Origin of the sequence: Salinisphaera aquimarina (genome assembly GCF_042643355.1) — a bacterium.
Lineage (GTDB): Bacteria > Pseudomonadota > Gammaproteobacteria > Nevskiales > Salinisphaeraceae > Salinisphaera > Salinisphaera aquimarina.
The window spans coordinates 1,255,617-1,312,842 of record NZ_JBHRSS010000003.1 but is presented as its reverse complement, the minus strand read 5'-3'; the positions used below and the strand labels follow the sequence as shown (position 1 = coordinate 1,312,842).

At 64.1% G+C, this 57,226-nt stretch carries 48 protein-coding genes (2 of these 48 only partly in view); 20 read left to right on the top strand and 28 right to left on the bottom strand.

What is annotated here, in order from left to right; genetic code table 11:
- On the bottom strand, nt 1-1,171 hold the 5' portion of the coding sequence (moeA, locus tag ACFOSU_RS09555; protein WP_380688834.1) for a molybdopterin molybdotransferase MoeA. The gene continues 107 nt to the left of window position 1, outside the view; the window shows 1,171 of its 1,278 coding nt (coding positions 1-1,171); its start codon is at nt 1,169-1,171; the stop codon falls past the left edge of the window.
- 69 nt (nt 1,172-1,240) lie between these two features.
- On the bottom strand, nt 1,241-1,831 hold the full coding sequence (gene mobA, locus ACFOSU_RS09550; protein WP_380688832.1) for a molybdenum cofactor guanylyltransferase MobA: 591 nt from the start codon (nt 1,829-1,831) through the stop codon (nt 1,241-1,243).
- A gap of 159 nt (nt 1,832-1,990) precedes the next feature.
- Here mobA and ACFOSU_RS09545 point away from each other — a divergent pair, with 159 nt between their 5' ends.
- A complete protein-coding gene (locus ACFOSU_RS09545; RefSeq protein WP_380688830.1) occupies nt 1,991-2,746 on the top strand; it encodes a DUF4197 domain-containing protein in 756 nt (251 codons plus the stop codon).
- A gap of 91 nt (nt 2,747-2,837) precedes the next feature.
- On the opposite strand, the gene ACFOSU_RS09540 is transcribed toward ACFOSU_RS09545, so the two are convergent.
- The gene (locus tag ACFOSU_RS09540; protein ID WP_380688828.1) at nt 2,838-3,410 is read right to left on the bottom strand and encodes an HNH endonuclease; all 573 of its coding nucleotides are present in this window, start codon (nt 3,408-3,410) and stop codon (nt 2,838-2,840) included.
- 194 nt (nt 3,411-3,604) lie between these two features.
- On the opposite strand from ACFOSU_RS09540, the gene ACFOSU_RS09535 reads away from it, so the two are divergent.
- Genes ACFOSU_RS09535 through ACFOSU_RS09525 form a run of 3 tightly spaced genes read left to right on the top strand, consistent with a single transcriptional unit; the run spans nt 3,605 to nt 9,485 of the window.
- On the top strand, nt 3,605-4,780 hold the full coding sequence (locus tag ACFOSU_RS09535) for an efflux RND transporter periplasmic adaptor subunit (RefSeq protein ID WP_380688826.1): 1,176 nt from the start codon (nt 3,605-3,607) through the stop codon (nt 4,778-4,780).
- Nucleotides 4,780-7,866: an efflux RND transporter permease subunit gene (locus ACFOSU_RS09530; protein ID WP_380689238.1), complete on the top strand. Its 3,087-nt coding sequence runs from the start codon at nt 4,780-4,782 to the stop codon at nt 7,864-7,866. Before ACFOSU_RS09535 ends, ACFOSU_RS09530 begins: the two co-directional genes overlap by 1 nt.
- Nucleotides 7,863-9,485, top strand: coding sequence for a TolC family protein (locus ACFOSU_RS09525; RefSeq protein WP_380688823.1), 1,623 nt, complete (start codon nt 7,863-7,865; stop codon nt 9,483-9,485). Before ACFOSU_RS09530 ends, ACFOSU_RS09525 begins: the two co-directional genes overlap by 4 nt.
- A 323-nt stretch (nt 9,486-9,808) precedes the next feature.
- Here ACFOSU_RS09525 and ACFOSU_RS09520 read toward each other — a convergent pair whose 3' ends face one another.
- A complete protein-coding gene (locus ACFOSU_RS09520; protein ID WP_380688820.1) occupies nt 9,809-10,990 on the bottom strand; it encodes an acetyl-CoA C-acetyltransferase in 1,182 nt (393 codons plus the stop codon).
- Nucleotides 10,991-11,201: 211 nt separating this feature from the next.
- The gene (gene acs / locus ACFOSU_RS09515; RefSeq protein ID WP_380688817.1) at nt 11,202-13,157 is read right to left on the bottom strand and encodes an acetate--CoA ligase; all 1,956 of its coding nucleotides are present in this window, start codon (nt 13,155-13,157) and stop codon (nt 11,202-11,204) included.
- A gap of 252 nt (nt 13,158-13,409) precedes the next feature.
- Here acs and ACFOSU_RS09510 point away from each other — a divergent pair, with 252 nt between their 5' ends.
- From ACFOSU_RS09510 to ACFOSU_RS09495, 4 genes are read left to right on the top strand one after another with little or no spacing between them, the layout of a single operon-like run.
- A complete protein-coding gene (locus tag ACFOSU_RS09510) occupies nt 13,410-14,141 on the top strand; it encodes a MotA/TolQ/ExbB proton channel family protein (RefSeq protein WP_380688815.1) in 732 nt (243 codons plus the stop codon).
- Entirely contained in the window at nt 14,131-14,574 is a 444-nt protein-coding gene (locus tag ACFOSU_RS09505) for an ExbD/TolR family protein (RefSeq protein WP_380688812.1), read from the top strand. Before ACFOSU_RS09510 ends, ACFOSU_RS09505 begins: the two co-directional genes overlap by 11 nt.
- Nucleotides 14,571-14,972, top strand: coding sequence for an ExbD/TolR family protein (locus ACFOSU_RS09500; RefSeq protein WP_380688810.1), 402 nt, complete (start codon nt 14,571-14,573; stop codon nt 14,970-14,972). Before ACFOSU_RS09505 ends, ACFOSU_RS09500 begins: the two co-directional genes overlap by 4 nt.
- Nucleotides 14,969-15,859 (top strand): energy transducer TonB, encoded by an 891-nt coding sequence (locus tag ACFOSU_RS09495; RefSeq protein ID WP_380688808.1) that lies wholly within the window; start codon nt 14,969-14,971, stop codon nt 15,857-15,859. The genes ACFOSU_RS09500 and ACFOSU_RS09495 overlap by 4 nt, the downstream gene beginning before the upstream one ends.
- 85 nt (nt 15,860-15,944) lie before the next feature.
- Here ACFOSU_RS09495 and ACFOSU_RS09490 read toward each other — a convergent pair whose 3' ends face one another.
- The gene (locus ACFOSU_RS09490) at nt 15,945-16,439 is read right to left on the bottom strand and encodes a CC0125/CC1285 family lipoprotein (protein WP_380688806.1); all 495 of its coding nucleotides are present in this window, start codon (nt 16,437-16,439) and stop codon (nt 15,945-15,947) included.
- A 207-nt stretch (nt 16,440-16,646) separates the two neighbouring features.
- Here ACFOSU_RS09490 and ACFOSU_RS09485 point away from each other — a divergent pair, with 207 nt between their 5' ends.
- Nucleotides 16,647-19,358, top strand: coding sequence for a penicillin acylase family protein (locus ACFOSU_RS09485; protein ID WP_380688804.1), 2,712 nt, complete (start codon nt 16,647-16,649; stop codon nt 19,356-19,358).
- A 162-nt stretch (nt 19,359-19,520) separates the two neighbouring features.
- On the opposite strand, the gene ACFOSU_RS09480 is transcribed toward ACFOSU_RS09485, so the two are convergent.
- Nucleotides 19,521-21,968 (bottom strand): ATP-binding protein, encoded by a 2,448-nt coding sequence (locus tag ACFOSU_RS09480; RefSeq protein ID WP_380688802.1) that lies wholly within the window; start codon nt 21,966-21,968, stop codon nt 19,521-19,523.
- A 177-nt stretch (nt 21,969-22,145) separates the two neighbouring features.
- Here ACFOSU_RS09480 and ACFOSU_RS09475 point away from each other — a divergent pair, with 177 nt between their 5' ends.
- On the top strand, nt 22,146-22,574 hold the full coding sequence (locus ACFOSU_RS09475; protein WP_380688800.1) for an organic hydroperoxide resistance protein: 429 nt from the start codon (nt 22,146-22,148) through the stop codon (nt 22,572-22,574).
- Nucleotides 22,575-22,705: 131 nt separating this feature from the next.
- Here the strand turns inward: ACFOSU_RS09475 and ACFOSU_RS09470 are convergent, their stop codons facing one another.
- Nucleotides 22,706-23,362 (bottom strand): rhomboid family intramembrane serine protease, encoded by a 657-nt coding sequence (locus ACFOSU_RS09470; RefSeq protein ID WP_380688798.1) that lies wholly within the window; start codon nt 23,360-23,362, stop codon nt 22,706-22,708.
- Nucleotides 23,363-23,570: 208 nt separating this feature from the next.
- Complete coding sequence (locus tag ACFOSU_RS09465; protein ID WP_380688796.1) at nt 23,571-25,565, bottom strand: BCCT family transporter; 1,995 nt, start codon at nt 25,563-25,565, stop codon at nt 23,571-23,573.
- Nucleotides 25,566-25,969: 404 nt separating this feature from the next.
- On the opposite strand from ACFOSU_RS09465, the gene ACFOSU_RS09460 reads away from it, so the two are divergent.
- Together ACFOSU_RS09460 and ACFOSU_RS09455 are read left to right on the top strand one after the other, a co-directional pair.
- Nucleotides 25,970-27,556, top strand: a complete 1,587-nt coding sequence (locus ACFOSU_RS09460) for a BCCT family transporter (protein WP_380688794.1) — start codon at nt 25,970-25,972, stop codon at nt 27,554-27,556.
- 77 nt (nt 27,557-27,633) lie between these two features.
- On the top strand, nt 27,634-28,119 hold the full coding sequence (locus tag ACFOSU_RS09455; protein ID WP_380688792.1) for an Hsp20/alpha crystallin family protein: 486 nt from the start codon (nt 27,634-27,636) through the stop codon (nt 28,117-28,119).
- Between the two features lie 138 nt (nt 28,120-28,257).
- Here the strand turns inward: ACFOSU_RS09455 and ACFOSU_RS09450 are convergent, their stop codons facing one another.
- From ACFOSU_RS09450 to ACFOSU_RS09440, 3 genes are all read right to left on the bottom strand, one after another.
- Nucleotides 28,258-28,854, bottom strand: coding sequence for a nitroreductase family protein (locus ACFOSU_RS09450; RefSeq protein ID WP_380688790.1), 597 nt, complete (start codon nt 28,852-28,854; stop codon nt 28,258-28,260).
- Nucleotides 28,855-28,900: 46 nt separating this feature from the next.
- Entirely contained in the window at nt 28,901-29,503 is a 603-nt protein-coding gene (wrbA, locus tag ACFOSU_RS09445; protein ID WP_380688788.1) for an NAD(P)H:quinone oxidoreductase, read from the bottom strand.
- 61 nt (nt 29,504-29,564) lie between these two features.
- Nucleotides 29,565-30,269, bottom strand: coding sequence for a pirin family protein (locus ACFOSU_RS09440; protein WP_380688786.1), 705 nt, complete (start codon nt 30,267-30,269; stop codon nt 29,565-29,567).
- A gap of 122 nt (nt 30,270-30,391) precedes the next feature.
- Here ACFOSU_RS09440 and ACFOSU_RS09435 point away from each other — a divergent pair, with 122 nt between their 5' ends.
- Nucleotides 30,392-31,309 (top strand): LysR family transcriptional regulator, encoded by a 918-nt coding sequence (locus tag ACFOSU_RS09435; protein ID WP_380688784.1) that lies wholly within the window; start codon nt 30,392-30,394, stop codon nt 31,307-31,309.
- Here the strand turns inward: ACFOSU_RS09435 and djlA are convergent.
- The 8 genes from djlA to ACFOSU_RS09395 all read right to left on the bottom strand — a co-directional run bounded on the left by djlA (nt 31,302) and on the right by ACFOSU_RS09395 (nt 44,432).
- A complete protein-coding gene (gene djlA, locus ACFOSU_RS09430) occupies nt 31,302-32,102 on the bottom strand; it encodes a co-chaperone DjlA (protein ID WP_380688782.1) in 801 nt (266 codons plus the stop codon). The two genes, ACFOSU_RS09435 and djlA, sit on opposite strands and share 8 nt — an antisense overlap.
- Before the next feature lie 45 nt (nt 32,103-32,147).
- A complete protein-coding gene (locus tag ACFOSU_RS09425) occupies nt 32,148-33,500 on the bottom strand; it encodes an MATE family efflux transporter (protein WP_380688780.1) in 1,353 nt (450 codons plus the stop codon).
- 9 nt (nt 33,501-33,509) lie between these two features.
- Nucleotides 33,510-34,214 carry a ligase-associated DNA damage response endonuclease PdeM gene (gene pdeM, locus ACFOSU_RS09420; RefSeq protein WP_380688778.1) on the bottom strand — a complete coding sequence of 235 codons (705 nt, stop codon included), beginning with the start codon at nt 34,212-34,214 and terminating at the stop codon, nt 33,510-33,512.
- A gap of 221 nt (nt 34,215-34,435) precedes the next feature.
- Nucleotides 34,436-36,925: a ligase-associated DNA damage response DEXH box helicase gene (locus tag ACFOSU_RS09415; protein WP_380688776.1), complete on the bottom strand. Its 2,490-nt coding sequence runs from the start codon at nt 36,923-36,925 to the stop codon at nt 34,436-34,438.
- On the bottom strand, nt 36,922-37,236 hold the full coding sequence (locus ACFOSU_RS09410; RefSeq protein WP_380688774.1) for a hypothetical protein: 315 nt from the start codon (nt 37,234-37,236) through the stop codon (nt 36,922-36,924). The genes ACFOSU_RS09415 and ACFOSU_RS09410 overlap by 4 nt, the downstream gene beginning before the upstream one ends.
- A gap of 467 nt (nt 37,237-37,703) precedes the next feature.
- Nucleotides 37,704-40,784: a type I restriction endonuclease subunit R gene (locus tag ACFOSU_RS09405; protein WP_380688772.1), complete on the bottom strand. Its 3,081-nt coding sequence runs from the start codon at nt 40,782-40,784 to the stop codon at nt 37,704-37,706.
- A gap of 10 nt (nt 40,785-40,794) precedes the next feature.
- Complete coding sequence (locus ACFOSU_RS09400; RefSeq protein WP_380688770.1) at nt 40,795-42,042, bottom strand: restriction endonuclease subunit S; 1,248 nt, start codon at nt 42,040-42,042, stop codon at nt 40,795-40,797.
- Entirely contained in the window at nt 42,039-44,432 is a 2,394-nt protein-coding gene (locus ACFOSU_RS09395; protein ID WP_380688768.1) for a type I restriction-modification system subunit M, read from the bottom strand. Before ACFOSU_RS09395 ends, ACFOSU_RS09400 begins: the two co-directional genes overlap by 4 nt.
- Nucleotides 44,433-44,655: 223 nt before the next feature.
- On the opposite strand from ACFOSU_RS09395, the gene ACFOSU_RS09390 reads away from it, so the two are divergent.
- Nucleotides 44,656-44,934, top strand: a complete 279-nt coding sequence (locus ACFOSU_RS09390; protein WP_380688767.1) for a type II toxin-antitoxin system RelE/ParE family toxin — start codon at nt 44,656-44,658, stop codon at nt 44,932-44,934.
- 12 nt (nt 44,935-44,946) lie between these two features.
- A complete protein-coding gene (locus ACFOSU_RS09385) occupies nt 44,947-45,252 on the top strand; it encodes a HigA family addiction module antitoxin (protein ID WP_380688765.1) in 306 nt (101 codons plus the stop codon).
- Between the two features lie 5 nt (nt 45,253-45,257).
- Here the strand turns inward: ACFOSU_RS09385 and ACFOSU_RS09380 are convergent, their stop codons facing one another.
- Nucleotides 45,258-46,901 carry an ATP-dependent DNA ligase gene (locus ACFOSU_RS09380; RefSeq protein ID WP_380688763.1) on the bottom strand — a complete coding sequence of 548 codons (1,644 nt, stop codon included), beginning with the start codon at nt 46,899-46,901 and terminating at the stop codon, nt 45,258-45,260.
- A 233-nt stretch (nt 46,902-47,134) separates the two neighbouring features.
- Here ACFOSU_RS09380 and ACFOSU_RS09375 point away from each other — a divergent pair, with 233 nt between their 5' ends.
- Nucleotides 47,135-47,905: an SDR family NAD(P)-dependent oxidoreductase gene (locus ACFOSU_RS09375; protein ID WP_380688761.1), complete on the top strand. Its 771-nt coding sequence runs from the start codon at nt 47,135-47,137 to the stop codon at nt 47,903-47,905.
- A gap of 60 nt (nt 47,906-47,965) precedes the next feature.
- On the opposite strand, the gene ACFOSU_RS09370 is transcribed toward ACFOSU_RS09375, so the two are convergent.
- The 3 genes from ACFOSU_RS09370 to lipA form a co-directional block, all read right to left on the bottom strand.
- Entirely contained in the window at nt 47,966-48,367 is a 402-nt protein-coding gene (locus ACFOSU_RS09370; protein WP_380688759.1) for a type II toxin-antitoxin system VapC family toxin, read from the bottom strand.
- A complete protein-coding gene (locus tag ACFOSU_RS09365) occupies nt 48,367-48,648 on the bottom strand; it encodes a hypothetical protein (protein ID WP_380688757.1) in 282 nt (93 codons plus the stop codon). The genes ACFOSU_RS09370 and ACFOSU_RS09365 overlap by 1 nt, the downstream gene beginning before the upstream one ends.
- A 98-nt stretch (nt 48,649-48,746) precedes the next feature.
- The gene (gene lipA, locus ACFOSU_RS09360; RefSeq protein ID WP_380688755.1) at nt 48,747-49,742 is read right to left on the bottom strand and encodes a lipoyl synthase; all 996 of its coding nucleotides are present in this window, start codon (nt 49,740-49,742) and stop codon (nt 48,747-48,749) included.
- A gap of 234 nt (nt 49,743-49,976) precedes the next feature.
- Between lipA and ACFOSU_RS09355 the strand changes: the two genes are divergently transcribed.
- Complete coding sequence (locus ACFOSU_RS09355) at nt 49,977-51,038, top strand: DUF5924 family protein (protein WP_380688753.1); 1,062 nt, start codon at nt 49,977-49,979, stop codon at nt 51,036-51,038.
- 69 nt (nt 51,039-51,107) lie between these two features.
- On the opposite strand, the gene ACFOSU_RS09350 is transcribed toward ACFOSU_RS09355, so the two are convergent.
- Together ACFOSU_RS09350 and ACFOSU_RS09345 are read right to left on the bottom strand one after the other, a co-directional pair.
- Entirely contained in the window at nt 51,108-53,318 is a 2,211-nt protein-coding gene (locus tag ACFOSU_RS09350; protein WP_380688751.1) for an acetyl-CoA hydrolase/transferase C-terminal domain-containing protein, read from the bottom strand.
- Between the two features lie 13 nt (nt 53,319-53,331).
- A complete protein-coding gene (locus ACFOSU_RS09345) occupies nt 53,332-54,249 on the bottom strand; it encodes a lipid kinase (RefSeq protein ID WP_380688749.1) in 918 nt (305 codons plus the stop codon).
- Between the two features lie 136 nt (nt 54,250-54,385).
- On the opposite strand from ACFOSU_RS09345, the gene ACFOSU_RS09340 reads away from it, so the two are divergent.
- Nucleotides 54,386-54,937 carry a YIP1 family protein gene (locus ACFOSU_RS09340; RefSeq protein WP_380688747.1) on the top strand — a complete coding sequence of 184 codons (552 nt, stop codon included), beginning with the start codon at nt 54,386-54,388 and terminating at the stop codon, nt 54,935-54,937.
- On the opposite strand, the gene dusB is transcribed toward ACFOSU_RS09340, so the two are convergent.
- Nucleotides 54,934-55,923, bottom strand: a complete 990-nt coding sequence (gene dusB, locus ACFOSU_RS09335; protein WP_380688745.1) for a tRNA dihydrouridine synthase DusB — start codon at nt 55,921-55,923, stop codon at nt 54,934-54,936. The two genes, ACFOSU_RS09340 and dusB, sit on opposite strands and share 4 nt — an antisense overlap.
- 129 nt (nt 55,924-56,052) lie before the next feature.
- Here dusB and ACFOSU_RS09330 point away from each other — a divergent pair, with 129 nt between their 5' ends.
- The gene (locus ACFOSU_RS09330) at nt 56,053-56,604 is read left to right on the top strand and encodes a BON domain-containing protein (RefSeq protein ID WP_380688743.1); all 552 of its coding nucleotides are present in this window, start codon (nt 56,053-56,055) and stop codon (nt 56,602-56,604) included.
- A gap of 3 nt (nt 56,605-56,607) precedes the next feature.
- Nucleotides 56,608-56,934 (top strand): hypothetical protein, encoded by a 327-nt coding sequence (locus tag ACFOSU_RS09325; protein ID WP_380688742.1) that lies wholly within the window; start codon nt 56,608-56,610, stop codon nt 56,932-56,934.
- Nucleotides 56,935-56,943: 9 nt separating this feature from the next.
- Here the strand turns inward: ACFOSU_RS09325 and ACFOSU_RS09320 are convergent, their stop codons facing one another.
- On the bottom strand, nt 56,944-57,226 hold the 3' end of the coding sequence (locus ACFOSU_RS09320) for an NADH:flavin oxidoreductase/NADH oxidase family protein (protein ID WP_380688740.1). Its footprint extends 1,100 nt past the window's final position; the window shows 283 of its 1,383 coding nt (coding positions 1,101-1,383); its start codon lies beyond the right edge, outside the window; the stop codon is at nt 56,944-56,946.

Genomic DNA, 57,226 nt, shown 5'->3' with positions numbered 1-57,226 from the left:
CCGCACTCATCGAACGCATGACGCCGGAGCCCTGGTGGTCGATCGCGCGCACCCCCGGCGTTGTCCCGTCCATTTCCATGCGGGCGCGCAGAAAGTTCTCGCGGCCGGGGCGCTTGTCCAGCGCGGTACGCGTGGGCAGGACGAACCGTGTGGCCGGTGCCGGCGTGCCGCCGGCCATGCGTACCAGCGCCGGGCGCACCAGTTGCAGGAACGTCACCGCCGTGGACACCGGGTTGCCGGGCAGGCCGAAAAAACGGGCGTCGCCCACGGTGCCGAACGCCAGCGGCTTGCCCGGCTTGATCGCCACCCGCCAGAAATCGACCCTGCCCTGTTCGCCGAGCACGTCGAGCACGAAATCGGCCGCGCCCACCGACACGCCGCCACTGGTGACGATGGCATCCGCCGTCGACGCCTTCTTGAAGGCCGCGCGCAATGCCTCGGGCGAATCGCCGACCACGCCCATGTTGATACCGTCCATGCCGAGTTCGTCGAGCAAGGCGGCCAGGCCGTAGCGATTGCTGTCGTATATCTGGCCCGGCTCGATCGGCCCGTCGATCGGACGCAGTTCGTCGCCGGTGGAGAAGAACGCCACCCGCGGACGCCGGAATACGGCGACCTCGGGTCGGCCGATCGAGGCCACTACCGCGATATCCGCCGGGCGCAGATAGGTACCCGCACTCATCACCGCGTCCCCGCGAGCCAGATCCTCGCCCGCCGGGCGCACGTTGCTGCCGCGCGCCGGCACGGTGTCGATGACCACATGGCTGTCGTCGGTGCGGGTGTTCTCCTGCATCACGATGGTGTCCACACCGGGCGGGACCACGGCGCCGGTCATGATGCGAATGCATTCGCCGGGCGCCAGCCGTCCGTCGAAGGGATGGCCGGCAAAGCTTTCACCCACCACACGCAGGCGAGCACCGTGCTCGGGCGCATCGGCGGCGGCAAAACCGTAACCGTCCATCGAGGAATTGTCTGCCCCCGGCACGTCGATATCGGACTGCAGATCCTCGGCCAGCACCCGATGCAGGGTGTCGGCCAGAGCCACGCGCTCGGTCTCCACCACCGGCGTGATCGCGGCGATGATACGGGCACGGGCATCGGCCAGAGGCATCGGCCGGTTGTCGGGCTGGGCATCCGGACGAAACCCGGATTGCTCGGAAGACTCGGACATAAAAGAACCTGCTCGTGGAATGGCGCGCAAGGACGGATTGACGCCGCGCGACGCCGGAAGGGGCCGAAGCTACTGGAGCCGCTCGGCCAGCGCCCGGGCGTCGTCTTCGGAGTTGATATTCGCAAAGCCGGCGCAGTCCGGCCAGTCGACGGTGACCGTACTGAGCCGATCGTGCCACTCGCTGACCGCGCGCACGCCGGCAAACAGCGCGGTTTCCAGATCGGCCAGCACATCACGGCGCATCAACGCATGCAGCGGCTGGACCCGATCCTCGCAGCGTGCCACCGCCAGCTCCGTCGCCGGGCGCATGGCGTCGGCCAGACAGGGGGCCAGATCGGCCGGCATGGCCGGCGTGTCCACCGGCACGATCAACACATACGGCGTGGTGGCGGCACGCAGCACGCTGACGATCCCCGCCAGCGGCCCGCGAAACTCGTCGCTGTCGTCGACGTGCACCGGCAGGTTGAGAGCACGATAACGCGCAAGCGAGCGGTTGGCGCTGATCACCGCGCGGGCGCATTGCGTCTCGACGCGCGCCAGCGTGTGTTCGATCAGCGGGCGCCCGCCGATCTCGTACCAGCCCTTGTCGATCCCGCCGAGGCGGCGCCCTTCGCCGCCAGCGAGAATTCCGGCCGTGATCTGTTCGCGGGTCATATCCATACGCAGGCATCTTGGCCCGCATTGCGCGAACGGGCAATCCGCAGCGCGGACGATCGATGGCATGCGCATGGCGATCCGATTGCCTTGTCCGCAAGCGTTAGCGGCAACGGCATGTCGACACGCTATCATTCGCCCCCTACTTGATCGCGAGAGAGCCGCATGCGACGCGTATTGATCCATCTGATTGCCACCGGCGCCCTGTGTGCCACCACTGCCGTTGGCGCCCAGGGCCTGGGCGATCGTTTCAAGCAGTTCGTGGGCGGCATGGACGGTAGCTCCAACAACAGCGCGGCGACCCAGCTGCCGGAAAGCGACGTCGTATCCGGTCTCAAGGGCGCGCTCGCCGACGGCGCATCCACCGCGGTCACCCAGCTCGGCCAGACCGACGGCTTCTGGGGCAACCAGGCACGCCGCATCGCCCTGCCGGGGTGGATGGGCAAGGCTTCAGGCATGCTGCGCGGTGCCGGCTACGGCGACCAGATGGACGGGCTGCAGCTGTCGATGAATCGGGCGGCGGAACAGGCCACCGCCGAGGCCGGGCCGATCGTGCGCGAGACCATCAACAACATGAGCGTGGCCGACGCCTACAAGATCCTGCAGGGCTCGGACACCGCGGCGACCGACTATCTGCGCGATCACTCGGGCGACGAACTGGCGGCCAAGTTCGAACCCATCATCAAGCGCACCACCGCCGAATCGACGGCCGTATCGCGCTACGAGTCACTGACCTCCCAGGCCAAGCCGATGCTCAAGTTCGTTCCCGGCATCAACCTGGATCTGAACGACTACGTCACCCAGCAGGCACTCGACGGCCTGTTCACGGTGATCGGCCAGCAGGAAACCAGAATTCGCCAGAACCCGGCTGCCACCGGCAGTGCCATCGTCAAGAAGGTGTTTTCGACGGTGTCGAACTAGGCGGCGATTTCGAGAGGCTGCGCATCAGTATCGAGCAGCTTCTCTTGCATCGGTATTCCACTCTGCGCTCATCGGCGGATGAACTGTCTTCTCAGGCGTCGAAGCGCGCCTCGCGCCTGGGCGCCAGCCGCTCCAGGAACGCCTGCTGATCGGCCAGGATGCGGCGGTTGGCCAGGATCAGCCATTCGGCGAGATTGGGTTCGTAGGGCAATGCCAGCAGGGTCATGCCGGCCTGCTCCGGGGTGCGATCATCCTTGAAGCGGTTGCAGCTCTCACAGGTCGAGACCACGTTGGTCCAGGCATGGGCGCCGCCCTTTGAGCGTGGCACCACGTGCTCGATCTGCATCTGACCGAACGACAGCCGGGTGTTGCAGTACAGGCACAGACCACCGTCGCGATGAAACAGCTCGCGGCGCGTCAATGCCGGCACCAGATTGCGGGCGAAACGATGCGAGCGGTCGCGTACCGCGATGATCGAATCGATCGCTATCCCGCTACGCGCACCGGTTTCGCGCGAACGTCCGCCACGCAGCCATATCTTCTCGCTCCCGGCTTCCCAGGCAATCTTGTCGGTGAAGTAGAGACTCACCGCCTCGCGCCAGCCTACCCATTCCACGGGCAGACCACCGGCATCGAGCTTGAGTATGCGTGGAATGATGGCCACGTATCGCATCCTCGTTGGGTGCCATGAACGTACATCCTGTCACGGCCTTGTGACCGCGCCTTGACGCGGCTCATCCTTGTTTTACCGGATAATTAACGTGTCGCGCAACGCTTTTGGATGCACGCGACCGGCAGACCCGGTTTCATCTACACTCCTGCGATGCGCGCCACCGAGCTTTTGGAACGATCCCTGGCATGAGTCTGCCCCGTCTTTTCCTTGCGATCGCTGCTATCGCGGTGCTCGCTGCCGGCGCCTACTGGATAGTCGACGGCCCAACGGTCGGCACGCCGGCCAGCGCCGTACGCGTGGCGGTACAGACACAGCCCGTGGAACACGGTGCGCTCGAGGACGTGCGCGAATTCTCCGGCAGCCTGGAAGCCCACGCCGTGCTCACGGTGGCCCCCAAGATCGCCGGCCAGATCGAATCGGTCGCGGCCGACATCGGCGATCGCATCACGCCCGGCGACCGTCTGGTAACGCTCGACGACGACGAATATCGACAGGCGCTGGCCGAAGCCGAAGCCGGCCTGGAAGTCGCCCGCGCCCAGCTCGCGCAGGCACGCAGCGATGCCGGCACCGCCTCGCGCTCGCTGCGTCGCGTGCGGTCGTTGCACGAGCGCGGCATTGCCGCCACCGCGGAACTGGATGCGGCCGAGGCCGACGCCGCCAACGCCAATGCCAACGCGTCGGTGGCGCGTGCCACCATCAGCGAAGCCCAGGCGCAGGTGGAGACCGCAAGGGTACGACTGGGTTATACCGATATCAGAGCCCACTGGCCGGGCGACGACGCCGAGCGCGTGGTCGGCGAGCGCATGGCCGAACCCGGCGATACGGTGGCCGCGAACACACCGCTGTTGCGCATCGTCTCGATCACGCCGCTGACCGCGATCATCCAGGTGCCCGAGCAACTCTATACCCGGCTCAGGCACGGCCAGGGCGCGCGCCTGCGCGTGGCCGGCGCGGCGGATGCGGCATTCGAGGCGCGCATCGAGCGCATCGCACCGGTATTCGACCCGGCCACCCGGCGTGCCCGCGTCGAACTGGCCGTACCCAATGCCGAGCACCGGCTCGCCCCCGGCATGTTCGTGCAGGTGGGCCTGGTCGCCGAGCGGCTCGACGATACCGCCATCGTGCCGCGCACCGCACTGGTGACCCGCGGCGGGCGCCAGGGCGTATTCATGGTGCAATCCGGCGACGCCGGCGGCGCGATCGCCCGATTCACCCCCGTGAGCGTGGCGTTCACCAACGGCGCGCGGGCCGCCCTGCATGAACCGGCCGATCTGAGCGGCGAGGTCGTCACCCTGGGTCAGGCCCAGCTCGAAGACGGCATCGGCATCGCCCCCGATGGCCCCACGGACGACGCGCCGTGATGAATTCGGTGCCGGCGTTTTCGGTCGCGAGGCCGGTGACGACCTGCATGATCATGGCGATCGCGCTGCTGCTGGGCGGCGTCGCGCTCACCCGCCTGCCCGTCGACCTGCTGCCCAATATCGAGACGCCGACGCTGACGATCTCGGTCGACTACGAGAACGCCTCGCCCGAGACCATGGAAGAACTGGTCACCCGCCGCGTGGAACAGGCGGTCGCGGCCACGCCGGGCCTGGAGGAGATGGAATCCAGCTCGGTCGAGGGGCGTGCCGATGTCACCCTGCGGTTCGGCTGGGGCGTGGATATCGACGAGGCCGCCAACGATGTGCGCGACCGCCTGTTCTCGGAGCTCGACGAGCTGCCCGACGATGCCGGCCGCCCCCGGCTGCGCAAGTTCGACAGCGCCGACCTGCCGGTGATGGGGCTCGGGCTGGCCAGCGGTATCGACCCGATCGAGCTGCGCCGGCTGATCGACAACCAGCTCTCCTACCGGCTGCAACAGCTGCCCGGCGTGGCCGCGGTCGAGATCTGGGGCGAGCCGGAGCGCGAGATTCAGGTCAATCTGGATATCGACCGCGTGCGCGCGCTGGATCTGTCGCTCACCGATATCCGCGACACGCTGGCGGCCGCCAACCGCAATCTGCCCGCCGGCTCGATCGAGATCGGCAACCAGGAACTGGTGCTGCGCACGCCGGGACGCTTTGCCGATCTCGACGATCTGCGCCGGGCGGTGATGCTCACCCGCGACGGTACCCCGATCACGCTCGGCGATATCGCCACCGTCGTCGACACCCAGCAGCGCGAGGAACGGCTGGTGCGCATCAACGGCGAGCGCGGCGTACGCATGGGCGTGCGCAAGCAGTCGGGGGCGAACACGGTGGAGGTCGCGGCCCGGCTCACGCGCGAGATCGCAACCCTCAACCGCGAGTTTCCGCAGGTCCGCATCTCGCCGTTCTTCAATACCGCCGACTACATCAACCGCTCGATCAGCAACGTCACCCACGCGCTCATCTACGGCAGCGTGCTCGCCTTCGTGGTGCTGCTGGTGTTTCTCGGGCATGTGCGCGCCGCGCTGGCGGTATCGCTGGCGATCCCGGTGTCGCTGATCGCGACCTTCGCGCTCATGTACGGCGCCGGGTTCACCATCAACCTGATGACCCTCGGCGGACTCGCGCTTGGCGTGGGCATGATGGTGGATTCCGCCATCGTGGTGCTGGAGAACATCCAGCGCCGGCGCCACGAACTGGGCGAGGACCTGCTCACCTCGGCGGTACGCGGCACCGAGGAGATCACCGGCGCGATCATCGCCAGCACGCTCACCACGCTGGCCATCTTCATTCCCATGCTGTTCGCGCGCGAACTCTCGGGGCAGCTGTTTCGCGAGCTGGCGATCGTGGTCGCGTTTGCGCTGGCCAGCTCGCTGGTGGTGGCGCTGTCGGTGATGCCGATGATCACTGCCCGCGCGATCGGCGTGCCGCGCGCGCCGCGTTCCCAGCGTCTGCAACGCCTGTTCGGCACCGCCTCGCGGGCGTATGGGCATCTGCATGACGGCTACGCCCGCGCCCTCGATGCCGCGCTGGCCGCACCCCGGCTGGTGGTGGCGGTCGCAGCCATCGCCAGCCTTGCCGCACTGGCCGGATTCACCCAGCTGGGCACCGAATTCATGCCGTCCACCGACGAGGGCGAGGTGCGTGTGAGCCTGGAGATGCCGCCCGGCACGCGCCTGGCGCTCATGGATGCCCAGACCAAGAAAGCCGAAGCCATCGTGCGCCGCGAGGTGCCGGACGCGGTGGCGATCGTGACCACCGTCGGCAGCGGCGGCTACCGCGCCGAGGCGGGTGCGGAGGCGGATATCCGTATCGAGCTGCCCGGCTCGGCGCTGCGTGGCCGGTCCAGCAGCGACGTGGCCAGCGATCTGCGCGCCGCGATCGGGCCGATGGCGGATACCGACGTGCGCGTGCGCACCCGCCAGCCGTTCTTCTTTCGCATGCTCAGCGGCGGCGGCGAGGACGAGAGCCTGCAGATCGAAGTCCGCGGCTATGATTTCAAGGTGCTGGAACAACTCTCCGAACGGGTTCAGAAAGCGGTGGCGGGCGTGCCCGGCATCACCGACCTGCGCGCCTCGCGTTCCGGCGGTGCGCCGCAGCGCGATATCGTCATCGACCGCGCCGCCGCCGCCGACCGCGGGGTGAGCGTCGAGGCCATCGGCCAGACCGTGGAAACCGCCATCGCCGGCACCAACGCCGGCTATTTTCTCGACGCCGGAGATGAAGTGCGGATTCGCGTGCAGCTGGCCAATCCGATGCAGGCCACGCCCGCACAGATTCTCGATCTGCCGGTGCCGGATGCCGACGGCGGCCGCGTGCATCTGGGCGACGTGGCCGATATCGCCGAGGCGATCGGCCCGATCGTGATCGACCGCAAGAACCAGCAGCGCCTGATCACCGTCTACGCCAACATCGCCAATCGCGATCTGGGCTCGGTGGTCGGCGATGTGCAGACCGCGCTCGACGACGTCGCCCTGCCGGCCAACTACGATATCCAGCTGGTGGGCGAATACGAGGAACAGGTTGAGGCATTCCGCGAACTGGGCATCAACGTGGCCCTGGCCCTGCTGCTGGTCTATATGGTGATGGCGTGCCTGTATGAATCGCTGGTCGATCCACTGATCGTGATGGTGACCGTGCCGCTGGCGCTGATCGGTGTGGTGGCCACGCTCGCGGCCACCGACACCAGCCTCAACTCGCAGTCGCTGCTGGGCTGTCTCATGCTCATCGGCATTGTCGTCAACAACGCGATTCTGATCGTCGACCAGGCCAATACCCTCCAGCATGACGGCATGGACGCGCTCACCGCGGTACGCGAGGCCGGGCGGCGCCGTCTGCGCCCGATCCTGATGACCGCGGCCACGACCGTGTTCGCGCTGGTGCCGCTGGCGATCGGCGTCGGCGAAGGCTCGGAATCCCAGGCGCCGCTGGCGCGGGCGGTGATCGGCGGCATGACCACCTCGACGCTGATCACGCTGGTGGTGATCCCGGTGGTCTATGCCGGCGTGCACCGCGCCTGGCCGGCCCGGACGGCATCGTGACGGTCCGGCGAGCCATGGCCATGGCCATGGCCACGCTGCTCGGCGTGTGTGCGCTGACTGCCCTGCCGGCGTCGGCGTTTTTCGATCCCGAGGCGCTGGTCTGGCCGGAAGAACCGATGCCGGAGCCCTCCGATAGCGCGGCTGCGCCGCAACCGGCGCCGCAGCCCACCATCACGGACAGCGCCGGCCGGCTCGATCTGTCGGTGGAGAAAGCGGTGGCGCTCGCGCTGGAGAACAATCCTTCGCTGCGCGCCCAGCAGCAACAGCCGATCATCGCCGGCACCTTCGCCGACGTCGAGCGCGCGGTGTTCGACCCCAGCGTGTTCGCCAACGTCGAGCGCTCGCGCGAGGTCGCACAGCGGGTATCTGAGGATATCCAGTCGAACTTCAACGTGCGCAGCAACCAGGACACCGCCGAAGTGGGCGTGCGCCAGCTGCTGCCGACCGGCACCGAACTGGAACTGAGCCTGGAACAGGATCTGTCCGAGTCCAACCGCTCGCCGCGTCAGGCGGGCACACGCGCGGGGCTGTCGATCACCCAGGCGTTGCTGCAGGGCTTCGGCATCACCAGCAACCTCGTGGCCCTGCGCCAGGCCCGCACCGACACGCTGGCCTCGGCCTATGAACTGCGCGGCTTCGTCACTGCCCTGGTGGCCGACGTCGAATCCACCTACTGGGATTATCTGGGCGCGCGCCGGCGTATCGATATCCTCGACAACGCGCTCGAGGTCGCCGACCAGCAGTCCCGTGAAGCCGAACTGCGCATCCAGGCCGGCACCGTGGCCGAGATCGAGCGGGCCGCGTTTGCGGCCGAGGCCGCGCGCCGCCAACAGGACCTTATCGACGGCCGCGCCGAGGCGGATCGGTTGCGTACCCGCCTGCTGCAGCTGACCAGTCTGCCCGGGCAAACCGTGTACGAGCGCGCCGTCACCCCGGTGACGCCGGTACAGGCGGACGCGGCAGCGCTGGACCAGCCCGCCGACTACGTCGCCCTGGCCCGCGACCGGCGCCCGGAGCTCAACCAGGCGCGGCTCGACGTCGCCCGCAACGAACTGGAAGTGGTCGCCACCCGCAACGGCCTGCTGCCACGGCTGGATCTGTTCGTCACGCTCGGCCAGACCGGCTTTGCCAGCAACTACGGCGCGGCCTATTCCAATCTCGACAACGGCGATACCTACGACCTGTCGGGGGCGCTGGAATTCGAGTACCCGCTGGGCAACCGCGCCGGACGGGCACTGGCACGGCGCGCGAAGGCCAGCACCGAGCAGGCGCGCGCCAGCCTGGACAATCTGGGCCGCGTAATCGAGGCCGAAGTACGCTATGCGGTGATCGAGGCCCGGCGGGCCGCGGCCCAGATCGATGCCTCGGCCGCCACGGTGCGCTTGCAGGAACAGACGCTGGCGGCAGAGAAAGCCCGCTTCGATGTGGGTCGTTCGACCGCCCTGCTGGTGGCACAGGCACAGCGCGACCTGCTGAGCGCGCGCCTGAGCCGCATCGATGCCTTCATCGCCTACCGGCAGGCCCTGATCGACCTGCATGTGGCCGACGGCAGCCTGCTCACGCGACGCCTGATCGACGCACCGGGCGCGTTGCCGCCCACGCTGGCCTGGAGGAACTGAAGAAAGACAATAATCGCGGCGGCGGTTAAGAGACCGGCCGGCGCAGCGCGCCGGCCGGAAGCCGCGATTGCACAACGATCAAGTAAGGTGGTGCGCGGGCGCATTGGAGGAGAACAACACGGCGCTGGGATCGCTGTACGCCTGAGTTAATGCAATACGGATGCCAACTCTGGTCGCTCGGTGACGATCGAACCCATATCGATCGCCGGCAAACAGCTTGAATAAGGCCTGCCGGCCGGCCGACCCGGCCGAAAAACAATCAGCCATAAAGCATACCGCTCGGCCGGCCCGCATGCGGGGCACTGTTTTGACGCAGTGCCGCGCTAACGTTCCAGCGCCAGCGCCACGCCCTGACCGCCACCGATACACAGCGTTGCCAGTCCTTTTTTTGCATCGCGCTTGTGCATTTCATGAAGCAGCGTCACGAGAACGCGACAGCCGGATGCACCAATCGGGTGCCCGAGCGCGATCGCGCCGCCGTTGACGTTGACGCGTTCCATATCCCACTCGAGTTGGCGAGCGACCGCAATCGACTGGGCGGCAAACGCCTCGTTGGCCTCGACCAGATCGAGATCGGCCACCGTCCAGCCCACGCGCTTGAGACAGCGCTGGGTGGCCGGCACCGGACCGATGCCCATCAATGCCGGATCCACGCCGGCGTTGGCATAGCCGGCGATCGTGGCGAGCGGGGTCAAGCCCAGTTGTTCACACTTTGCGGCGGTCGTGACCACCACCGCGGCCGCGCCGTCGTTGATGCCCGAAGCGTTGCCGGCGGTCACCGTGCCGTCGCGCGTGAACGCGGGCTTGAGCCGCCCCAGGTCATCGGAGGTCACGCCGGCGCGCGGCCCTTCGTCGCGTGTGAACGTCACCGCGTCCCCTTTCTTCTGGGGCACCTCGATGGGCAGAATCTCGTCTTCGAAGCGGCCGTGCTTGAGCGCCTCTTCGGCACGCTGCTGCGAGCGCGCCGCGAACTCGTCCTGCTCGGCGCGCGAGATACGATATTTCTCGGCCACGTTCTCCGCCGTCTGGCCCATGTGGTAGCCGTTGAAGGCGTCCCAGAGACCGTCGCGGATCATGGTGTCGACGAGTTCCCAGTCGCCCATGCGCTTGCCGCTGCGCGAGTTGGGCAGCACGTGCGGCGAGGCGCTCATGTTCTCCTGGCCACCGGCCACGATCAGCTCGGCGTCACCGAGGGCGACGGCCTGAGCCGCCATCATCACCGCTTTCAGGCCACTGCCGCAGACCTTGTTGATGGTCAGCGCGGGCACGCGATCGGGCAGCCCGGCCTTGATCGACGCCTGACGCGCCGGATTCTGCCCGGAGCCGGCGGTCAGCACCTGCCCCATGATCACTTCATCGGCGTTATCCGTATCGATCCCGTGGCGGGCCAGCAGTGCTCGGATGACATGCGCACCCAGATCGGGCGCCGCGATACCGGATAGCGTGCCGCCGAAGCGGCCGATGGCAGTACGGCCGGCGGCCGCAATTACGACTTTTTCAGTCACGAGATCTCCGAGGAATGAAGTCGAACGAGTACACGCGCGACAGGGGCAAAGAAAAACCCGGCCGTGGCCGGGTCAGGCATCGCACAAGTGTACGAAAAACGACACGAATTGTGCAGCGCGCAACCCGCCGGCGTCGCAATTGTCGAGGAAAAAGGCCGGAGCCGGTCGGCGCAAAACGCCCGAACCGGTCCGACCACCCCCTGAATCGTTGCTAGCTGCCCTTGGCCTGCAGCTGTTCGATGATCTGCGGATTCTCCAGCGTGGAGACGTCCGAGGTGATCTCTTCGTCACGGGCCACGGTGCGCAACAGGCGACGCATGATCTTGCCCGAGCGGGTCTTGGGCAGTCCGTCGGCGAAGCGTATCTCCTCCGGCTTGGCGATCGCGCCCAGCTGTTCGGCGACCCAGTCCCGCAGCTCGCTGGCCAGTTCATCGCTGGGGTCGTCGTTCTTGAGAATGACAAAGGCGACGATGCACTCGCCCTTGATCTCGTGAGGCCGGCTGACGACCGCCGCTTCCGAGACCGCCTTGTGGGCCACCAGCGCCGACTCGACTTCCATCGTGCCCATGCGATGCCCGGAAATATTCACCACATCGTCGATACGGCCAAGGATGCGGAAATTGCCCTGTTCGTCGCGCTGGGCCGAATCCCCGGCCACATAGGTATGCGCGTCGAACATGCCGAAATAGGTTTCCCGGTAACGCTCCGGATCGCCCCAGATATTGCGCAGCATGTAGGGCCAGGGCTTGGTCATCACAAGGATCCCGCCCGAGTTCGCATCGGTGACCGGGGCCCCGGACTCGTCGAGAATATCGGCGACGATACCCGGCAAGGCGTGGGTCACCGACCCCGGCTTGGTCGACGTGGATGACGCAATCGGCGTGATCATGTGGCCGCCGGTCTCGGTCTGCCACCAGGTATCGACGATCGGGCATTTCTCGTGGCCGATCATCTCGCGATACCACATCCACGCTTCCGGATTGATCGGCTCGCCCACGGTGCCGAGCACCCGCAGGCTGTCGAGCGCATGGCGCTGCGGGTATTCGTCGCCCTGCTTCATGAGCGCGCGAATGGCCGTGGGCGCGGTATAGAAGATGGTGACCTGATGGGTATCGACCATCTTCCAGAAGCGATCGGGCTCGGGATAGGTCGGCACGCCCTCGAACATCACCTGGGTGCCACCGCAGGCGGTCGGGCCGTAGGTGATATAGGTATGGCCGGTGATCCAGCCCACGTCGGCGGTGCACCAGAACACGTCGTCGTCACCATAGTCGAACACCCAGCGGCTGGTGCAGATCGCGCCCAGCAGATAACCACCCGAGGAGTGCTGGATGCCCTTCGGCTTGCCGGTGGATCCCGAGGTGTAAAGAATGAACAGCGGGTGCTCGGCGCCCACCCATTCGGGCTCGCATTCGTCGGACTGGCCATCGATGGCGTCGTGCCACCAGATATCGCGGCCTTCGGTCATGGTCACATCGGCGCCGGCGCGCTTGTAGACGATGACCTTTTCGATCGACTCGCAGCCTTCGGAAAGCGCCTTGTCGGTCGTTTCCTTGAGCGGAATCAGCTTGCCGCCGCGATAGTTGCCGTCGGCGGTGATCAGCATCTTGGCCTCGGCGTCGTCGATACGGTCGCGCAGCGATATCGCCGAGAAACCGCCGAACACGACCGAGTGGATCGCGCCGATACGGGCACAGGCCAGCATGGTCACCATGGCCTGCGGGATGTTGGGCATGTAGACGACCGCGCGGTCGCCCTTGCCCAGACCGTTGGCCTTCAATGCGTTGGCGAAGCGACATACCCGCGCGTGCAGTTCGCGATAGGAAATATGCTCGACTTCGCCGTCGTCGCCTTCGAATATGACCGCGGTCTTGTCGCCCTTGGTCGCCAGATGACGGTCGAGGCAGTTGTACGATACATTCAGCTCGCCATCGGCGAACCATTTGAAGAACGGGGCGTCGGAGTCATCAAGAACCTGACTGAACGGCTTGTGCCAATCGATCTTCTCACGCGCCTGTGCGGCCCAGAATCCTTCGTGATCGGCGGCAGCGGCCTCGCGCAGTGCCTTGACGTCTGCCGGCTTGAGCGTCGCGCCATCAACGAACGACCGGGGCGGCTCGAACTGGCGATCCTCACGGAGGACGGATTCAATCTTGTTGTCGGCCATTGGGAAAACTCCTTGCAGTAAGCGCAACTGCGGCCAGCATACGCACTTGAGACTGCAGACTGCATACGACTAAAGGCGCATGTTATATCGTCGGCACACAGTGGTTTGCAGGTGGCACAGAGTGGCTGGGCATCGGCACAACTATAGCGAGTTAATAATAATCGTTCGCATTTAGAAGCCTTTTACGCCATACTTCCGAGCGCGCCGCACCGCGCGTGCGCGCACTTTTTTCGCTTTAACGGGAATGCTTCGATGACACCCGACACCTCAACGGTTTTCGATATCAACGGCCTGTTCCAGTTGCTGCAACTCGGCGGTCCGGTCGTGGCGGTACTGGTGGTCATGTCGATATTCGGCCTGGCCATGCTGCTGCTGAAGCTGTGGCAGTACGCAAGCGTGCGGGTAGGCCGGCGTGCATTCATCGAACCGGCACTGGAGCAGTGGCACGCAGGCGATCAGGCCGGCGCGATCGCAGCGCTTGCCGAAGAACGCAACCCGATCGCCGATGCGCTGGCGGTGGCCATGCGTGGCATGCGCGCCGGCGCCGACACCGCGATCGTGCGCGAAGAGGCGGCGCGCGTGGGCTCGCGCCACCTGAGCAGTCTGCGCAGCTATTTCCGGCCGCTCGAGGTGATCGGCTCGCTGTCCCCGCTACTGGGCCTGCTGGGCACGGTCATGGGCATGATCACGGCGTTCCAGCAGCTGGCCAGCGCCGGCAGTCAGGTGGATCCGTCGGTGCTCTCCAACGGCATCTGGGAAGCCCTGCTGACCACCGCCGTCGGCCTCATCGTCGCGATTCCGGCGGTGGTCACACTCAATTGGCTGGAGCGCGTGGTCGAGCGCCTGCACGAAGACATGCAGGATACGCTCACCCGCTTCTTCACCCGTCACGACACCCTGCTGGAACCCCGTAGCGACACCGCGGCAACGGGGGGCAACACGGTGCAGCACGCGCAGGCGACGCGCACCTCGCATGCATATTGAGGTCATCCCGCGGCGCAAGCATTCGATCAGCCTCACGCCGCTGATCGACGTCGTCTTCATACTGCTGGTCTTTTTCATGCTGGCCACGAGCTTCACCGACTGGCGGCCCATCACGCTCGCCACCGGCACCAGCCAGGCAACGCCCGGGCAGACACCGCCAGCGGTCGTGCGCATCAACGCCGATGGCACGCTCAGCTACGAACGGCAGGTGGTGCCCGCCGATGCATTGGCCGCGCGGCTCAAGAGCGCACGTAACCGGGGCGATATCTCGGCGGTCATCGTGCAGCCGAACGCCGATGCCGACCTCGACGCCACGGTGACCGCGCTCGACACGCTTTATGGCGCGGGCGTGGCTCCGATATCGCTGGCCACCGGCACGGCATCATCCTCGGCACAGGGTTCGTCCGCCACCGGCGACGGAAGCACGCCATGATCCTGGCGCCGCCGAAACGTCCCCGTTCGTCGGAAGAGAACATTCTTCCGTTGATCAACATCGTCTTTCTGCTGCTGATCTTTTTCATGCTCGCCGGCGTGCTGGCCCAGCACCCGCCGTTCGAACTGACCCCGCCGAGCACGGCCCAGACTGAAGAGTCGACCCAGTTGAACAACCGCGTTCTGTCGCTCGCCGCCGACGGCCGTATCGCCCTCGGCGGCGAAACACTCGAACGCGGTGCACTCGTGGATGCCCTCGCCGACTGGCCCAAGGGCAAGCCGCTGCAGGTACGCGCCGATGGCCATATCAAGGCCGGCGCGCTTACCGAGCTGTTCGCCACGCTGCGCGAGGCCGGGATCGCGGAAATCAATCTGCTGACCCAGCACAAGACGCCATGAAACGATTCGGGCTTCGTCACTGGCTGGTGGTTCTGCTGCTGGCCATAACCGCTCACGCCGCGTTGTTGCTGCGTTTTCAGGTCAACGCCGATCTCGCCGACGCGGACAGCGGCGGCCCCGGCGTGCGCATCGCGCTTGCCCCTACCCAGGGCGAACCGGCAGAAGAAAAAGTGGCCGCGGACGACGCAGCCGAGGACGTGCCGCCCGACAACGAGCCCGCACCGGAGCCCGAACCCACGCCACCCGAGCCGGAACCGGAGCCCACACCTCCTCCGCCCGAACCCGAACCCGAGCCGGAACCCACGCCCGTGCCCGAACCGGAGCCGGAACCGACCCCCGTGCCCGAGCCCAAACCGGCGCCCGAACCCAAACCCGAGCCCAAGCCGGAACCGCCGCCGAAACCCAGGCCCAAACCGAAGCCCGAGCCGGCTCCGAAGCCCGCACCGCGCCCGCAGCCGGCGCCGGCCGCCAAGACCTCGACCGCGCAGCGTAATCCGAACGCGAAACCGGCCGGCGGCAACGACGCCACCAGCGCCCCGGCGCGCGCCGCCCAGACCGCCAGGCGCACCCAGGCTGGCGCCACCGGCAGCGTCTCGGATACGCCGCCCGACTATCGCAGCGAACTGCGCACCTGGCTGGCAAAACACAAGGACTATCCACGCCGCGCCCGGCGTCTGCGTCAGGAAGGCACCGCGGTGCTGTATTTCGTCATGGACCGCGACGGCCATATCCTGAACTGGGAAATCCGCAAGAGTTCCGGCCACAAGCTGCTCGACGAAGCGGTCGAGAAGATGATCAAGGACGCGGACCCGATGCCGCCGCTACCGGATTCCGTGTCCATGCAGCGACTTGCGCTGACCGTGCCGGTGAGCTTCAAGCTGCGTTGACGCGAGCCGTCTTCGAGTTCGTCAGCCGAGCGGCCGATGCGTCGACACAAACGAACAGATCATCGAGCCACGATACAGCGGCCGGTCAATCCTGGGTCGAGGCCACCGACGGCGACAGATTGCGCTTGAGTTCGTTGGCGTCGTAGATCTCCGGTCCGCTGTCCGGAATATCCGGCCCGATCTGGATTTCCAGCACGGTTTCATAGCGCGTCCGGCTATAACCGCCGCTGGAATAGCCGATCCCGGTGCCGAAGAACGGGTAGCCGTACCCGTAGCCGATACTCGTGGACGGACCGCCGCCGTTCGACGTCACCGGCGATGTCTCGCGCGAATTGATCCGGAAATGGGTCGCGCCATGAGCGAGCGCGACATCGGCCGCCCGGAACAGGGCAAAGGTCTCGACGCTTTCACGGGCCATGGCGTAGTCGCCGGAAAAACTCACCCGGAACCGATCGCTGGTGAGCATGGTGTCGCGATAGCCGAAATCGTCGGCCCGGACGGCGGGTCGATAGGCGGGCCCGCTGGCACAGGCCGCGAGCAGCGTGCATCCGAGAAGCAGCGTGATAAGACGAGTTTTCATATCAATACTATACCCCCGGAAGCGACGCCGCGGATGCGATACGCCAATGGATGATTCGACCATGGAACCGCGCCGCGGTTCGCTTAACCGGGATTGGATACGCGCCTAAAGTCTTAGCCCTGAGTCCATCCCAGAAACCCTCCGCGAGCGTAATCTATGGATGCGCGTATCAACCAACGACACGCCGCCATTCGAGGGGAAATAACAATGAAGACAATCCGATGGACGCGGCCGCTCGCTGCTGTCTGCGTTTCACTGCTGATGGGCACCGCATTGATCGGCTGCTCCTCCGACTACCACAACAACAATAACGACAGTAACGGCGGCGATCAGCTGTCCGACAGCCAGATCAATGCGCCCAACGGTCAGCTGAGTGCGACCATTCGCACCACCACCGGCGGCGTGCCGCACATCACTGCCGACAATCTCGAGTCCGCGGGCTTTGGTTCGGGCTATGTGCAGGCGCGCGACAACGTCTGCATCATCGCCGATTCGATCATCCGTGCACGCGGCGAGCGGGCGAAGTTCTATGGCCCGGGGCCGAACGTCGCCGATGCCCTGCCGGTCGGCGTGAATATCGTCACCGATTTCAGCTACAAGGCGCTCGGCCTGCTGGATCGCGCCAACGAGCAGTTCGACGAGCTCAGCCCCGAGTCGCAGGCGATGCTGCGCGGCTTCGTGGCCGGCTACAACAAGTATGTCGATGAAACCGATGCCGCCGATCTGCCGGCCAAGTGTGCCGGCGCGCCCTGGGTGCGCGACATCAGCGTCCAGGATCTCTACGCCTATTACCAACTGGTCGCGCTGTATGCGAGCGGCGACAATTTCGTCAAGGGCCCGCTGTTCGCCGCGGTGCCTCCGGGTGTAAGTCCCGCGCCGGCACCGGCCGCCGCCGCGAGCGTGAGCACACCGACGAGCGCGCAGGCCACTGCCATCGCCAGCGCCCTGCGTGCGGCCACGCCCGAGGCGCTGGGTCTGAAGAGCGACTATCACGAGCGGGGCATGGCCAGTAACGGCTGGGGCATCGGCGGCGACATGACCGAGAACGGCAAGGGCGCCCTGCTCGCCAACCCGCATTTTCCCTACACCGGCAATCGCCGCCTCTACCAGAGCCAGGTCACGGTGCCCGGCGTGTACAACGTCAACGGCTCCGCACTGATCGGCTTTCTGATCCCGCTGATCGGCTTCAACGACAACGTGGCCTGGACGCATACCGTATCCACCGCGCAACACTTCACCCTCTACGACCTGACCCTCAAGGCGGGCGACGACCTGACCTATATCAAGGATGGCGAAGAAAAACCCATCACGTCCAAGACGATCACCGTCGAGGTCAACGTCGGTGCGGCGCAGCCGGTGCCGTTCCAGCGCACCTTCTACTATTCCGAATACGGCCCGATGCTCGCCGGCAACGTCATCAACAGCAATCTGCCGGCCTGGGGCGCCGACTTTGCCGGACGCCCGACCGCGCTGACCTATCGCGACGCCAATACCGATACCGCCCGCCAGGTCATCGACCAGTGGCTGGCCATGGGTCGCGCGAGCAACCTCGCCGAGTTCCAGCAACCGTTCCAGTCCTGTGGCAGCGTGCTCTGGGTCAACACCATGTACAGCGACGCCAGCGGCCAGGCCTTCTATATCGACGGCACCTCGGTTCCGTCGCTGTCGCCGCAAGCGCTGCAGGCATTCAGTGCACGCGTGTCCAGCAACCCGGTGGTCGCCGGACTGGCGGCCAACAACCTCACGCTGCTGGACGGCAGCCGCGGCATCTACGACTGGGTCGACGGTTCATGCAACGGCCTGGTGGCCTACGACGGCATGCCCAAGCTCGAGCGTCGTGATTTCGTGCAGAACTCCAACGACAGCTATTGGGCCACCAATCCGGAAGCGTTCCTGACCGGTTACTCCCCGCTGTTCGGCCCGACCGAGAACATTCTCTCGCCGCGCACTCGCATGGGTCTGCGCATGCTCGAGAATCCGACCGACCCGGGCCTCTCACAGGTCGCCCCGGCCGGTAGCGACGGCAAGTTCACCGGTGAGGAGATCATCAACGCACTCTATTCGGACCGCGCCTACTACGCCGAAACACTGCTCGACGAGCTACGCACGCGCTGCGAAACCGCCGGCGATACCGCCATTGCAACCGGCAGCGGCGACAGTCGATCGGTGGCCGACGGCTGCACCGCATTGGCGAACTGGAACGGTGTCTACAACCTGGACAGCACCGGCGCCCAGGTCTTTCGCGTGTTCATCGGCCAGTACAGTCCGACCTATCCGGCCCAGTTCAGTGTCGCCTTCGATCCGGCCAATCCGGAAACCACGCCGAGCACCCCCAATCCGGCACCGGGCGATGTATCCCGGGACCCGATGCTGGTGGCGCTGGCGATCGGCCTGAACCGGCTCGATCAGGCGGGTATCGACTACGACACGCCGCTGGGTGAAATCCAGTACCAGCAGCCTTACAGCGTGTCGCCGCCCGGCGGCAATGCCGCGCCCGCGGGCAACCCGATTCCCTGGCACGGTAACCAGAACTTCGAAGGCGGTTTCAATATCGTTTCCGTGGATACCGCCGACGTCGAGGACGGCACCCGCTATCCGCGCTATGCGCCGGCCGGCACGCTGCCCAATACCGGCAGTCTGTCGACCACACCCGGCGAGGGCTGGCTGATCGGCTATGGCACCAGCTGGCATTTCGGCCTGAACTTCACCGACGCCGGCCCGCAGGGCTATGGCCTGGTGAGCTACAGCCAGTCGGATGATCCCTCATCCGATCATTTCGCCGATCAGGATCAGCGTTATTCGGCCAAGAACTACCGCAAGTTCCTGTATTCGGATGCCGATATCAACGCCGACGACAATCTCGAAACCGAGACCATCGAAGGCACGGCGCCGACCGAAAGCGACGACGCCGACGGCTGATCGACGGCCGTCGACCATAAAGCCCGGAGCGTCGTCGCTCCGGGCTTTTCTCTTGCATCGACGGGCGATCGTCCGCGCGGGCCCGACCGCACTCGGCATCAACCGGGCGCAATGACGCGGACTGTCTCGCTCGCGCCCGATCGCGACGTCAGGCGGATGAACTCACACCCAGGCGGGCACGGTGCGTCCATCCGCGCTCTGCGCATAAGGCAGCCACAGCAGTGCCACGAACCGCACCGTGATATCGCTGCTTTTGGCGCGTACCGTCACCGTCTCCAGGTCGAAAGAATCGGCGCCGGGCAGCGCCTGCAACTCGGCAAGCTCCTTTTCGAATGAAGCCGACTCCTCATCGATTCTGGCGCGCAGTTCCGCGGCGTCGGCTTCGGCCTCGCGTACGTCGCGACGCTCCTTGACCACCGAGCCGGCCCGCCGCGCGGCGGTGCCGATCCGGCTCGCATTCCGGCTCGACAACGTTTTTCTGCCCAGAAACGCACCCAGCAGCGCACTGCCGATCGAGAGCGCGCTTTCCATGGTCTTCTGGCTGGCCTGGGCTTTTTCCTCTTCGATATCGCGCTCGGCGGCGCGCAGCTTGTCGTGCAGCCCGCCTGCGGCCTTGTCGTAGCGGGCCCTCAGCTTCCCGACCGCGAGATCACGCTGTTCACGCGCCTTCTGCTGCAGGCGGATCCGAAAATCGGTTTCGCTCTCATCCACCGCCGACGTCAGCTTGAACTGCGGATTCTTGTAGAGCGCGATGCCCTGCGACTGGCGCAGCCAGGTCTTGTAGGCACTGGCCCACTTCGGATACTGACCGGCATCACGTGCCGGCGCCGGCACCTCGGCGAAGCCGGCACCGGCCAACGGCTTCTCGGCGAGATCGGTGAGCCTGAGCGCCAGCGCTTCACCGTTGTGCCAGTCGATCGCCACCGGCCCGTCGTCAACATCGACCGCGACCAGCCAGGCGCGGCGTGTATCCACGTCGTGCGTCTTGCTGGCATAGACCACATCCGCCGCACCCACGACCTGCGGGTAATAGATCAACTGACTGTCGGCCGGCGGCGTGGCCGGACGATAGAACTGGCGGATACCGGGGGCCAGCACCGGCATGGCGTTCGGTGTGGCAACCGAGGATACCGGCGCTGGCGGTCTGGGGCTGGTCTTCTGGATGCTCGCGGCCACCGCGGGCGACGGCAGCGCATCGCACAGACGTCGGATCTGCTCGCGCGTCAGCGGCCCCGGCAGGTATGACATGGCCCAGCGGGTGGCAAAAACCACCGGGTGGGATTCGTGCACGTTATGCAGCAGGAAGCGGCGTTTGCCGAGACCGGCAAGGGTGCGTTCCATGGCACCGCGATCGAACGGCCCGCCACCACTCCCCGAGCCCTCGAGGCCGTCCAGCACGCGCGCCTTGTCGCGGTCGGTCTGCAGACGGCCAATGAACCAGGTGCCGGTATTGGACAGGCCCTTGTAATCCAGATCGACCGGGTTCTGGGTCGACAGGACGAGCCCGAGTCCATAGGCACGGGCCTGCTTGAGCAGGGTCAGAAAGAGTTTCTTGGACGGCGGATTCGCGGTCGGCGGCATATAGCCGAACAGCTCGTCCATATAGAGAATCGCGCGCAGGCTGGAGGTGCCGGGCTGGGCCCGCATCCAGGCGATGATGTCGTTGAGCAGCAGCGTCACGAAGAACATGCGCTCGGTGTCGGACAGATGCGCGATCGACACGATCGACACCCGCGGCTTGCCGTCGGCGGTATGGAACAGATCGCGCGCCGACAGCGGCACGCCTTCGGTCCAGGCGGCGAATCCGGGCGACGCCAGCACGTTGTTCAACTGCATGGCGAGCGCGAAGCGGTCCTTGGCCGGGTAGATCGCTTCCATATCCATCACGCCGATACGTTCCATCGGCGGGTTCTGGATCGCGCCGATCAGGCCCGCCAAGTCCAGCGACCGATCGGCCTGCCAGCTGTGCTGGAGGATGTTCGAGATCAGGATGTGGGCGCGGCTGGTGAGCGGATCGGCGTCGAGACCCAGCAGGGTGAGAATCGATGTGGACGTGGCCTGAATGCGCTCGGCGAAGGCCTCGCTGTCGTCACGCAACGCTTGCGCCGGCGCGGCAAACGAACCCAGCACCGATATCGGGATGCCGGCGCTGCTACCCGGCGTGTAGATGGCGAACTCGGCGGCGTCCTTGAGGCGCTGGATACGCGCACCATCCTGATCCCAGCTGGCCAGCCCTTCGCGCCACAGCGTGGCCTGGTCGGCGGCGAACTCGGCCTTGCTGCGGCCTCGCGTGGCGGCCTGCTGTACGTCGACCCAGGGTTCGAAGTCTGCCGGCGCCAGGTCGGGGAACATCAGCATCAGATTGCCGAGATCGCCCTTCGGGTCGATCGCGATGACCGGCACGCTGTCCAGCGCGGCCTCTTCGATCAGGCCCACACCCAGGCCGGTCTTGCCGCTGCCGGTCATGCCGATGATCACGGCGTGGGTGGTCAGATCGGCAGCATCGTAGAGCAAGGGCTCCGGCGACGGCGCGTCCGATCCATTCGTGGCATCGCCGTCCTGCGCCGCGCGCCCCAGGTAGAACGCCCCCAGTTTCTCGTAATCCTGCATGCCGTGCTCCCGCTTTTTTGTACTGCGATAGTAAGCGTTCAAAAACGAATACGCACCACGACCGGTCTCAGCCCCACAGGCCACGGCCGACTTGTAAAACAGCCGATCATCGCCATAATCAATTGCGCACAATCAAAAGGGCGCCACCCGTGCCCTTTCCAACGCAGGGAGCCTGTCATGTCTCTAGATAAAGTCATTTACACAGCCAAGGCCAGTGCCACGGGCGGACGCGACGGCCGCGCGACCTCGTCTGACAAGGCGCTCGACGTCGAACTCAGCTCGCCGAAGGAGATGGGCGGCGCCGGCGGCGACGGTACCAACCCGGAGCAGCTGTTCGCAGCGGGCTATTCCGCCTGCTTTATTGGCGCGCTCAAGGTCGTCGCCGGCCGCGAGAAAGTGAAGCTGCCCGGCGACACCCGTATCGACGGCGAAGTCGGCATCGGCCCCAAGGGCGAAGCCTTCGGCATCGAAGTCGCGTTGACGATCAATCTGCCCGGCATGGACAAGGCCGAGGCACAGGATCTGGTCGACAAGGCGCACCAGGTCTGCCCCTATTCGAACGCGACCCGCGGCAATATCGATGTGACTCTCAACGTCGAGGTCTAGTCGAGGTCCGGTCGAGGTCCGGTCGACGTCTGGGCGGCGCGAGTCGTCGCTCACGACCGCATAATGAAAAGCCCGCCGGACGCCCTACGTCGGCGGGCTTTTTCGTGTCCGGCGTGCCGGTCCGGCGTCGGCTAGCGCGGCCCCATCATGGTGCCCTGGTTACGCCAGTACATGATCAGGGCAAAGCCGGCGGCCATGCCGCCGAGATGGGCGAAATGCGCCACTCCGGCCTGGGTACCTGTCACCCCGAAGAACAGCTCCAGCGCGCCGTAGCCGATCACCAGCCACTTGGCGGTCATCGGAATCGGCGGAATGAGCAGCATCACCCGGGCATTGGGAAACATCATCCCGAAGGCCAGCAGAATACCGAACAGTCCGCCGGACGCGCCCACCGTGGGCACGATGTGGCCGGGCGAGAAGAAATACAGCACCAGCACCTGGGTGACCCCGGCGCCGATCACGCAGATCAGATAATAGATCAAAAAGCGCTGTCCGCCCCACACCTGCTCGACGATACGGCCGAACATCCACAGGCCGAACATGTTGAAGAACAGATGACCGAAACCGCCGTGCAGAAACCCGTACGACAGTAACTGCCAGAACTGGAAGCCGACCGTATCCGGGCCATGTGCGGTGGCCACGCCGAACTCGCCGAACGGCCACAGCGCGAAATACTGCATCGTGGGTTCCGGCGCATACAGCAGGAACAGAAAACCGACGCCGTTGGCGATCAGCAACCACTTGATCATCGGGGGAACGCTGGAAACAGCGAACGGGTCCTGGCGCATGGGCAGGCAAGGCTAATAAGTGAGGCGCTCCAAGGATACCGCATCCGGTTCGGCGAACACCCCGGAAATGTCTTTGCATTCCGTCGGATTCGGCGATCGTATCCCGCGGTACTGCTGTCGACCGGCCCCAACCCGCGGCGCCGGGCACAAAAAAAGCCCCCGCGTCCCTGTCGGAATGCGGGGGCCTCGTGCCGAACTCAGCGCACGATCAACGCACCAGATGCAGGAAGTGCAGATGCTTCTCGTACTGGTCGAGGATATCGCCGATCAACTGATCCTGGGTATATCCGACAACGCTGTACTGCTGTCCGCCTTCACGCAGAAAGACCTCGGCGCGGAAATGACCGCGATCCTTCTCGGTCTTGCGCTCGTTCAGTCCCGCGATGGCAAAGGACGGGGCCGAGAAACGACGTGCGCGCACGCCATAGACGAAGTCCACTTCGGCACCGTGATCGACGTCGATATAACAACGGTCGTCCTCGACCGTAATCTTGCTCGACATCTCGCTCTGCTCGAATTTCTCGGCGACGGCCTTGAGTGCCGGCGCGACCTCTTCCTTGATGAAGGTTTCGACCTGAGCCTTGCGCGGCGACGACATCAACGTTTCCATACGGCGCTGCCAGCCACCGCCGGACATCGACGCCGCAACGTTGGTCGGCCAGTTCATGGTGTGGCGCATGCTGTCCTGCTTGACCGCCTCCACCCGCAGTGACTTGTACAGTCCCAGGGCCATGACCACGATGATCAGCGTGAACGGCAATGCCGACGCCAGCGAGGCCGCCTGCAGCGCGCCAATGCCGCCGGCCGTCAGCAGCACGATGGCGACCACGCCTTCCAGGACCGCCCAGAAGATACGCTGCCAGACCGGCGGTTCCTCGCCGTCCTTGGCGGTCAGGATATCGATCACCAGCGAACCGGAATCCGAGGAGGTCACGAAGAAGGTGACCACCAGCAGGGTGCCGAGAATCGAGGTGAACCAGGTCAGCGGGAATTTCTCGAGGAACACGAACAACGCCGTGGAAGTGCTCGCGTTGACCGCATCCACCAGATCGGTGGCGTTGTCGACCATGATCATGTGCAGGGCACCGTCGCCGAACGCGGTCATCCACAGGAAGGTCGCACCGGTGGGCACGAGCAGCACGCCCATGACGAATTCACGGATGGTCCGACCACGCGAGACGCGCGCAACGAACATGCCCACGAACGGCGACCAGGAGATCCACCAGGCCCAATAGAACAGCGTCCAGCTGCTCATGAAGCCTGCGGTGTCCTTGTCACCGGTATAGACGTAGGAATTGAACGTCATGTCCACCAGCGACGACAGATAATTGCCGATGTTCTGGGTGAACGCCTGGAAGATATACAGCGTCGGACCGAGCACGATCGCAAACAGCAACAGTGCGGCAGCCAGCCACAGGTTGAGTTCGGATATGCGCCGGATACCGCCGTCCAGGCCCATGACGACCGATGTGGTCGCCATCGCGGTGATGATGCAGATGAGCACGATCTGGGTGCTGATGCCGTCGGGGATGCTGAACAGGAAATTCAGTCCCGATGCGACCTGCTGGGCACCGAAGCCCAACGAGGTGGCGACGCCGAACAGCGTGCCGAATACGGCAAGGACGTCGACCGTATTGCCGATCGGGCCGTAGATGCGCTTGCCGATGAACGGATACAGCGCCGAGCTGATCCGCAGCGGCAGATTCTGACGAAAACTGAAATACGCCAATGCCAGGCCTACGACTGCGTAGATCGCCCAGGCATGAACCCCCCAATGGAAGAAGGTGATGCGCATCGCATCCTTGGCAGCCTGCGCCGTATTGGCGTCGCCCATGGGTGGGTTGGCGTAGTGCAGCACCGGCTCCGCCACGCCATAGAACATCAAGCCGATGCCCATGCCGGCCGAGAACAGCATCGCGAACCACGACAGATAACTGAAGTCCGGCTCGCTGTGATCCGGCCCGAGCTTGAACGAGCCGTAACGCGACATCGCCAGCGCGACGCAGAAGATCAGATAAAAGCCAACGGACGCAAGATAGAGCCAGCCGAAGGTGTCGATCAGCCAGCTCTGCATGGCGCCGAAGAACGAATTGGCGATATCCGGGAATATGGCACTGAACAGCACCAGTGCACCGATGACTGCGACGGACGGAAAGAAGACAGGCGGATTTATACCCGCCTTGGTAGGTTGGCTATCGCTCATTTGGCCTCTGGTTGAATTTGGTCCCGATAAGGTTATAGCACGCGATTGCAAGGCCCCCGGCGCCCGAAGAGCAGGCGCGCAGGCTTAAGATATGGCAAAACAACCAATTGCAAGTAATTGAATATCTTGCATTCGTGGTGAATACAGCCATTGGCGCGCCAAACCGCGCCTGTCGACCGCTTGGCCGCTGCAGGGCACATACAGTATGTTTGGGTGGTGTATCCGCAAACGGCGAATGCGGCACTGGAACACTAGCTCACCCGCAGCAGAACGCGCCCTTTCGCCCGTGTCGCAACAAGAGATTGTCGACCCAGCGGCAACGATGTCCACGCGCGTGGCGACGGCCCGAAACGCCGCTACCCGCCATCGCAGCGCCGTAGCCGACGAGGGAGAGCCACAACGCCATGTCCAAGATCCAGACATACCTGAACACCCACACCAATCCGCCTGTCTTTCTCATTTCCGGCGCGATCCTGATCCTGATGGTCGCCCTGGCCATCGTCTTTCCAAACGGTTTCGCCGCGGCCGCCAACGCCACCCAGGCGTTCATCGGGACCTATTTCGGCTGGTTCTACATTCTCAGCACGACCGTGTTCCTGGTGTTCGTACTGTTCATCGCGGCCAGTCGCTGGGGCGACCTGCGTCTGGGCGAGGATGACTCGACGCCCGAGTTCGATACCTGGTCCTGGATCTCGATGATGTTCACCGCCGGCATGGGCATCGGCCTCGTCTATTACGGCGTGTCCGAGCCGATCATGCATTTCAAGAACCCGCCGGTGGTCGACGCCAACACCGCTGCGGCGGCCGAAAGCGCGATGAACTACACATTCTTCCACTGGGGGCTGCATCCGTGGGCGATCTATATCGTGCTCGGACTGTCACTGGGCTATTTCTCGTTTCGACGCGGACTACCGCTCAAGCCGGCCTCGGCGTTCTACCCGATCATCGGTGACGGCATCTACGGGCCTGTCGGCCATCTGATCGATATTCTGGCCGTGTTCGGCACGCTGTTCGGTCTGGCCACGTCGATCGGCCTCGGCGCAAGCCAGATCGCCGCCGGGCTGAGCGAGCTGTTCTCCGTATCCGACGGGCTGACGACCCAGCTGCTGGTGATTGCCGCGGTCGAGGCCGTGGCCATCACCAGCGTGATGCTGGGCGTGGACGCGGGCATCCGGCGACTGTCGGTGATCAACATGTGGCTGGCGATCGCGCTGGCGCTGTTCGTGTTTGCGGTCGGCCCCACCCTCTACATGCTCAGCTACCTGGCCACCGATACCGGCTACTACCTCCAGCATCTGGTATTCACCAGCCTGAATATCTTCAGCGACGAGAAGGGCCAGAACTTCCAGAAGGCATGGACCCTGTTCTACTGGGGCTGGTGGATATCCTGGTCGCCGTTCGTGGGCATGTTCATCGCCCGGATTTCCTACGGTTACACCATTCGCCAGTTCATCCTCGGTACGCTGCTGGTGCCCACCGGCGCCTCGGTCGTGTGGTTCGTCATCTTCGGCCGCACCGCGCTGCACAACGTCATGGCCAGCGGCGGCAATCCGGCATTGATGAACGCCGACGCCGCCCACGCCATCTTCGTGCTGATGGATCAGCTGCCGGTGGCCGGCATCATCGCCGCGATCGCCTCGGTGCTGGCTATCGTGGTGGTGACGCTGTTCTTCGCCACTTCCTCGGACTCCGGTTCGCTGGTGGTGGATATTCTCACCAACGGTGGCGATCCCAACCCGATCTGGCAGCAGCGTCTGTTCTGGGCGGTCATGGAGGGCCTGGTCGCGGCGGTGCTGCTGATCGCCGGCACGGTAAGCGGCGGTGATCCACTGAGCGCGCTGCAGACTGCGGCAGTGACCTCGGGCCTGCCGTTCTGTCTGGTGCTGCTGATCATGTGCTTCACGCTCTACAAGGCACTCGGCGAGGAGACGCTGCCGGCGCCGGCCAGACGCCGGGACAAACCCGTGCAACCGACGGCGTCCGGCAAGTAGACGTCCATCACGGCGACACCGAGGTCGGCTTCCGCTCCGGATGCCGGGCCGGCCACAAACCAGAATTCGGAGGTTCCATGGCCAACTCACCCAAGAGTCAGAAATCGGGCAACAATCCGTTCCGCGGATTTCTCGATGTCATGAGCGAGATGAACCGCGCCCAGGAACAATGGATGACGCGCGGCAAGACCGGCACCGGCCAGGGCGGACGCAGCCACGCGGCCGCCTATGTACCGGCCGCCGACATCTTTGCCCTCGACGACGATCTGGTCGTGCGCTGCGAGTTGGCCGGGGTAAGACGCGAGGACGTCTCCCTGACCGTGACCAGCAACGTGCTGACGATATCGGGGTTTCGTCATAGCGAGATCGACGAAGACGTCCTCTACTACACGCGCGAGCGTGTCTACGGCGAGTTCCGGCGCGCCATGATCCTGCCCGACGGCGTCCAGGAGGACGACATCAGCGCTACCGTGCGCAACGGCCTGCTCGAGATCCATGTGCGTGGGGGCGCCGCCGCCAAACCGCGCAGCATCGATATCGTGAATAACAACGATCCCGACTAGTGCTACGCACGCCGGGCGCCTGACATTTCTTCCAGGGCGACCGGGCGTTCACCTCACCGCGTGGTTCCGGGCCGTCTCCCGTGAACGGGGCTGCAGGCCGGGTTCAGCTGGGCTGGCCCCACGCCTGCTCAATCGGGCTCAAAGATCGGCCGTCTGCCCGAACTGGTCGCCGAATACGAATTCGCCGATCGGACGGCGAGCGCGCGGTTTGGCATCGCGCTCGCGCAGCGCCGGGTCCGCGTTCTGCGAGGCATCGACATGGCCGATCGCCAGGGCGGTCAATGCGTCGGCCTCCGGCGGAATCGCGAACGCCGTACGCAGCGCCTCCGGATCCAGCCCGATCATCTGATGCACGTGCAATCCACGCACCGTGGCTTCCATGACCAGATTCGCCGAGGCCAGTCCGAGATCATGCTCCGCGGCCTTGTTCGCCTTGCCGTTTGCGGCCAGCTGGCGCATCACCACGCCGACCGCCAGCACCGGCGCATTGCGCGCCCAGGCCTGATTGGGCTCGGCCAGACAGGCCAGGATCCGCGCATGCGCATGACCCTGGCCCTTGATGCCGACCAGATAACGCCAGGGCTGTTCGTTATAGGAGGACGGCGCCCACCGCGCCGCCTCGAACAGGCATTTCAGATCGATGGGCGACACCGGGTTGACGCTGAAGGCGTAGGGGCTCCAGCGAACGGCGAGCGTATTCATGACCGGATAGTCGGTGCGGGCGTTCTTGCTCATGAGAATCCTTGCAAACCTTGGCAGCGGGCCTAAGCCGTGAAAACGATCAGTCGCTCAGACGGGTCGCCAGCCGGGCGACCTTTTCACCCTGATAACGTGCGATCGCGAGTTCCTTGTCCGTAGGTTGGCGCGAACCGTCTCCGCCGGCAAGGGTCGATGCGCCGTACGGCGAACCGCCCCGAACTTCGGAGATATCGAACAGTTCCTGCGCACCGGCGTAATCCACCGGCACAATGATCATGCCGTGATGCGCCAGCGTATTCCAGAACGACGTGATGGTGGTCTCGTTGCCACCGCCGGTGCCGGTCGAGGTGAACACGCTGGCGAACTTGTTGACCAGCTTGCCATTGGCCCACAGACCGCCGGTCTGATCGAGAAACGTGCGCATCTGGCCGCACATGTTGCCGAAGCGCGTGGGCGTACCGAACACGATCGCGTCGTAATCGGCGAGCTCGGTCGGCGTGGCAACGGGCGCGCTCTGATCGGTCTTGCCGCCGGCGGCCTTGAAGGCCTCTTCGGGCATGGTCTCGGCCACGCGCTTGAGCGTGACCTCGACGCCGTCGACGCTTTTCGCGCCTTCGGTCACCGACTGCGCGAGCGTTTCGATATGGCCGTACATGGAGTAATAGAGGACGAGGATCTTTTTCATGCGTTATCTCCTTGGAAGACCGGATGCGCGATTGCATCGGGTCATGTGAACAGTATTGAGACTATGCGGCGCGCAGGTCGAACAGCAGCAAATCAGCCTCGGCCACGCCCTTGATCGTCAGCGTATCCACATCATCGATACGCGCTCCGTCGCCCGCGCCGAGTTCGACGTCGCCGACCTCGACACGACCGGCGATCACCTGCAGCCACAGACAACGCGGCGCATCGACGTGATGCACCACCTGCGCACCGGCATCCAGGCGACAGCGGTAGAGCGTCGCATCCTGGCTGATGGTCAGCGATTGATCGCGCCCGTCCCCGGATACCACCGGCTGCAGGCGATTGGCGAGCATGTCCGGGCTGAAATGCTTCTGTCCGTATTGCGGTTCGATGGCACGCGCATTCGGGAACAGCCAGATCTGCAACGAGTGCGAACGCTCGCTGGCCGAGGCGTTGTACTCACTGTGGGTCACGCCACGGCCGGCGCTCATCACCTGGATATCGCCGGGGCGAATCGTCGAGCCGTTGCCCATCGAGTCCTTGTGCGCCATTTCGCCTTCGAGCACGACGGTAATGATCTCCATGTCCCGGTGGCCGTGGGTGGGGAAACCCTGACCGGCGGCGACATAGTCGTCGTTGATCACGCGCAGATCGGACACGCCCATATGCGCGGGATCGTGATAATCGCCGAAGGAAAAGCTGTATCGGCCCTCGAGCCAGCCGGCATCGATGGCGCCGCGTTCATCGGCGGGTCGAAGCTGAATCATGACGTCAAACCCGTTGTTGTATCGATGTCATCAAATTACGCAGTCCTCGAGACCGTGAAAAGCGAAGTGTTTTGGCATACTCGTTCAAAATATTCGAACAAGCGTCCCGCAGGATACCGGCCATGACCGACCCCATTCGTCTTGAAGCACTGCAAGCCCTGGACGCGATCGAGCGCCACGGCAGCTTCGCCGGCGCGGCCGCTGCGCTCTACCGCGTGCCCTCGGCGATCTCGTATACGATCAGCCAGCTTGAAAGCGAGCTCGGGGTCGCCGTGTTCGATCGCAGCGGCCACCGCGCCGTGCTCACGCCGGCCGGGCGCCTGTTGCTCGACGAGGGCCGGCGAATTCTCGTGGCGACCCGGGAACTGGGCGCCGCCGCGCGGCGGCTGGCCGATAACTGGGAGCCGGAACTGCGGCTGGCGATCGACGGCCTGATCGCGCCGCATCAGATCTGGCCCAGCATCGACGCATTTTCGCGCGCCCACCCGGCCATCAACGTGCGTCTTTCCGAGGAAGTGCTGGCCGGCACATGGGAGGCGCTGGTGGACGAGCGCGTGGATCTGGCCATCGGCGTCGCCGACCCGCCGGTGATGGCCGGCATCCATCGCGCCGCCTACGTCGAGGTGGCGTTCCTGTTCTGCTGCGCGCCGCAGCATCCACTCGCCCGACTGGGGCGGCCGCTCACCGAAGACGATCGGCGCGCGCATCGGGCCATTGTGGTGGCCGACAGCGCCCACCGTTTCTCACCACGCAGCAGCAGCGCCGGCCTGCTAGACGGCCAGCCCCGGCTGACCGTGGCGAACATGTACAGCAAGGTGGCGGCGCTGGAACAGGGCCTGGGTGTGGGCTATTGCCCGGTCGCCTGGGTGGACGATGCGATCACCGCCGGCCGGCTGGTGACGCCGCCGTTGGCGACCGTACGCGAGCCCAGCCGCGCCTATCTGCTATGGCGAAGCGGTGGGCGCGGGCGCGCGCTGCAGTGGTTCATCGATCATCTGTCGACACAGCCGGCCTGCGCGGGCGCGATGCCGATCAGCTGATGCCGCGCGCGGTACAGATGCGCTCGTAGGCGGCGCCGATCTCTCGGGTCTTTTCCTCGGCCATCTCGCGCATGCTCTCGGGCAGACCCTTGGCGGCCAACTTGTCCGGATGGTTCTGGCTCATCTGGCGCCGATAGGCTTTCTTGACCTCGGCGTCGCTCGCCGACGATTCCAGGCCGAGCACGTCATAGGCCTGCTTGAGCTGGGTCTCGGGGTCGATGCCGGCACGCGAGCCCATGCCGTCGCCGCTGGTGGGCCCGCCGGCGCCGCGCGCGCCAAGCATGGCTTCGAGCTGACGGATTTCCATATCCGACAGCCCCAGCCCACGCGCCACGCGCATGAGCATGGCGTGCTCGTTTTCGTCCATCTTGCCATCGGCGGCGACCGCGGCAATCTGCACCTGCAGGAACATCTGATGCAGGGCGCGCTGGCCGCGGGCGACCTTGACGAAGCGCGCGACCTCGGCGTCCAGATCGAAATCGGCGGCCTTGCCGCGATTGAACGACGCCCGCGCCTGTGCTTTCTGGTCCTCGCCCAGACGCAGCTTGCTGAACAACTCCTCGGCGACCCGGATCTCGTCTTCGGTGACCTGGCCGTCGGCCTTGCAGATCGCACCCATGACCGCGAAGGTCGAATTCAGGAACTGGGCCCGAATACCACCGAGCGCGCCCTTGAGCAGCGTCATGGCGATGAGCTGCGCGCCCCAGAAACCGAGCACGCCGCCGAGGATGGCGCCGGGCAAGCCAAAGAACGAGGCGCCAGCGATGGCGCCAATGATGATTGCAATAAGCATTGCGCGATTCTACCCGTGTGCTCCAAGCCTGGCGAGGAAGGCGCTTCAGACCTCGGTCAATCGCCGCTGGGCGATCACATAGGCGGTGATGCCGAGCACCAGATTGGCCAGCGCGGCGGCCGCGAACACCGCCCACAGCCCGAACAGCCAGCCGCCGAGCGCGGCCAGCGGCACGAACAGGCCGAAGGTACGGCCGAGCATGATCAGGGTCGCGATCATCGGCCGGCCCACGGCGTTGAACGCCGCGTTCACGCAGATCAGCACGCCGTACGCCGCAAACGTCGGCGGCACAATGCGCAGATAGGTCACCGCGGCCGAAGCGGTCGCCGGCTGGGCGTTGAACAGCGCCACGATATGGGGCGCGAGCACGAACAGCAGGAGCGCAACCCCCAGACCCCAGACCAGACAGAAAAATGCGCCGATGCGCATCGCAGCCCGTACGCGCTCAGCGTCGGACGCGCCCCAGTTCTGGCCGATGAAAGGAGCGAGACCAGCAGTCAGCGCGAGCAGCGGCACCACCGAAATCGCCTCGATACGGGTGGCCACGCCAAAGCCCGCGACCGCCGCCGGGCCGTACCAGGCGACCACCGCGGTAACCACAGCCACCGCGATCGGATTGACCATATTGGTAGCCGCCGCCGGTAGCGCGATCACCGCCACCCGCCGCCCGGAGTCGAGCAGCTGGCGCAGCGTGGGAAGCGCCCAGACAATCAGCTGCATCTGGAAATGCAGCGCTGCCAGCGCGAGCACCAGGCCGGCAAAACGGGCAATCAGCGAGGCGATCGCCGCGCCCTGGATACCGAGCGCCGGAATCGGCCCGAGACCGAAGATGAAGATCGGATCGAGTATGAAATTCAGGCCCGCGCTGCCGATCATGATGTAGCTGGGCAAGCGCGCGTTGCCACAGGCGCGCATGGCGTTGTTGGCGATCATGGGCACGATCACGAACGGCGCGCCCAGATACCAGATCTGCATGTAGTCGACGATCAGCGGCAGGGTCTCGTTGTCGGCGCCGAGCAGCGAGAACAGCGGTTCGATGGTTGCCAGCCCCGCGACCATGAACACCAGCACGATGGCCGTCGACAACCACAGGCTGTCGGTGGTCAGCCGCCGCACCTCTTCCCGGTCGCCACGGCCGACGGTGCGCGAGATCACCGACGCGGTGCCGATCCCCAGCCCCAGCGCGAGCGAAAACACGGTCATCACCACAGGGAACGTGAACGACAGCGCGGCCAGCGGTGCCGTGCCCAGGCGCGCCACGAAGAAGGTGTCCGCGACGTTGTAGGCGATCATGGCCAGAATGCCCCAGACCATGGGCAGCGACAGCGCGATCAGATGCCGCGGTATCGAGCCCTCGTCCAGACGCACGCCACCGCGTGTGGCGGCCGCGCTAGACATGAGCGCCGATCATCGGGCGCGCGCCTCATCGACGCCGAGATCGGCCTCGACCACCTGCCCTTCGCCCACCACGAACAGGCGATCACCCGGCACGGGCGCGATCCTGCCACCGCCGGCGAAGCTGCAGAAGGCCGGCAACACCAGCGCGTCGGCGTTGCGCCAGAATACCGGCGCGCGCAGTCGTTCACTGCCCGCGCCCAGCCGCACCACCGGATGCAGATGTCCGGCCAGCACCGGCCCACGCGCATCCGCGCCCGGCTCGTGCTGAAGCACGAACGGCGTCTCGAACAGGCTGCCGGCGTGCCAGCGGATATCGAAATCGGCCGGCAGCCGATCCGTGCGGTCGTGATTGCCGCGGGTGACAATCATCTGCACACCGGCAAAGCGGGCCTGCCACTCGGCGAAACGCGCCAGCCAGGGTTCGTCCGGCGTCGGCGGTGCATGCACGAAATCCCCGAGAATGATCAGACGCCTGGCGCCGGTGGCATCGAGCGCCGCACCCAGCCGCGCCAGATCGGCATCGGTCGTGCCGCTCGGCAGGCCCATGCCCTGGCGCCGGAACACGCCGCTCTTGCCGAAATGGGTATCGGCCACGAGCAGCGTCGACCGCGCCGGCCAATAGACGCTGTGATCGGCGCGCAGCAACAGCCGCTCGCCGGCCAGCGTCAACTCGGCCTGACTTGTCTGCATGAATTGCTCGGCGGTTAGAGTCATCGTTTCTCAGTGTGCAGCGACCAGAGGAAGAACTTTTATCCGCAGATCGCGCAGATAACGCAGATTAAAAAAAAGAAAATCAATTACGAGCATCACACTTGCGATAACCGCCGTCGGCCAGGCCGTCATTTCCAGTCACTCTGTCTCGTCCTCTGCGAAATCTGCGTAGTCCGCGGATAATCTTCTCTTTGGCTTGCCTCAGTAGTACGCGGCGTTGGCGTTCATTTGCGGACAGACTTCCCGGTGTTCTTGTCCGCGGCTTTCTCCAGTTGCACGGTCATGCGCTCGACCCGATCGCGCCAGGATTCATTGCTGACCTGGCTGGCCACGCGTTCCACCCAGAGCGGAAAACCCAGCGGCGTGAGCCGCGGCGGATTCGTGACGCACAGCGATTGTGCGCTGATGCGTTCGAGCGCTGCGCGCACACGGTTGAACTCGAGTTCGCGTTCGAGCACCTCGCGTCGTGCCTGGCCGAGCAGTAGATTGTCGGCGTCGTAGCGGGTGAGCACATCGAACACCAGCCCGCTCGACGCCTGCACCTGGCGCGCACTCTTCTGGCTGCCGGGGTAGCCGGAAAATACCAGACCGGCGATACGCGCGATATCGCGAAACGCGCGCTTGGACAGCTCCGCGGCGTTCAGACAGGCCAGCAGGTCTTCCATCAGCGCCACCGGCGAAAACGCCGCGCGCAGTTCGTCGCCGGAAAACTCGACCTTGTTGCGGGTGACCAGCTCGAAGCCATAGTCGTTGACCGAGAACCGGAACGACGCGGCGTGCATGCGCGCCAGCCGCCAGGCCACCAGCGCCGACAAGCCCTCGTGGGCCAGTCGTCCGGCGAACGGATAGAAGAACCAGTGCCGGCCTTCGCGGCTGGTGACGTGCTCGACCAGCAGCTCGTCGGCCGCCGGCAACGCCGACCAGCGCCGCTGAACCTCGAGCAGATCCCGGATCGCGGCCAGCTCCGGTTCACCACGAGATCCACGATAGTCGCCGTCGCGGGCGGCTTCCAGCAGCTCGCGAATGGCATCCGCAAGCGTGCCGGAAATCGCCATGCGGCCACCGGCCCAGCGCGGCACCTGCCGGTTCTTGCGCGTGGCGGCGCGCACGTAGGCGGTCAGATCGCGTACCCGCACCAGCTCCAGCAGTCGCCCGGAGAACAGGAACACATCGCCGGGCCTGAGCTGGGCGATGAAACGCTCCTCGACCGTGCCCAAGCGCCCGCCCTTGAGGAATTTCACGCTCATCGCGGCATCGGAGGTGATCGTGCCCATGGTCATGCGATGACGGCGCGCGATGCGCTTGTCGGTGACCGATAGCCGCCCATTGTCCAGTACCACCCGCTGGAACTCCGGATAGGCCGCGAGCGCGCTGCCGCCACGGGTGACGAAATCCAGCGTCCATTGCCATTGCGCGTCGCTCAGATCGCGATACGCATGCGCCGAACGCACTTCGGCCAGCAGCTGCTCCACCGCGACACCGCCGGCCGAAGTGCAGCCGAGTGCGCGCGTGACGATATGCTGGGAGAGCACGTCGAGCGCGCCGCTCAGGGGCGTGCGCGCCTCGACCTCGCCGCGCTGCGCCTTGCGCCGGGCGGCCGCGATCTCGACCAGTTCGAACGCATGGGTGGGCACGCACAGAATCCGGCTGGCCACGCCGGGGCGGTGCCCCGAGCGCCCGGCCCGCTGCAACAGGCGCGCAACGCCCTTGGGGCTGCCGATCTGGATGACCTGGTCCACCGGCGAGAAATCCACCCCCAGATCGAGGCTGCTGGTCGCGACCACGCAACGCAACGTGCCGTCGGCGATCATCGCTTCGACGCGTTCGCGCAGGCCACGATCGAGCGAGCCGTGATGCAGGGCGATCTTGTCGAGCCAGTCGGGTCTGGCCCGCAGCAGCGCCTGGTGCCATAGCTCGGCCTGCGAGCGCGTGTTGGTGAACAATAGGGTCGTCGCGGCGCTCTCGAGCGCGGTGATTACCGGCGCGACCAACTGGGTGCCCAGATGCCCGGCCCAAGGAAAACGGTCGATGGTGGCAGGAATCAAGGCATCGATATGGGTGGTGGCCGGCATTGCACCGCGGATGCATCTCATCGCCCCGCCGCCGGTCAACGCCGCGCCCGCCTCGTCGAGATTGGCGAGCGTTGCCGACAGCCCCCAGGTCTTGAGCTCGGGGCGTAGCGCCCGCAGCCGCGCCAGCGCCAGTTCCAACTGCACGCCGCGCTTGGTCGACAGCAGCTCGTGCCATTCGTCGACGACTACGCCGTCGAGATGGCCGAACAGCGTGTCATGCTCCGCATAGGACAACAGCAGACACAGGCTTTCCGGCGTGGTCACCAGCGCGCTCGGCAGCTTCTTGCGCTGCCGGGCCTTGATATGGCTCTTGGTGTCGCCGGTGCGCCGCTCGACCGTCCAGCTGAGGCCGAGTTCGGCCGCGCTCGATTGCAGATGCGCGGTGGTATCCGCCGCCAGCGCGCGCAGCGGCGTGATCCACAACAGGGTCAGCGGCGGCGTGGCGTTATCGTCATCGGAGTTCTTCAGCCAGGCGCCGAGTGCGGCAAACCAGGCCGCCAGCGTCTTGCCGGTGCCGGTGGGCGCATGGATCAGCCCCGATTCACCGTTGGCGTACGCAGCCCAGGTCTCGCGCTGGAAATCGAAGATCTCCCAGTCGCGGGCCGCAAACCAGGCTTCGAAGCGCGCATCGACGTCGGTCATTCGGCCTTTTTCTTGGGACTCCAGCGCGTGGCGATCGATCGCGCCTTCTCGGACAGCCAGGGGAACTTCGTCTCGAACCGCGCGAGCTGTTTCTGCACCCACAGCGAATACGGTGCCAACAGAAAAGCCGAGATGATCAGGAACAGCACGCCCTGGAGGATCGGCAAGACCAGCCCGGCAATACCTAGCAGAAAGAAGAACACGCCGGCCCCGATACGCAGATAATCACGCCAAGTCATGTCCGCCCAGCCGATACGCGTGGGCTCGGCACGCGTATCGGCGGTCTGTGGATTCTGTGACTGATTGTTCATGATGTGTATGTGGGGGATTGCGAGGCCAAGACAATAACAATGAGCGGCTCAATATACGCCATGGTTCTTCAGGTCATTATCCGCAGATAAACGCAGATCGACGCAGATGAGGAAGAAATCGTCTCGAACGTAATGCGTTACTAACGCCGAGTGCACCTACGGACGAGTTGTAGCGCTGAAAAAAACGACTCAGACTCGACGCAAGTGGATTGGGCGTGCCCGGTCGGCGTCTATGCCTCGGTGGGTTCACCAAGGCTGTTCGCTTCTGGGGGCCACCGTTCTGTTCGGCAACTCGCCGGGCCGCTTTATAAGGCCGAGGCCATCATAGCCCTCGCCGACGGATTACTGCGCCGATCTAAGCTTCGCGCGGACCGATTATTGGCTTCGCCGCCAGATTCCATAACTGCAGACACAACGGGGTGAGTCTGAAACACGCTCCTTCGCAGTTGTCCGCCGTATTTTTCCCGTCACTCAGAAAAGGGGGCGCGCCTATTCACGCCCGGCGACAGCACTTCTTGCACGCTGTGGTAGAGGGCGGCTCTGAAGGCGTCGTCTTGAGCGTGCAGTTTATAAAGCTCAAGTTCTTCTTTTCTTCTGCGCAGCATCACGTCTTTCATGATCTTCTCGAACGCAAGATCTCGAGCGTACGGGTCGGGATTCGCCCTGAATTTTTCCTCGAAATCGGGATGCGCCTTGACGCTGTCGACAATATTCAGGAACTTCACGCGCTGCTCTTCGGGCGTGGCGCTCCAGCCCTGGAACCAGCGTGCGTTAAAGCTGTAAATGATTTCCTCGAGCGACTCTTCCCGAACCTCGTCCCGGTAACCCCGCGGGTTCGGGTTTTGAGGGTAGAACTCCGATTCTTCGGAATCCAGCCCGATTGCGTGGTGCAGTTTCGTGCGCTCCAGGCCGTATGAGGCCAGATCGACGGCCTCCAGAAGCTCATCGAGATCATCCTGGTTCGGGTCTTGGATCTTCAATTTGGGAACGAGAAACTTCAGGAACCAGAACAGCTTCTCCCAGGCAAGCACCTCGAACGGCATGATGGATGCCATCTGGCCGTACACTTTCACGAACTGTTTGGCCTTGATCTTGAAGTCGATCTTGTCCTTGTCCTCAAGCCCCAGTTCGTCGTTGAACCGCGCGGCTGCCGTATCGATCAGCGGGCTCAGCGTTTGTGCGTCTTCGCCGTCAAAGAATCGCACGCAGAATTGTTCGACCTCGCCCCACTCATAGACGCCTGCCTCGTCGAGCGTCGCCTGCAGCTCATGCAGCATGTTGACATCGGTGGCTTCCGATAACGTGGTAACCGTAAAGAAAGGGTCAAAGGCGTTCTTGATGTCTTCGGTCGAGTTGAAGAAGTCGAGTACGAAAATGTCTTCCGTACGTTTGCCCAGCTTCGGCGCCGACCGGTTCAAGCGCGACAGCGCCTGCACGGCCAGTACCGATTGCAACTTCTTGTCGACATACATGGCGCAGAGTTTCGGCTGGTCGAAACCGGTCAGGTATTTGTTGGCAACGATCAGAAGCCGGAACGCGTTCTCGACGTTCTGGCCATTCAGCGTCATCGGCTTGCCCTTGTCGTCGTAGCCGTCGAAATAGAACCGCGTCTTGTCCTCGGCAAAGCCGTTCAACTCGGCCTCGGTGTAGTTGATCCCGTCGACCTGCTTCTCGCCGGAGAACGCAATCAACACTCTGAACGGGTTGCCGCGGCGTGCCAGTTCGGCCTGTGCCGCCTGGTAGTACCGAATGGCCGCCTCGATGTTCTGCGTGACGACCATGCCCTTCGCCTTGCCGTGCAGCTTTTTCGTATTCACCACGCTGCCAATGAAGTGTTCCACCATGACCTCGGCCTTGGTGTTGATCGTCTGCTGGCTGCGCTCGACGTAGGCACGCAGTTTTTTCTGTGCCTTGGCCGTATCGAAGCGCGGGTTGTCCTCGATGGACTTCTGGATTTCGTAATAACTCTTGTAGGTCGTGTAGTTGGCCAGCACGTCGAGGATGAACCCCTCCTCGATCGCCTGTTTCATGCTGTAGAGATGAAATGGCTTGAACTGCCCATCGGCTTGTTGGGTGCCGAACTTCTCCAGCGTGGTGTTCTTGGGCGTAGCGGTGAAAGCAAAATAGGACGCATTGCCGCGCATCTTGCGTGCCTGCATCGCTGCCAGAATCTTGTCCTGCGGGTCGTCTTCGTCCGGGTCTTCGACAATGCCCATGGCCTTGTTCATCGTGTCGTGGGCCAGGCCGCTCTGCCCGCTGTGCGCCTCGTCGATGATCACGGCAAAGCGCTTGTCGCTCATATCCGCGATGCCGTCGATGATGAAGGGGAACTTCTGGATCGTGGTGATGATGATCTTCTTGCCGTTTTCCAGCGCGGCTTTCAGATCCGCCGAGCGCATCGCGGGTGCCACGATGTTCTTCACCTCGGAAAAATCCTTGATGTTGTCGCGTAATTGCTTGTCCAGCAGGCGGCGGTCGGTCACCACAATCACGCTGTTGAACAGCGGCGCATCCAAGGCACGCGCACCCGGCAGGCCCAGCCGGTCCGGGTAACTTTCGATCAGCTGGTAGGCCGCCCAGGTAATGCTGTTGGACTTGCCGGAACCCGCCGAATGCTGGATCAGATAGCTGTGGCCCACGCCGTATGCCGCCGTGTGGGCCAGCAACTTGCGCACCACATCGAGCTGTTGATAGCGAGGAAAGATCAGGGTTTTCCTGGCCAACGGGTCGGTCTTGCCGCCCTCCAACAACACAAAATGCTGGATGATTCCGGCCAGGCTTGCCGGCTGAAAGACGTCTTCCCAGAGATAAGCCGTCTTGTGGCCGTTCGGATTCGGCGGGTTGCCTGCGCCCTCGTTGTGGCCCTTGTTGAACGGCAGGAAGTACGTCGCCGCACCCGCGAGCCTGGTCGCCATCCAGACATCATCGGTATCGGCTGTCATATGCACCAGCGTGCGCCCGAACTGGAGCAGCGGCTGGCTGGCATCCCGCTCGCGAAGCTGTTTTTGCCCGTGGTAGCGCGCAGTCTGGTGCGTCCAGGCGTTCTTCAGTTCCAGCGTGACGATGGGCAGGCCGTTCAAGAACAGCACCATATCCACCGATTCATTCGGATTCGCCAGGCTGTGATGCACCTGTCGGGTAACACTCCAAATGTTGGCGGCAAAGTTGTCGTGCACGGTTTGCGCAGAACTGGCCAGCGGGGCCGGATACATCAAGGTGAAATGCGCGTCGTCGACTGGTAGTCCCTTCTTCAGCACATGCAGCACGCCTTTTCGCTTCACCAGCTTGTCGAACTGGCCAAGGATCTTGGCCTGCCAGTCGGGTGGGTTGCGGGTCTTGAGCTTGTCCAGCGCTTTGGCTTGAGTGCCTTCCAGGAATTCCCAGAACAAACGCGTATCGAGCGCGAGGGTGGCGTCGAAGTCGGCGGTGCCGCCGATACGGTAAGGGTCGGCCGCCACAACGCCGGCGGCCAGTTCTTCCGAGGTGGCGCCGGCCAGATACCGTTCGACGGCCTGTTCCAGCGCGATTTCCTTGGCATTGCTGACCATCCTCTCCCCCTTAAACAACCTTGATCTTGCCCGTGACCGCCGCATTGATCAGGCTTGTTTTGTATTCCTTGATTGTGGCGATTTGGTCTCGTTTTAGCGAAATTGCCGTATCTATTGTTTGCTCATGTTTTTCTAGGTAAGCAACGATTTTGTTCTGCTCATTTACCGGTGGATATGGCACTTCCATCACGCCTAGTTTGTCGAAATAAATTCGAAGGCGCATTTCCATGATGCCTCGCGAAAAACGTTTTATTTCTAACGAAAATGACTTAGACCGAAAAAGTCGATGATAGAACTGGCCGCTCACCGGCACGTGCCGGCGGAGAATGTCATATGCCGGGCTTGTCACTCCCTCATATTCCGATAGTCCAATCGCCCCCATCCAAGCCAAAAGTTTGTTGACGATAAAATCCCCTTTTTTGACAAGCCAATAACCATCGGTCGTAGAAGCTTTATTACCGCGCTCTTCGAGATCTTTTCTTGGGCGGACGCCGATGTCCGTGTAGATCGATAGCAGCTCGTGACAGTTGTTTTTCTCCGAAGCGTCAGCGACAAGCCGAAAGATTTGCTTGACCTTCCGAACCTCCCAATGCGCGGGGATCTGGCCGATCCAGTCGATGCCGCTGTCCTTCAAGGGGGCGTCGGGGTTGAGGCCGCGGGTAACGGCCTGCTGGATCAGGATCTGCCTGCGCTCTTGCAAAAGCGTGATCTGCTCCTGCTTGATCCGCACCGCCTCATCAATCGTCGCGCATTTCCCATCCAGAAACGCCGCGATGGCGCGTTGCTCGGGCAATGGAGGCAGTAGGAAATCAATATCCTTTAGCTTGTTGCGAGAAAGCTCTACGAATGTTGTCCCCTGGCCCGCAGCCTCAAGGCGTACTTTCAACGACAAGACTAGCCAATAGGAAAAGCTCTGCTCCATTTGGGGCTTGAGGCGCAGGCCCTTGCACCCTTGGTTGAAGCAAAGCTCTTTTCCTGCAACAGCGACGTGCCCTATGGGCGCACGCGACGAAAGGATGATGGTTCCGCTCGGGACGAGCGAAGTTCCGCAGCTCTTGTACCCAGAAAGCGTCAGGTTTCTTTCGCCAAAAAAGACCTCGCGAGATTTCAACTTGCCAAGGTCTGCAGGTCCGACCCAAGAAATGTCTCCGTCCCAGAAATGGAGAGTTCCCGAAGCCGGCGTCGCGCCGTTGACAATGTCAAAACTGGTCCAGATCTTTTGATGGGACCAGCCCTCAATGTTCGCCGCAACATTCATTCCACCGACTCCAACTTCCTCGCCACATCGACGCCCAAAATATCCGCAATCAGCCCGTCGGCTTTTTTCTCCAGCTTGAGAATGTCCTGTGTCACTTCTTCGAGGCTGCGCAGTGGCTTGTGTCGATAGAAATATTTATTGAAGCTGATTTCGTAGCCGATCTTGACACTGTCAAGGTTGATCCAGGCTTCCTCTACATGCGGCTTTACCTCGGCCCGGAAATAGCGGTGGATGCTGTCTTTCAGCGGGATGCTTTCTGAATCGCGCAGGTCGGTCGCGGTCTCGTAGGTGAGATAGCTGCCGTCGGGCTGGGGGTACCAACCGAAATCCGCGAGATCGTCGGTGGTGCAGCCCAGATGGGCAATCAAATCGTCGAGTTCTGTGCGCGATAGCTTGTGCCGCTTGGCGATGACTTTCTCGGCTGTCTCGTCATACCAGCTGACGGCGTTGAGAATGGCGTTTTTCTCGGTGGCTGCCAGCTTGATCTGGTGGGCCTTGATCGCTTTTGCCACGCGGTTACGGAAGGCGTTGAAGTCGGTGGTTTCCTCGGTGCCAATCTCGTCCATGAGCGCGTTGGCGGTGTTCAGCAGATCGCGCAGCTTGGCCCAGTACTTGGTATCGACCAGCTTGCCGCGCTGCTTGGCTTTCAAGGTAATACCCTGCTCCTCGCACCAGGCAGTGATCGCCTTGGCCTGTTCCTTCAGGAAGCCGGGTTGGTAAACGTGCTCGCCGTGTTCGGCCCAGAGCCATTCCATGGGCTCGCGCAGGGATTTATCGAACCGCAAGCCCGCGATGCGCTGGGCGCTGAAACCGGCGCGGCGCCGGTCGGGTCGTTCGATGGTGATTTTGTGATAGCCGAAGTCTTCGTTGTCGAACAGCTGCACGGCGATGCCAACCGGGTCGTTGTTGGCATCAATCTCGCGCTCGATGCGGGCGAAGGCCAGATAGGCATCGGTGATCTGCTGGATGTCGTTTGCAGAGAACTCGCAGTTCTTGTCGCCCAGGTTCTTGCGCAGCTTGCGGTACAGCAGGTTGGCGTCGATCAGTTGTACCCGACCCTTGCGCGCTGCGGGTTTGGCGTTGGTCAGCAGCCAGATGTAGGTGGTGATACCGGTGTTGTAGAACAGGTTGTTGGGCAGCTGGATGATGGTGTCCAGCATGTCGTTCTCGATAATGAAACGACGGATATTGGACTCGCCGCTGCCCGCATCGCCGGTAAACAGGCTGGAGCCGTTATGGATTGAGGCGATGCGAGAGCCGAGCGGGCTGGTGCCCACGGGCTTCATCTTGTTGACCATTTCCATGAGGAACAGAAGCTGGCCGTCCGAGGAACGCGGCGTGGCATCCATGGTTGCCTTCTGGCCCCAGTAGTCGGCGAGATCGACCTGAAAGCGCGGGTCGATGACGTCCTTGCCGTCCTTGATGTATTTGACCTCGCTGCTCCAGCTCTTGCCGTAGGGCGGGTTGGAGAGCATGAAGTCGAAACGCGTAGCCGAAAATTCGTCGGTGGACAGGGTAGAACCGACGCGAATGTTCTCGGGGTTGTTGCCCTTGATCATCATGTCTGATTTGCAGATGGCGTAGGTCTCGTCGTTGATTTCCTTGCCATAGAGATAGACGTCGCCGCGTGCCTGGATTACGCCGCCGGTATCCTTGATGTAGTTCTGCGACTCGGTGAGCATGCCGCCGCTGCCGCAGGCGGGGTCGTAGATCGTCATGACCGGGGGCAGTTGACCCTTGATCGGGTCGAACATGAGGTGCGTCATGAGATGGATGACTTCACGCGGGGTGAAGTGCTCCCCGGCCTCTTCGTTGTTCTCTTCGTTGAACTTGCGGATAAGCTCTTCGAATACATAGCCCATACCCAGGTTGGACAGGCCCGGCAAGGTGTTGCCTTCCGGATCTTCGATATCGTGCGGGGTGAGGTTGATATAGGGCGAGACAAACTTCTCGATGACGTCGAGCAGGACCTGCTTGTCTGCCATGTGGCGCATCTGTTCGAGGAGCTTGAAGCGGGTGATGATCTCCTTGACGTTGCTGCTGAAGCCGTCGAGGTAGTCCTCGATGTTGGCCAGTAGAATCTGCTGGCTGTTCGTGGCAGTGCGCTGAAGCTTTTTGAGCGTCCACTGGCTGGTATTGAAAAACACATAGCCCGACGCTTCCCGAAGCGGCTCGTCATCGAGTTCGATAGCGTGCATCTCTTGCTTCTGGTAGAGCACCTCTTCCAGAACGGCGTCTTTCGTCGGTTCCAGCAGCGTGTCCAGACGCCTAAGGACGACCATCGGCAGGATTACATCGCGATACTTGCCGCGGACATAGACATCCCGCAGGCAGTCGTCGGCGATGCGCCAGACGAACGATACAAGTTGGTTATGGGACTGTTGGTTCATGGTGTCCTGAAATACCTTGTGTTCACTAAAGCTGCGCTGTCCGGCTGGACCGGCTGTGCGGGGCGTGCTCGACGGTTGTCCAGTAATCGCGCGCAAAACACCGTGCCGATGGCCAATAACGCATGGGCAGTCGGTTTGCCGGCCCGTGAGACCTCGCCCGGCTTTTAAGACATCACGCACGAGCAGTTTGTCGTTTAACGTTATGCGTTATATTCTGACTCGCATGATCCGGAGCTTCCGCTGCAAGGATACCCAAACCCTATTTGAGCGTGGCAAGTGTCGACGGTTTTCGGGCATCGCGAAAATCGCCACGCGCAAGCTTGTACAACTGGATAGCGCGCTGGAACTGCGCGACCTGTCTTCGCCGCCGGGCAACCGGCTGGAATTACTCAGCGGCGATCGCGCCGGGCAGCACAGCATTCGGATCAACAATCAGTTCCGGCTGTGTTTCGTCTGGGCTGGCGAACACGCCGAGGACGTACAGATTGTGGACTACCACTGATGGAGGTGTGACATGTTCAAGAACGGAATGCGCCCGATACATCCCGGCGAAATCCTGCGCGAGGACTTCCTGACTGAGTTGGGCATGAGCGCCAATGCACTGTCCAAGGCCTTGAAGGTGCCTGCCCCGCGCATCAACGACATCGTGCGCGAGCGTCGCGGCGTTACCGCCGATACGGCGCTGCGCCTGGCGCGTTATTTCGATACCACACCGCAATTCTGGCTGAATCTGCAGGCGAGCTACGAGCTAAGACGCGCCGAAATTGCCGTGGGCAAACAGATCGATGACGAGGTGGCCGTCAAGACAGACGCGGCGTAGCGGCGTTACTTCAACGCCTCGCGCTCGTTGGGCGGCAGCAGGTTCTTGACGTTCTCCAGCGTATCGGCCTCGCCCAATGGTTTGTCCTGACGCCAGCGAGCGATTCTGGGAAAGCGTACGGCGATGCCGGATTTATGGCGCTTGGAGGCCTGGATGCCTTCGAAATGCAGCTCGAAGACATGATGCGGGGTCACCGAGCGCACCGGGCCGAACCGCTCTTTCGTGTTGCGCCGTATCCAGTGGTCGACCTGGCCGATTTCCTCGTCGGTGAGCCCGGAATATGCCTTGGCGAACGGCACCAGCGCGTCGCCGTCCCAGACCGCAAACGTATAGTCGGTGAGCAGGTTCGAGCGCCGCCCCGAGCCGGGCTGGGCATAGAGCAGCACGGCATCGACCGAGTACGGATCGATCTTCCATTTCCACCAGTCGCCCCGAACCCGTCCGGTGCGATACGGCGAGCCGGCGCGCTTCAATACAAAGCCTTCAGTGGCGTATTCGCGCGACTGTGTGCGCAGGCCGGCCAGCGCGTGCCAGGAGTCGGGGTCGAGCAATTCCGACATCGTAATGCGCGCGTCGACCGCTTCCAGCACTTCGCGCAGGTGTGCACGGCGGGTCTCGATCGGCTCCTCGCGGATATCGCGGCCCCGGTATTCCATCAGGTCGTAGGCGAAAAACCTGACCGGATGCTTTTTCTGCATCGCGGCCGACGGCTTGAGCCGGCCGATGCGCCGCTGCAGGCGGGCAAAGGGCAGCGGCAGCGGATCGCCTTCGGCCCAGGCGAGTATCTCGCCGTCGAGCACGCAGCCGTCGGGCAGCGCAGCCGCGGCGGCCTCGATTTCGGGGAAACGCCCTTCCATCAGATCCTCGCCGCGCGACCAGATATGACATTCGCTGCCACTGTCGCCCTGGCGGCGGATGAGCTGGGCGCGGATGCCGTCCCATTTCCATTCGGCGTGCCAGCCGGACCGGTCGCCGAGATCCTCGATTGCGTCGATCGGCGCGTTCTCGATCGGCGATGCCAGAAAGAACGGATACGGCTGGGCCGCGTCCTCGCCGCGATCCTGCGGGTCGATCAGTCGCTCGAAGAACTCGGGCGTGGGTTGCCAGCGGCCCATCAGGCGGTGCGCCACGCGGGCCGGCTCGATATCGGCGACCTCGGCCAGCGCCCGCGTCACCAGCCGGCGCGACACCCCGACCCGGAAAGCGCCGGTAAGCAGCTTGTTGAGGGTGAAGCGCGCATCGGTGGGCAGTTCACGCCAGTAGTCGTAGAGTCGGGCTTTCTGCGACGCCTCGTCGAGTTTTCTGAGCGGCAGGATGCGGTCTTCCACCCATTGATGCAGCGCCACGTCCAGCCCGGCCTCGCCGGTCTCGATTTCGTCGAGCAGCAGGGTCATGGTCTCGGCCGAGTCGCCGACCGCCGAATAGCTTTCCTCGACCAGCCACATCGGCATGTCGATCAGTTCGGCCACCCATTCGCGCAGCCGCGTGCCCGGAATCAGGCGCTTGATACGGCGCCCGCACAGAAACGATACCGCCCAGGCCGCATCCGCCGCGGGCGCGCTGACGAAATAATCGCGCATGGCGGCGACCTTGTCGTTGATCGCAGTGGTCGCATCCAGGCGCGTATAAAGCGTGGTAAATCGGCGCATCAGGCGGCCATCGTTCGCAGGCGCGGCGTCATCGCCGCCTGCTTGGCATAACTGCGATTGAACGACGCATGGCACATGGATCGATCATACGCCGCGGCAGGTCGGATCGATGCGTATGCCGCTTGATTACGCAGGAGTCGACGGCATATTCAGTGGCCAGCTTCGATAGCCGCAGGCGCTCTACCCAGCGCCGCTTGCGGCCCACAACACAAGCGCAACGCAGGAAATTCGGCATGCAGAGATTTCAGGACAAAGTAATCGTGATCACCGGCGCCGGGTCTGGCATCGGTGCCGCCACCGCCTGGCGCTTCGCTGACGAAGGCGCGAACGTAGTGCTGGTCGGCCGGACCGCGGACAAACTGGAAAAGCTTGCTGCCACCCTGCCTTGTCAGGGCCAGAAAGTGCTCATACGGCCGACCGATGTCGCCGACGCCGATCAGGTCAAGAGCCTTTTCGACGAGGTCATCGACACATTCGGCCGCCTTGACGTGCTGGTCAACAACGCCGGCACCGCGGTTCAGGGCAAGCTCGCCGAAGCCAGCGACGACGACTGGCGCAAGGTCATGTCCACCAACGTGGATGGCGTGTTCTATTGTTGCCGCGCGGCCCTGCCGCATCTGCTCGAATCGAAAGGCAACATCGTCAACACTTCATCGGTGTCCGGCCTCGGCGGCGATTGGGGCATGAGCATCTATAACACCAGCAAGGGCGCGATCAGCAACCTCACCCGCGCGCTGGCGCTGGATCACGGCGGCGACGGCGTGCGCGTGAATGCAGTGTGTCCAAGCCTGACCCGCAGCGAACTCACCGCCGGCATGTTCGACAACGACGAGTTGATGGCCAAGTTCGCCGAGCGCATGCCCATGGGCCGCGCCGCGGAGCCCGAGGAAGTCGCCGACGTGATCGCCTTTCTGGCCAGCGACGACGCCCGCTTCGTCAACGGCGTCAACCTGCCGGTCGACGGCGGGCTGAGTGCCTCCAACGGGCAACCCAGGCTGGGTTGATTCAGTCGCGGTTGTGATTGATGCGCCGCTGCGTCTTGTCGAGACGCAGCGGCGTAATACTCAGCTGATCAACTGCAGCTCAAGCCCCGGCACGCGTCGAAAGACATTGTCGTTGGTCAGGAATACATTATGACCCGGCAGGCTCGACGCACTCGCGGCCTGCAGGGCATCCGGCGTTTTCAGGCCGTGAACGGCACGAATCCGGGCGGCTTCGAGTACGACCTCCCGCGACATCGGCACGTGGATGAGATCGCGTCGCGAGAAGAACCGTTCGTAGCGCGCCAGCGTGGCCACATCCTGCTCTCGCAGCGGCTTCACGCGACATTCCAGCAGGCTGAGTTCGCTTACGGCGTGACCCCGATGTTGTCGATCCAGGCTATCCAGCAACGGAATCAGACGGTCGAGCCAAGGCGTTGCGCCTTCCACGAAATAGATGATGGCGCAGGCATCCCAGAAGACCATCAGCCGGTGGAATCAGTACCCGACCAGCTGGCCCGTTCCTCGGCGATCTGGGCATCGATTTCGGCAGGCGTGCGGGTACCACGCCATTCCCGACTATGGATGAGCTCGCGCATGGAACCCCGAGCGTAGTCTGCGATGACGGGCGGCGCTTGGGTCTGGCGGTCGCTCGACACGCCCAATCGCTGCAGCACGTAGGCGCGCATGCTCAGGCCTTCGATCGAGGCCTGGGCCTTGATTTGCTGATGCAGCGATTCCGGCAACTCAATGCTCAAGCGGCGCATGGCGACACCCTGCGAATAATGTACAAATGAACATTATCACAACAGCCCGGCCTGTGGAGCACGCGATCTGAGCGAACCCGACATCACCGCAGGTGCGGTCAGGCGGTCTGTTCCAGCCCGGCGTTGTTCTGGTCGAACACACGATCGGCGCGGTAGGAACTGCGTACCAGCGGACCGGAAACCACTTCCAGGAAGCCGCGGGCCAGACCCCACTGGCGATACTTCTTGAAGTCTTCCGGCGGTACATAGCGCTCGATCGGCAGGTGATTGACCGTGGGCCGCAGATACTGGCCGAAAGTGACGATATCGACGCCGATGGCGGCCAGATCGTCCAGCGTCTCGGCGATCTCGTCCTCGGTTTCGCCCAGACCCAGCATCACACTGGTCTTGGTAAGCACGTCCGGCCGATGTTTCTTGGCATGGGCGAGCACGTCCAGCGTCTGCTCATAGCCGGCACGGGCATCGCGGACCACGTGGGTCAGGCGCTTGACGGTTTCCACGTTCTGGGCGAAAACCTCGAGGCCGGAGTCGACCACTTTTTCCACATGTTCCGGCACGCCGCGGAAATCCGGCGCCAAGGCTTCCACGCGGGTTTTCGGGTTGCGGGCCTTGATCGCCTGCACGCAATCGGCGTAGTGCTGGGCACCGCCGTCGGGCAGATCGTCGCGATCCACCGAGGTGAGCACGATGTAGTTCAGGTCCATGATCTCGACCGATTCGGCACAGTGCTCGGGCTCGTCGGCGTCCAGCCAGCCACGCGGATTGCCGGTATCCACGGCGCAGAACTTGCAGGCGCGGGTGCAGACATCGCCCATGATCATGATCGTGGCGGTGCCGTGGCTCCAGCACTCGCCGATGTTCGGGCACATGGATTCCTCGCAAACCGTGGCCAGCTTGTGCTCGCGCACATTCTGCTTGACCTCGGCGTACTTGCCGCCGCTGGGCAGGCGCGCGCGCAGCCAGTCCGGCTTGCGCCCGATCGGCACCGCGGCGGCTTTCTTGCTCGCCTTCATGCCGTTCTTGATCGCGCGGGTGCCGTTGGGCTTGTCGATCTTGCTGCCCGTGACAACGGGTATGCCTTTGAAATCACTCATGCCGTATCGCCGTGCTGTTCTGCATAACGTTCGCTGCCCGCAATCTTAACACCCGCTGTTTGCCGGCCGGTCGCCGCCTGTTCCTACAGTGCGGCCTTGCGGCGCGCTTGCAAGCATCGGCCGCCGGTCAGCCACCGTACAGCCGCGACGCTGCTAATATCCGCCGGCGCTGCGGCCGATACCGCTCAAGCCTCACCCCTGCCGTCCCTGATCAAGCCGGAGAAAACAAGCCGCGTGGCCACCGACGTTTCCAGCAAGCAGCCCGACTCGAGCGCAGTCGACCGCCTGACCCAGCGCGCCACGGGCAGCCGTATTTTCCGGCTCGCCTATCGCTACCGGCGCGCCGTGCCGTTTGTATCGTTTGCGATGGGTGCCGCCAGCTTCTTTCTGGTCGAACGCCAGGCGCAGCTGGCGCAATGGGTCACCGGGCTGATGCTGCTGGGCTGGATCGCGCTGTTGTTCGAGGGCCTGCTGTGCCGTCTGCTGGCACGCTGGTTCGGCGAACGCGTGCCCCAGATGGCGGTGCGTTTCGCGGCCCAGAGCCTGCATCAGGAAACGCTGTTTTTCGTGCTGCCATTCTTTCTGGCGACCACGACCTGGCTGAGCGGCCAGGCGCTGTTCACAGGTATGCTGATCGTGGCAGCGGCCGCGTCGACCGTCGACCCGATCTACCTGCACGGCATCGCGGAACGCCGCTGGCTGTTTCTCGGCTATCACGGCTTCACCCTGTTTGTGGCGATTCTCGCCGCCGGGCCGATCATGCTGTCGCTGACCACCGGCCAGAGCGTGGCGCTGGCCTCGATTGCCCTCGGTGTATGCGCCCTGCCCAGCTTCAACGACGCCGTGCAGGCCCGGCACTGGTCGCGCTGGTTCTTGCTGGCGGGGCTGTCGATCGCGATGGGCGCGCTGAGCTGGTTCGGGCGCTACTGGATCCCGCCGGCCACCCTGCGCGCGACCGACCTCGCCATCACCACACAGATGGACGTGGCGAATCGCAAACCCGGCAGCGATCACGACGAGTTCGCACGTGCCGCGCTCGGCGCCGATGGCCTGTATGCATTCTCGGCGATCAAGGCGCCGCGTGGCCTGCATCAGCAGGTGCTGCACGTGTGGTCGCACGACGGCAAGGTCGTGGACCGGATCCCGCTCGAGATCGTCGGCGGCGACCGCGAAGCCGGCTACCGCGCCTGGAGTCACAAGATGTCGCTGGGTAAAGACCCGACCGGTGACTGGCGCGTAGCGGTGGTCACCGACGACGGCCAGCTCATCGGCGCGCTTCGGTTCGAGGTGCGTTGACGCGATTCAGCCCGCGCGCGAATGCAAACCCCGCAGGCGTGACAAAAGGCTTGGCTAACGGGCGCTCGCTTACGCGCCGAGATCGGTGTCTTCGCTGTCCTCGTCGCCGCTGTCGATGACGCCGTCGTTGATCAGCGCAAGCGTCACCAGCCGGGCATACAGGGATTCGCGCCAGCTGCGCGGCCGGGCCAGATCCATGCGTTCCAGATAGGGCTGGGCCGACGACGGCAGACTGGCGAGTATCGAGGCATGCCGGGCCAGACGGCCGAAAATGGCAGTCGGCGAGCCGCCCTGCAGTTTCTTGAGCGCGCCGATGAGCTCACGTTCAATCTCGGTGAAATCGCTGCCGTAGGGATAAGCGGCAAAACGACCGGCCTGCTGCTGTTCGGCAAACAGCGCCGCGATGTTTTCCGGCGTGTTGTTTCGGGCCTGCACGGGAATCTGATAATCCTGACGCAGCTTGCCGGCGGCCACCGCCGCGCTGCGCAGATCGTCCTGGAAACGCGCGTCGGCGATTTCGATCATCGCCGTGGCGATCTGCTCGTCGGTCTTGCCGCGCAGATCGGCCACGCCGTATTCGGTGATCACGATATCGCGCAGATGGCGCGGAATGGTGGTGTGGGCGTAGTGGGCCACGATATTGGATTCCGGCCCGTCGGACGAGTTGCGCACCGCGCGCACGCAAATGATCGAACGCCCATCGACGAGTTCCTGCGCCTGGGCCACGAAATTGTATTGACCGCCCACGCCCGACAGCACCTGCCCGCTCTCCAGACCGTCCGAGGCGATCGCCCCGGACAGCGTGGCCTTGATCGCGGTATTCACGAAGCGTGCCTCGCGGCGCTGTACGCGCCGGAGCGCTTCGCCGCCGTAGAGATGATTGATCTGGCCGACGCTGGTCATGTGAAACAGTTCGCGTTCGTCGTCGGTCAGATCGTGCAGCGATTGATAGAAGCCGTTCGGCCCGAGAAAGAAACCGCCGTGCACCAGCGTCGCGCCCTTGAGGCGCGTGCCGAGACAGCGCGCATCGATCTGTGCCCGCGCGGCCTCGTCGTCGAGATCGGCCGCGATCGGGTCGCCGCCGTCGCCGGCGTCCAGCTGCTTGTCACCCCAGCGGACGTCCTCGTGAAAAACGCCGAAATGCTTCAGATAAGCCACGTCGTCGCCGTTGAGATCCGGCCGGACCGCGCCTTGCCGGCGTAGCGCCGTGAGTGTATCGGCGCTGACGGTTTCGTCGATGCTGCCGGCGTCGAGCAGTGTCTGGAGCGGGATATCGTCGTAGACCACGCGCTTGATCACGCCGGCGCGATACATCTGCATATAGGCATCGACGAGCATCTCGGTACAGCCGTAGAGGCCGCGCTCGAACGGCGCGAGACCGCCGATGGTGTCCACCAGCGCGCGTTCGTCGCGTGGCTGGTTCATGGCCGCGACCAGGGCGCGATAATCGTCGTTATGGTTTTCGCGCAGATCGGCGCAATAGGCGATGGCATCGGACAGCGAGCCGATCCCGATCTGCAGCGTGCCGCCATCGGCCAGCAAAGTGGATACGCGCAGACCGATGGCGTAATCCGCGGGGGCCACCGGCATGGCCGGTGCACCGAACGGCTTGAATGTCGCGGCTTCGCCTTCGAAGATCGCATCCGCGAGCGACGCATCCACCAGGGCGCTGCGCGTCATCATCGGCATTTTCGCGTTCAACTGACCGACGACGAAAAGCGGCGTGCCCGCCGCCCGCGCGGCCTCGACCACCGGGATCAGATCGAGCGTGACGTCGGTGTTGCTGGACAGCGAGAACTCGTCCGCATGGCGTCCCGGCGCGCCCATCTGCATGAGCACGTTGACTCCGGAGTTGATGATGTCGCGCGCTGCATGGGTGTAGTTCACCGACCGGTAATTGCGCTGGGCATCGTCGTTGCCCAACATCGCGCCCGGCTGAAAGAAGAACTCGGAGACGGTGACGTTATCCGGCAGCGCGCCGGCCTTCTGGTCGCGTACATAGTCGAGGCCGGGGTAATCCTCGAACACGCGCGCGACGATCGGGGCCATGATCCGGCGCTCGAGTTCACTGGACGCAACCGGCAGATCCAGCGACAGCGCGGTGAGAAAACTCAGCTTGATCTGCGGATTCGCGCGGGCGCGGGCATACAGCGCGTTCATCAGGGTGGCTGGCTTGCCCAGCCCCAGCGGCGCACCCACGCGGATATCGGTGCCGACGGTCTCGATCAGCCAGTCGATCGTGGCTTCGGCGTCGGTGAAACGCTGCGGGCGTTGGGTCATGGAATGGTTCCTGTCAGGCCGCCGTACTCGCATTGCTGGCATAGCGCTCGATATATTCGGCCGGCACCTTGACCGACAGCGCGCCGGGCAACACCCGGAACGTGGCGGGCGTTTCGGTGAGGATTTCGCCGTCGGTGTTGATGGGCATGGGCTGGCCGGTGCTCACATGAAACTCCGTGCCCTCGAGCAGTTGCACGCCCTGCACCGACTTGTCGGGCCCGCGCACCAGCGAGGGCAGCATGCCGATAAGCTTGCCCAGCGACTGCGGCTTGAGGCTGTAGAGATCGAGCCGGCCGTCGTCGAGCGCGGCATCGCTGGCCACCGCCAGGCCGCCACCGAAGTAACGCCCGTTGCCGATCGCCAGCTGAATCGAATGCAGTTGGTGGCGCTCGTCGCCACAACGCACCTCGACATCGAAGGCCTCGGTATCGCGATAGGCCGAAAACACGTTGGACGCATAGCCCAGCGCGCCGAACCAGCGCTTGGCCACGTCCGAGCGATATTCGCAGGCACGTACGGCCAGGCCAATGCTGGCGACATTTACAAAATAGATGTCGTTGCACTGGCCCAGATCCACCGGGTGCACCACGCCGTCCACGACGTTCCGGCAGGCGCCTTCCAGGTCGGTCGGAATGAGCAGCGTGCGGGCGAAATCGTTGGCCGTGCCCAGCGGCAGAACGCCCATCGGCTTGCCCGAGCGCAACACCGAGGCCGCGGCCAGATTGAGGGTGCCATCGCCGCCGCCGAGAACGATCGTGTCGACATCGTCGGCGTACTGGTCGATTTCTTCGGCGACGTCTTCTGGCTTGGCGAAATCACCGAGAAGCACGTCGACGCCCAGCCCTTCGAGGGTATCGCGGGCAGCCTGCGCGTTGGCTTCGCCCTGACGGGATTGACGATTGATCAGAAGGAGCGCGCGCAGAAGAGCCACCGTATTGAAGAAAAGGCGATGCCTAAGCGTAAGCGCGTGTCCGTGACGGCGCAATGAATCAGAAACGATGCGGTGCTGGCCAGCGCGCGCCGTTTGCGCCAAGCTGGATGAAAACCACTCAACCCGGCATTCATTTATGCAGAGTTTCGTTCAACGGATGATCGGCGCGGCCAAGCTCGACGTGCCGACCTATGAAGAAGTCGAACACGACAGCGGCGCCACCGGCCAGGCGGCAATCGTGGTTGTGCTCGCCGCCATCGCGACCGGCATCGGCGCGATGGCCGGCGGCAGCATCAAGCTGTTTCTGTTCGCCGCCATCGCCGCCCTGCTCGGCTGGCTGATCTGGGCCGCGATCATCTGGGTCGTGGGCACCAAGCTGTTGCCCGAGGCCCAGACCGAAGCCGACCTCGGTCAGTTGCTGCGTACGCTTGGCTTTGCCGCCTCGCCCGGCCTGCTGCGCATCTTCGGTTTCCTGCCGGTGATCGGCGGCCTGGTCTTTCTGGTGGTCAACATCTGGATGTTGGTCACCATGGTGATCGCCGTGCGTCAGGCGCTGGACTACAACAGCACCTGGCGGGCAGTAGGCGTCTGTCTGATCGGCTGGCTGGTGCAACTGCTGATTCTCGGCCTGCTTGGCGGCGCGGCCAGTCTGGGCATGAGCGGCGCCCCGGGCGCCCCGGCCGTCTAGATTGCTTGAACGACGCGGCGGACAGCCGTCGCGTCGAACAGGCAATCGAGCAGACGCAGCTGACGGGCGGCGCTGTCGGCCTGCATCAGGTCCATATACAGCGCCGGGTGCGGCGGGCGGCGTTCGCACAGCCAGCCGATATGTTTGCGCGCAACGCGCAGGCCCTGGCCTTCGCCGTAAAAGTCGTGAATCTGTTCGACCAGGCCGAGCAGGATCTCGCGCTCCTCGGCCAGATCGGGCGGTGCCGGCGCGCGCCCGGTGAGGCGTTCCACCGCGATCTCGCGAAACAGCCAGGGCCGGCGGCAGGCGGCGCGCCCGATCATCAGCCCGTCGGCGCCGGTGGCCGCGAGCACCGCCCGCGCCTTGGCGGGCGAGTCGACGTCGCCGTTGGCCCAGACCGGGATCGACACCGCCTGCTTTACGGCCGCGATTGTGGCGTATTCGGCCACGCCGCGATAATGCTGGTCACGCGTGCGCCCGTGCACGGCGAGCGCGGCGATGCCGGCTGTCTGTGCGATACGCGCGATCGCCACGGCGTTGATTCGATCGGTACTCACCCCGGTGCGCATCTTGAGCGTCACCGGCACCGGGCTGGCCGCGACCACGGCATCGAGAATGCGGGCCACCCGGTCGATATCGGCCATCAGCGCCGAACCGGCGGCCTTGCGGCAGACCTTCTTGGCCGGACAGCCCATGTTGATATCGATGATATCGGCGCCTTCATCCGCGTTCAGGCGTGCGGCGTGGGCCAGATCGGCCGCATCGCCGCCGGCGATCTGCACGATTCGCGGCGCGTTCTCGCCGCTGTGATCCAGGCGCAGACGCGACTTGCGGGTCGCGCGCAGGGCCGGGCGCGCCGACACCATTTCCGCCGTCGTCGAGGCCGCACCCAGCGTTCGGCACAGCTGGCGAAAGACACGGTCGGTCACCCCGGCCATGGGCGCGGCCGCGAGTCCGTTGGCGAATTGATAACCGGCGATCTGCATGGCGGCGTATTGTAAGGCACAGGTCGTTATTATCGACGCAGGCACACGGTTTCAGGGGCGCGACCGCACTTGGACTGAACGTAAACGTGTTATTTTTTAGCCAAACGGTTCCATCCAGGATACGACTGCATGAACAAGATGAACGCGCCCTTTGCCGCCCTGCCTGTTGCCATCACGCTGGCGCTGATTCTGGGCGTCGCTACGATCAGCGGCTGCTCCAAGGACCCGCAGGAGAAATACAACGACGCGATCGAGCAGTTGAAGGATGCGCGCGCCTCCCGCGATGACGCGCAGGAACAGCTCAAGTCGCAGAAAGACAAGATCGCCGATATGCAGGAAGAGCTGAACGAGGCCAAGGCCAAGCTCGCGGAGGCAGGTCAGGGCGTCGACAGTGCAAACCAGGCGGTCGACAAGACCGTCAACGACGAAGTGCTGTTCCGCACGATCCAGCGTGAACTGCTCGACAAGAAGACCTTCGACAAGGCCGCCATTTCGGTAGGCGTACAGAACCGTGTGGTCACCCTCAGCGGCAACGTACCGGACGAGGACACCCATCAGCAGGCGCTCAAGGCAGCCCGCTCACAGGCTGGTGTCAAGAACGTCGTCGACCAGCTGCAGGTTCAGGATGCCGAAGCCGAGAAGAAACAGGCGCAGAGCGACAAACAGCCCGACCAGGGCTAAGCAATGTTGACGCTCGCTTTCTGGCTGCTGCTGGTCGCCGCCCTCGGCGGTCTGACCATGGCCACGCTCGACGGCGCGACCCGGCCGTTGCGCCTGGGCCACGGCGCGATCGCCGGGCTCGGCCTGCTCGCGCTGCTCGTGGGCGCGCTCATGGCGCCCGGCACGCTGGTATGGACAGCCTTCGGCCTGCTTGCGGTCGGCTTCGGCGCGGGCGCAGTGCTGTTCGGCGTGGTCTGGCGTGAGAGCGCACCGCCGCGCCTGCTCATCATCGGTCACGGGCTGATCAATGCGCTGGGCGTAGTCCTGCTCGGCGTGGCCGTATTCAGCTGAGGATATGACCTAGCCGGGCGGTCTTCTGCTGCCGTTCCGGCCCAGCGGCGCGACCTCTTTCTGGAACGCCCGGATCGCCCGGGCGGCCTTGAGTTCGGCCTTGAGGTGGCCGAACAGGCCCCGCCACAGCGGCATGCGCCAGTCCGCTTCCAGACCGCGGCCCATGCGCATCAGCTGCATGTAGTACCAACCCATCTGGGAAAAGATATTCAGGAAACGCAGTGACGCGATCCGGGAGCGCGCCCCGAGCACCCCGCGGCCGTAGGCGAGCCCTTCTCCGGCAGCACTCGCC

What these genes read in the sequence shown, in the direction of transcription:
- ACFOSU_RS09535 (WP_380688826.1), top strand. Translation starts at nt 3,605, where the DNA reads ATGAGTCTGCCCCGTCTTTTCCTTGCGATCGCTGCTATCGCGGTGCTC.
- ACFOSU_RS09460 (WP_380688794.1), top strand. Translation starts at nt 25,970, where the DNA reads ATGTCCAAGATCCAGACATACCTGAACACCCACACCAATCCGCCTGTC.
- ACFOSU_RS09410 (WP_380688774.1), bottom strand. Translation starts at nt 37,236, where the DNA reads ATGAACAATCAGTCACAGAATCCACAGACCGCCGATACGCGTGCCGAG.
- ACFOSU_RS09530 (WP_380689238.1), top strand. Translation starts at nt 4,780, where the DNA reads ATGAATTCGGTGCCGGCGTTTTCGGTCGCGAGGCCGGTGACGACCTGC.
- pdeM (WP_380688778.1), bottom strand. Translation starts at nt 34,214, where the DNA reads ATGACTCTAACCGCCGAGCAATTCATGCAGACAAGTCAGGCCGAGTTG.
- ACFOSU_RS09405 (WP_380688772.1), bottom strand. Translation starts at nt 40,784, where the DNA reads ATGGTCAGCAATGCCAAGGAAATCGCGCTGGAACAGGCCGTCGAACGG.
- ACFOSU_RS09450 (WP_380688790.1), bottom strand. Translation starts at nt 28,854, where the DNA reads ATGAGCAAGAACGCCCGCACCGACTATCCGGTCATGAATACGCTCGCC.
- ACFOSU_RS09330 (WP_380688743.1), top strand. Translation starts at nt 56,053, where the DNA reads ATGAACAAGATGAACGCGCCCTTTGCCGCCCTGCCTGTTGCCATCACG.
- ACFOSU_RS09375 (WP_380688761.1), top strand. Translation starts at nt 47,135, where the DNA reads ATGCAGAGATTTCAGGACAAAGTAATCGTGATCACCGGCGCCGGGTCT.
- ACFOSU_RS09400 (WP_380688770.1), bottom strand. Translation starts at nt 42,042, where the DNA reads ATGAATGTTGCGGCGAACATTGAGGGCTGGTCCCATCAAAAGATCTGG.
- lipA (WP_380688755.1), bottom strand. Translation starts at nt 49,742, where the DNA reads ATGAGTGATTTCAAAGGCATACCCGTTGTCACGGGCAGCAAGATCGAC.
- ACFOSU_RS09485 (WP_380688804.1), top strand. Translation starts at nt 16,647, where the DNA reads ATGAAGACAATCCGATGGACGCGGCCGCTCGCTGCTGTCTGCGTTTCA.
- acs (WP_380688817.1), bottom strand. Translation starts at nt 13,157, where the DNA reads ATGGCCGACAACAAGATTGAATCCGTCCTCCGTGAGGATCGCCAGTTC.
- ACFOSU_RS09470 (WP_380688798.1), bottom strand. Translation starts at nt 23,362, where the DNA reads ATGCGCCAGGACCCGTTCGCTGTTTCCAGCGTTCCCCCGATGATCAAG.
- ACFOSU_RS09480 (WP_380688802.1), bottom strand. Translation starts at nt 21,968, where the DNA reads ATGCAGGATTACGAGAAACTGGGGGCGTTCTACCTGGGGCGCGCGGCG.
- dusB (WP_380688745.1), bottom strand. Translation starts at nt 55,923, where the DNA reads ATGCAGATCGCCGGTTATCAATTCGCCAACGGACTCGCGGCCGCGCCC.
- ACFOSU_RS09380 (WP_380688763.1), bottom strand. Translation starts at nt 46,901, where the DNA reads ATGCGCCGATTTACCACGCTTTATACGCGCCTGGATGCGACCACTGCG.
- ACFOSU_RS09350 (WP_380688751.1), bottom strand. Translation starts at nt 53,318, where the DNA reads ATGACCCAACGCCCGCAGCGTTTCACCGACGCCGAAGCCACGATCGAC.
- ACFOSU_RS09545 (WP_380688830.1), top strand. Translation starts at nt 1,991, where the DNA reads ATGCGACGCGTATTGATCCATCTGATTGCCACCGGCGCCCTGTGTGCC.
- ACFOSU_RS09495 (WP_380688808.1), top strand. Translation starts at nt 14,969, where the DNA reads ATGAAACGATTCGGGCTTCGTCACTGGCTGGTGGTTCTGCTGCTGGCC.
- ACFOSU_RS09325 (WP_380688742.1), top strand. Translation starts at nt 56,608, where the DNA reads ATGTTGACGCTCGCTTTCTGGCTGCTGCTGGTCGCCGCCCTCGGCGGT.
- ACFOSU_RS09435 (WP_380688784.1), top strand. Translation starts at nt 30,392, where the DNA reads ATGACCGACCCCATTCGTCTTGAAGCACTGCAAGCCCTGGACGCGATC.
- ACFOSU_RS09365 (WP_380688757.1), bottom strand. Translation starts at nt 48,648, where the DNA reads ATGCGCCGCTTGAGCATTGAGTTGCCGGAATCGCTGCATCAGCAAATC.
- ACFOSU_RS09490 (WP_380688806.1), bottom strand. Translation starts at nt 16,439, where the DNA reads ATGAAAACTCGTCTTATCACGCTGCTTCTCGGATGCACGCTGCTCGCG.
- ACFOSU_RS09415 (WP_380688776.1), bottom strand. Translation starts at nt 36,925, where the DNA reads ATGACCGACGTCGATGCGCGCTTCGAAGCCTGGTTTGCGGCCCGCGAC.
- ACFOSU_RS09440 (WP_380688786.1), bottom strand. Translation starts at nt 30,269, where the DNA reads ATGATTCAGCTTCGACCCGCCGATGAACGCGGCGCCATCGATGCCGGC.
- ACFOSU_RS09425 (WP_380688780.1), bottom strand. Translation starts at nt 33,500, where the DNA reads ATGTCTAGCGCGGCCGCCACACGCGGTGGCGTGCGTCTGGACGAGGGC.
- ACFOSU_RS09385 (WP_380688765.1), top strand. Translation starts at nt 44,947, where the DNA reads ATGTTCAAGAACGGAATGCGCCCGATACATCCCGGCGAAATCCTGCGC.
- ACFOSU_RS09370 (WP_380688759.1), bottom strand. Translation starts at nt 48,367, where the DNA reads ATGGTCTTCTGGGATGCCTGCGCCATCATCTATTTCGTGGAAGGCGCA.
- wrbA (WP_380688788.1), bottom strand. Translation starts at nt 29,503, where the DNA reads ATGAAAAAGATCCTCGTCCTCTATTACTCCATGTACGGCCATATCGAA.
- ACFOSU_RS09475 (WP_380688800.1), top strand. Translation starts at nt 22,146, where the DNA reads ATGTCTCTAGATAAAGTCATTTACACAGCCAAGGCCAGTGCCACGGGC.
- ACFOSU_RS09500 (WP_380688810.1), top strand. Translation starts at nt 14,571, where the DNA reads ATGATCCTGGCGCCGCCGAAACGTCCCCGTTCGTCGGAAGAGAACATT.
- ACFOSU_RS09340 (WP_380688747.1), top strand. Translation starts at nt 54,386, where the DNA reads ATGCAGAGTTTCGTTCAACGGATGATCGGCGCGGCCAAGCTCGACGTG.
- ACFOSU_RS09455 (WP_380688792.1), top strand. Translation starts at nt 27,634, where the DNA reads ATGGCCAACTCACCCAAGAGTCAGAAATCGGGCAACAATCCGTTCCGC.
- mobA (WP_380688832.1), bottom strand. Translation starts at nt 1,831, where the DNA reads ATGGATATGACCCGCGAACAGATCACGGCCGGAATTCTCGCTGGCGGC.
- ACFOSU_RS09510 (WP_380688815.1), top strand. Translation starts at nt 13,410, where the DNA reads ATGACACCCGACACCTCAACGGTTTTCGATATCAACGGCCTGTTCCAG.
- ACFOSU_RS09505 (WP_380688812.1), top strand. Translation starts at nt 14,131, where the DNA reads ATGCATATTGAGGTCATCCCGCGGCGCAAGCATTCGATCAGCCTCACG.
- ACFOSU_RS09395 (WP_380688768.1), bottom strand. Translation starts at nt 44,432, where the DNA reads ATGAACCAACAGTCCCATAACCAACTTGTATCGTTCGTCTGGCGCATC.
- ACFOSU_RS09465 (WP_380688796.1), bottom strand. Translation starts at nt 25,565, where the DNA reads ATGAGCGATAGCCAACCTACCAAGGCGGGTATAAATCCGCCTGTCTTC.
- ACFOSU_RS09390 (WP_380688767.1), top strand. Translation starts at nt 44,656, where the DNA reads ATGATCCGGAGCTTCCGCTGCAAGGATACCCAAACCCTATTTGAGCGT.
- djlA (WP_380688782.1), bottom strand. Translation starts at nt 32,102, where the DNA reads ATGCTTATTGCAATCATCATTGGCGCCATCGCTGGCGCCTCGTTCTTT.